Below are 52,205 nucleotides of genomic sequence, written 5' to 3' on the forward strand. Positions count from 1 at the left end.
CACCTCTGGCGAAAGTAAATTTTGCGTTGCTACCAAAGGTTTTTCGAAATACAAAAATCTTATCCATTTCATTAATTCTCAACTGGATTATTGGTCCTGTTTTAATGTTCTTTCTAGCCATTATATTCTTGCGCGATTATCCTGAATATATGGTTGGGTTAATATTAATCGGACTAGCACGTTGTATCGCTATGGTTTTAGTTTGGAATGATTTGGCCGAAGGCAGTAGCGAATATGGAGCAGGTTTAGTAGCCTTAAACAGTATATTTCAAGTTTTTGCTTATAGTTTTTATGCTTGGATTTTTATTACAGTACTTCCACCCTATTTTGGGTTTGAAGGTGCTATTGTAGATATTTCTGTTGCTACTATAGCAGAAAGTGTTGCTATATATTTAGGTATTCCGTTTGCTTTAGGGATATTAAGTCGTGTTATTTTAGTCAAATTAAAAGGCGAAGAATGGTACACTACTAAATTTATTCCAGCGGTTTCACCATTAACTTTAATCGCCTTATTATTTACAATTATCATCATGTTTTCTTTAAAAGGCGAACTTATTGTTGAAATCCCAATGGATGTTCTAATCATTGCGGTTCCTTTGTTAGTCTATTTTACCTTAATGTTTATCATTGGTTTCTTTTTCACAAAAGCCACAGGTGCAGAATACGACAAAACAACAGCTGTTGCCTTTACTGCAGCAGGAAATAATTTTGAATTAGCCATAGCCGTTGCAATTGCTGTTTTCGGTTTAAATTCCGGACAAGCATTTGCTGGTGTCATTGGACCATTAGTAGAAGTACCAGCTTTAATTTTACTGGTTCGTGTATCCTTTTGGTTGAAAAAGAAGTATTTTGACACACCAAAAATTGTAAGTAAATGAGAATAGCTTTTTTTTCAGATATACATGCCAATTTACCAGCTTTAGAAGCCTTTTTTAAAGATGTTGATGCGGAAAATGTAAATGCCATTTATTGTTTAGGTGATTTGGTTGGCTATAATGTTTGGCCAAATGAAGTAGTTAACGCCATCAGAGAGCGAAACATACCTACAATTATGGGAAACCATGATGAAGCGTTATTATTACCTATTGTTCAAGAATCAAATCCTTCAAACAAAGGCATAACGCGTGCTATGGTTACATATGATAATAGAGATTACCTCATTAATTTACCAAGACATTTAGCACACAATTTTATAACTAATCATGAACCATTTAATCTATTAATGGTTCATGGTAGCGTTAAAGCGATTAACGATTATATGGTTGTTGATTATACTGAAAAAGAGGTATTAGACATGATGCAATCACAAAAAGCAGATGTACTTTTATGTGGCCACACACACAAACCTTTTCATCGTGTTATTAAAAATGAAAATGGTTATAAGCATGTTGTAAATATTGGTTCCGTAGGAAAACCAAAAGATGGCGATTCTAGACTTTGTTATGCTATTGTGGAATTGAACCAAAACACAATACCTTCTAATCCTAACGCTATAAAAGTCACCTTTAAAAGAGCGGATTATGATATAGAAAAAGCAGCGAAAGCGTTGGAAAATAGTGCCTTTAACAGTAGTTATGCTGAAGGATTGAGAGTGGCAAAATAATAACTTCACAAATAAACATAACCTTCAAGCCCTAAATAAATATGTAAACTAAAAGAGTAATGAATTGTTATTTTTGTTTGAATTAAAAACTAATGTTAGAATGAAGATTAAATTTTCTCAACTCCTTTTTTTAGTCTTTATTATAAATTCTAATGCACAACAATTAACCTTACAATCTGGTTTAGATATAGCATTAACCGAAACCTCAGGCTTACTATATCTAAATAACACATTGATTTCTCATAACGATTCTGATGCATCTAACGAGCTTTATGATGTTGATATTAATACAGGAAACATCACAAGAACCGTTACCATAACCAATGCAACCAACACAGATTGGGAAGATTTAGCGCATGATGATACTTACATTTATATTGGCGATTTTGGCAACTATACAGGCGAACGAACCGATTTAAAAATCTACAGAATTAGTATTGCAGATTATTTTGCCAACATATCTGTAACAGCTGATATTATTAACTTTAATTATAGCAACCAAACTGATTTTACGCCAAGTCCTTTAGCTACTAATTTTGATGCTGAAGCATTAATTCACTATAACAATAACCTTTATATTTGCAGTAAAAACTGGGTAGATGGCAACACTAATATTTATCAAGTATCTAAAACACCAGGAACGTATAGCATTGCTCCTATTGACACGATTGTAAGCCAAGGCTTAGTGTCTGGAGCAACTTATAACAGTATAACTAATTCAATTCTTATTTGTGGTTACGACCTTAATGGTGCTTTTTTAATTCAGTTAAGTGATTTTAATTCTGGTCTATTTTCTAACGGAACAATAACTAAGACCTCTGTTGAAGTGCCTCTAAATTATTCAACACAAATTGAAGGCATAACTGCTATTAATTCAACTGAATATTACATTTCTGCTGAAGAAAATAATAGTGATTTACAAGGTCTGTATCACTTGGATATACCCACTTTAAATGTTGAAGAATTTGAAGATAATAAGCTTATCATTTTCCCAAATCCGGCTCAAGATTATTTCGAAATAAATAAGGAGAATTGTATCGTTTCAATCTATAATTCAACTGGGGAAATTATATCAACTACCACAAAAAATAAGGTTGATATTTCAGGATTTGAAACAGGAATTTACTTTGTGAAAATTCACAATTATGATAAAACATCGACAATAATTAGGCAATTGATAATTCTATAGTTTCTGAAATAAGTTCAGAATGACAGCATTATAATATGCTGTTTTAAAGAATAAAATAAATTTTATAAACTTATCCTAGAATTTTGACTAACAACTCTTTAAGTAAGTCGCCTTGAGGTGTTGCATTAGATCCTACACCTTTACTTTTTACATCGAAATCTCGTAGCACTCCAATAACATAACTCACTTTTTTCATAGGGTAATTTCTAGCTGCATCTAAATATTCATTTACAAAATACGGATTCACTTTTAGAGCAGATGCCACACTTCTAGGATTTCTATCAGACATGCCATGAAGATGCAATAATTGCGAAAAGAAACCAAACAATAAAGACACAGTTACAACCATAGGATTATCCTTAGGATTGTCGGCAAAATACTTAGCGATTTTATGTGCTTTTAGCACATTGCGCTGACCAACAGCTTTACGCAATTCAAAGTTATTGTAGTCTTTACTAATTCCTATATTCTCTTCAATATGTTCTGGTGTAATTTGTGTGCCTGCTGGTAAAACAATTTTAAGCTTACTCAGTTCATTATCAATTTTACCTAAATCCGTACCCAAAAATTCAACTAGCATCTGGGCCGCTTTTGGCGAAATATTGTAATTCTGGCCAGCGAGTACGCGTCTAATCCAATCCGCAACTTGGTTTTCGTACATTTTTTTACTTTCAAAAACAACACCAACCTTCTTAATGGCTTTATACAACGCTTTACGTTTATCTAACTTTTTATACTTATAATTAAGCACTAAAACTGTTGAAGGTTGTGGATTTGTAGCATATTGCGCTAATTTCTCAATAGTTCTGCTTAAATCTTGGGCTTCTTTTACAATCACTACTTGACGCTCAGCCATCATTGGATAACGCTTAGCATTGCTCACAATATCATCTATGGTAATATCTCTACCGTAAAGCACCATTTGATTAAACCCTTTTTCGGCTTCATCTAACACGTTGTCTTCAATATAATCTGAAACCTTATCAATATAATAAGCTTCTTCACCCATTAAGAAATAAATAGGTTTAAGGTCGCCTTTTTTTATAGCAGATACAAGTTGTTTTACGTCGTCCAAAAGTTTAAAAATTCCAAGTTTATAGTTTGTTCTTTGGATATTGCTTGTATGTCCTTAAATTTGAACCAAATCAGTAATTTTAGTGTTTCAAGAACTCAACTTTCCAAAGTTTGAATACCGTTTCAAAAGTACAGAAAATAAAGTTTCTATTTTTGATGTCATTCGTAAAAAATTCATCATTCTTCAACCTGAAGAATGGGTAAGACAGCATTGTGTTCACTATTTAATTAATGATAAAAACTACCCAAAATCACTGATTAACGTTGAAAAAGAACTCACTATTAATGGTTTAAAAAAACGCTATGATATTGTTATTTTTAATCCTGATGGCAGTATTTTTTTAATTGTAGAATGCAAATCGCACAGTATAAAGATTGACCAAACTACCTTTGACCAAATTGCGCGTTATAACCTTGTTTTAAATGCCACGTATTTAATGGTAACTAACGGTTTAAATCATTATTATTGTGAAATGGATATGGAACAAGAACGCTATTCGTTTTTAAAAGACATTCCAGATTATAAATCTCTATAAATGCTTCAAACAAAAGACTTAGCTGTTGTTATATTAAACTGGAATGGAAAAGCATTGTTAGAGCAGTTTCTACCTTCCGTTATAAAGTATTCTAGTGATGCTGTGATTTATGTAGCTGATAATGCATCAACAGATGACTCCGTTGAATTTATTGCCAAAACATTTCCAACGGTTAAGGTTATAAAAAATACAGAGAATGGAGGTTATGCTAAAGGCTATAACGAGGCTTTACAACATGTTGAAGAACCACTACTCTGCTTACTAAATAGTGATATTGAAGTTACTAAAAATTGGCTTCAACCTATAGTTTCAGAATTTAGCACCAATGAAAACACTGCAATTATTCAACCTAAAATATTAGATTTTAAAAACAAATCACTTTTTGAATATGCAGGAGCTGCAGGCGGATTTATTGATAAATATGGCTATCCTTATTGTCGTGGTCGAATTTTTGATACTATAGAACAGGACAACGGACAATACAACGACACAAGAGATATATTTTGGGCTTCTGGTGCATGTTTATTTATAAGAAAATCTGTATTTAGAACATTAAAAGGTTTTGATGAATCTTATTTTGCTCATATGGAAGAAATAGATTTGTGTTGGCGCGCTTTTAACGCCAATTACACTATTAAATATGTTGGTACTTCAACCGTTAATCATGTTGGTGGTGCGACATTGAGTAATACAAATCCTAGGAAAACCTATCTTAATTTTAGAAATAGCTTATTTACTTTATTAAAAAATACGGACTCTAAAGTTTTTGTACGCATTGTTGCACGTATGCTTTTAGATGGTGTAGCAGGTGTTAGATTTTTATTTCAGCTGAAACCAGCATTTTTCTTAGCCATTCTTAAAGCTCATTTTTCTTTTTATTCTAATTTACCACGGTTAATAAAACAACGAAATCTATTATCTCAAAGGGCTAATTACTACGAAAGCAACTCCATTGTTTGGTCGTATTTTATAAAAAATAGGAGAACCTTTTAATTGTTTATAAAACTGTTAAAGTTTTTGTTAATCCGTGTTCAGCCGTCTATTCTTTTACATAATTTTGTTATGTTAAAACTAAAATTTTAAACTATAATTAAATTATGAAAAAACTAATGTTATTAAGTGCGTGTTCAATGTTGTTTTTGGCGTCTTGTGTGTCTAAAAAAGAGCATGTTGCATTGCAAGAAAAATATCAAGAAACTCAAGATTTATTAAATACGGCAACTGTAAAATTAAATAGTTGTTTATCTGATGTTGCTGCGGCCAATGCGAGAGTAGAAACAATGAAAGATCAATTGGCCGATTTAAGAAAGTCTAATCAGGATTTAATTGACACAAAAGGAAACTTAACAACTTTAACACAAAAAGGTGCTGAGAATCTTGAAAAGTCTCTAGAAAGTTTAAAAGAACGTGATTTAAAAATCACAAGATTACAAGATGCCTTAACAAAGAAAGACAGCGTAACTCTAGCCGTTGTAACGAGTCTTAAAAAGGCCGTTGGTATTAGTGATCCTGATATAGAAATCAATGTTGAAAAAGGTGTTGTATTCATCTCTATTGCTGATAAGTTATTATTTCAGAGTGGTAGTTACAACGTAACAACTCGAGCTAATGAAATATTAGGTAAAGTTGCTAAGGTTATAAATAGCAAACCAGATTTTGAAGCTATGGTAGAATCTCATACTGATAATGTACCATATAACAAACCACCATTAATTGACAACTGGGATTTAAGTGTAAAACGTGCTACATCAATTGTAAGAGTTTTAGAAAGCTTAGGTGTTAACTCTCAACAATTAATTGCTTCTGGTCGTAGTTCTTACGTTCCTTTAGTAGAAAATGATACTGCTGAAAACAGAGCGAAAAACAGACGTACTCGTATTGTGGTACTACCAAAAATTGACCAATTCTACGAAATGGTTGAATCTGAAATGAAAAACTTATCTGAAGGTAACTAGTATCTTAAGATTAATAATATAATAAAACCCAATGCATTTGCATTGGGTTTTTTAATTCTAAGTAAATTGTAAAATTATATCTTTTCTTTTGAAAATAATTGTTACAATAACTACTTTGCTTCTAAGACTAATTTAGCTGCTTTTTTACGCTGTATTTTTCTATTATTTGTTTCGGGAAACTTATCAATAGTATATATTTTTTTAGGCACTTCAAATTTCTCTAAGTTCTTAAGTTCTTTAATAACCTTAAGAATATCTTCTACTGAATCTTTAGGTTGCTCTACAATAAGAATCAATTTTTCTCCTAAAGTCGCATCTTCCTCTCCTACTAGAATAAAACGTTCTTCAATTACAGGTTGAATTTTATCTTCTATCTGCTCAGGAAATAACTTTACGCCACCTGAATTAATCACATTATCAAAACGACCGAGAAGTTTAAAACTTTGATCTGATTTTAATTCTACAATGTCATTTGTTACCAAAGTTTCCTTTACCAATTTAGGCGCATGAATTAACAAACAACCTCTATCGTCTTGCTCAAATTTTATATTCTGTAGCGCTGTAAAATAGGGCTCTTTTTTTCCATTCTTAGATTCTAAAGAACGTACAGCAACATGTGTTACCGTTTCCGTCATTCCATATGTTTCATAAAACCTAGGTTTACAATCTTTAATCTTCTCAATTAACGGTTTTGTCACCTTAGATCCACCAACAATAATATTTTTAATATTATCTATATACTTTATAGTATGCTTCAATTGTAAAGGAATCATTGCGCAGAAATCGTACGTTTTCTCAAAATCAAAAACTGGCTGTGCCGCAGGCTCTACAAAATCAATCTCTAAACCTAACACCAAAGCACGTACAAACATCATTTTACCTGCAATAAAATGACTGGGTAAACAATGTAACGCTTTATCTCCTGGTTCTAAACCAAAGAAGTTCCCTGTTGCAATGGCAGAATTAACCATGGCTTGTTTTTTTAGTTTAATCTGTTTTGGGTAACCTGTCGATCCAGATGTTGTTACTACTAAAAAGTCCTTATTATTTAACCAATCAATTAAAAAATCGCCTGTTACTTTCTCATAAGGTTTACCTTCTTTTATAAGACTGTAAGCCACTTCTTTTAATTCTTCATGACTAAAATGGAGTCCGTTAAATTTAAAACGGTTATGTACTTTATTGTAAGTTGGTGTCATCTTTAATAAGTTTAAGGTTAAAGTTCAATACTTAGGTTATTCAATAATTTTATAATCTTCTTTAGGTGGCTTGGTGACTTTTCCAAGTAACTTATCCTTCCAGTTTTTCCAGCCATATTTTTTTGATAGAATTAGCAGAAATAATGGATAAACTACTAAGACCGGTAAAATAATTTCGAAAACTGATCCTAATTCTGGTTCAGACATATCTTTAAAAAGAGCATCTGTTTGTAAAGCTGTCCAATCTGCTGTTACCAATAATGATGCAATAAGGTTGTTTCCTAAATGAAATCCTAAAGCGAGTTCTAAACCTTCATCCATTAAAGTCATTATACCTAATAACAATCCTGTACCAACATAAAAAATCATCATTTGCCAAAATCCTATGGCTCCAACCTCAGGATTTGCACTGTGCGCTAAACCAAATAGAATAGATGTAAAAAGTAACGGAAACCATTTGTTCTTAACCATAACACCAATATGTTGCATTAAGTAACCTCTAAATAAATACTCTTCTAAGCCAATTTGAAATGGAAATAAAATGATACTAATTATGAATAAAATCGCAAATTTCACTGGCTTAAACTGAAATACAATCTCTGATGAATCAATATAATACATGACAAAAAATGAAACGACCGTATATATTGTAATTAGTAAAAATGAAAATATAATACGCTTAAAATCGACCTTAGGTCTTGTTGTTGTTAAGGACAATAAACTTCTTTGATGTACAAATTTTACTAAAACAAATAAAAGACCTAATAAAAAAGCAAAAGGAATTAAGTTAATTGCCAAGGTAACATTAGCAGGTAATCCCCATTTTTCCATAGACTCCATTGCAGCAGCTAAATCACTTGGATCTGATACTAAATAGAAAATAAAATTTGCTATAAAAATACCTGCAACTAAAAATGTAGTTAGCAAAAACATCCATAGATCGCGATGACCTTTATAAGCTTGTTGTATAAAATTCATGTTTATAAATTAAAATTCCAATTTTGTTTTTTATTGTAGTGCAAATTACCATTTTTTACCATCAATGGCGAAGAAAAATTGTTTGTAAATAAACTGCCAGTTCCTAGCCCTTGAGGCATTTTACTATTTAAAGTATACGTCCATTGTGAGATGGCATTTAGACCAACATTACTTTCTAATGCACTTGTTATCCACCAATCTATATTTAAATTTTCAGCTAAGTCTATCCACGCTTTACTGCCTGAAAATCCACCAACTAAACTCGGTTTTAGAATTATATATTGTGGCTTTATAGTCTGCAATACATTTTGCTTTTCCTCTTTTTGAAAAACACCTATTAATTCTTCATCTAAAGCAATTGGCAAAGGCGTGTCTTCACAAAGTTTTGCCATAACCTCAAACTGCTTAGGTTTTATGGGTTGCTCAATAGAATGTAATTTGTATTCTGAAAGCTGTTTTAGTTTCTCTAAAGCATCATTTGGTAAAAAAGCGCCATTGGCATCTACTCGCAATTCTATGTCGTTAACAGAAAACTCTTTTCTTATTGATTTTAAAATATTTAATTCCGTTTGAAAATCTATTGCGCCAATTTTTAACTTTATACAATCAAAACCAACTGCAATCTTTTCTTTAATTTGAGTGCGCATATAATCCTCACTTCCCATCCATACCAAACCATTAATAGGAATAGCGTCATTACCTCTTGTAAATTCTGATGGAAACAGATTAAATTGATCAGTACTTTCTAAAGATTTAAAAGCAGTTTCTAGACCAAATTGAATACTTGGGAATTCGATAAGCTCACTTAAAAGCATATCTAATCCTAAATGAATATTATCACAGGTCCATTTTAGTTTGGTTTCGTAATCTGGTCTATCATCAATAGATAAACCTCTTAAAATGCCACACTCGCCTACGCCTGTTTTACCGTTTTGTTCTATAACAATAAACCACGTTTCTTTGGTAGTCATTACACCTCTCGATGTTCCGCTTGGTCGTTTAAACTCTAAATTATATTTGTGATAGGTTGCTTTCATATGTACAACCAAAAATAGGCAATAATAGGGATATGAATTATCAATTTAACTGAAATTCTTAGAGTTCAATTGAGGTTTATTTTTAATACTAAGAATCCACATGATGCTTCTATCGTCGCTTCTTACGAGACTTATGTTTGCGTTTTCTACGAGAACCACTAGAAGAATTTGATTTTGTAGCTGGTACAGCATCATCAAATGTGTTTTTAACAGCTTTAAGATTCACGCTTTTCCAACCTTTACTTTCTTGTTCTGGTACCAAAGCTTCTACTAAATCTTTTCGTCCAACTTTATTTAAGGTCTTTTTAATCCAGTCTCTGTTTTCCTTTTTATACCAAAAGAAGAAACGATGTTGGTCATCTTTCTCTTTTTTAGATTTAGGCGTCTTGGTTGGCTTCAAAGTATATGGATGATAACCACTATAATAAATTACAGTAGCAACCGTCATTGGTGTTGGTGTAAACCCTTGTACTTGCTCTAACTGAAAGCCCATATCTTTAGTTTCAGCGGCTAAGTTTGCCATATCTTCAACTTCACAAGCAGGATGATTAGATATGAAATAAGGAATCAACTGCAACTTTAAACCTTTCTTAATGTTGATTTTATCGAAACGCTCTTTAAACTTATGAAAATAAGTAAACGAAGGTTTACGCATCAACTTTAAAACAGGGTCTGACGTATGTTCTGGTGCAACTTTTAATCGCCCAGAAATATGTTTAGTCATTACTTCTTCTGTATAATCGTCTAATTCTTTTGGGTCAGCATTTTTATTGAATTCTGGCACCAACATATCGTGCCTAATTCCACTACCAATAAAAGATTTTTTGATTTTTGGATGCTTATCTACAGCCTGATATAACTCTGTTAAAGGCTTATGTGACGTATCTAAATTACTACATATTACAGGCGAAATACAAGAAGGTGCCACACATTTATCGCAAATAGATTGCACTTTGCCTTTCATCTTATACATATTGGCAGATGGTCCACCAATATCGGACAAATAGCCTTTAAAGTCTGGCATATTAGCGACCTTATCTACTTCTTTTAAAACCGATTCTTGACTTCGACTAGCAATAAATTTCCCTTGATGGGCCGAAATGGTACAAAAACTACAACCTCCAAAACAACCACGATGAATATTTATAGAAAACTTAATCATCTCAAACGCAGGAATTGGTCCTCGTTTATTGTACTTAGGATGCGGTAAACGCGTATAAGGTAAATCGAAGGATGCATCAATCTCTTCTTCTAACATGGTCGGAAAAGGTGGATTGATAACTAAAGTTTTATCATTAATCTGTTGAAAAATACGGTTGGCTTTCAACTTATTAGATTCTTGCTCAATCACTTTAAAGTTAGAAGCGAATTTCTTCTTATCGTTTAAACATACGGTATGGGAATGAATTTCTACATCTTCCCAATTCTTATTTTTAGGAATTGCTTCATTCTTATCTAATAAAACCGCTGTTTGCTTTATTGTTCTTAAACTAGAAAACGGAACCCCTTTTTGCAACAACTCTACCACTTCTCGTAATGGTTGTTCTCCCATGCCATAAACAAGCATATCTGCTTTAGAGGTTTCTAGAATAGAAGGCAATAGTTTATCGCTCCAATAATCGTAGTGCGTAACCCGACGCAATGATGCTTCTATACCACCAATTAAAACGGGTACATCTGGAAACTTCTCTTTTAATATCTTAGAATATACAGAAGTTGCATAATCTGGTCTAAATCCTTTATCTCCATTTGGTGTATACGCATCCTTATCACGACGTTTCTTAGTTGCCGTATAATTACTTACCATAGGATCCATACAACCACCTGTGACACCAAAAAATAATCTTGGCGTACCTAATTTAGTAAAATCTTGTAAATTATCGTTGACACTTGGTTGTGGAACAATAGCGACTCTTAAACCGTAACTCTCTAAAATACGACCAATTACAGCAGGACCAAAAGAGGGATGATCTACATAAGCGTCTCCACTAAATAGTATAACATCTAATTCTTCCCAACCTCTAAGTTTTACTTCTTTGTTAGTTGTTGGCAGCCAATCTGTAAGTTGATTCGTTTTCATAGTGCTGCAAAGATACAGTTAAATTAGTTTTGTTATATAACAACTAAATTTTAACTATTCACTATCTGTATTTAATATCCAGGTAATGGCTTTCTCTTTTGTTGCTCTAAAAATTGTATTATGTTGTTCATTTGGCTCATCTGAATACTGCCAAACTAAGTTCTCTATATTTAATTCTTCAAGGGTCTTAGCTAAATTATTAGTATGTACAGAAATATCTTCTACGCTAGAGCCTGCAAACCAAAATCGCTTTTTCTTATCTGAAATATTTTTTAAGAAGTCTTCCGCATTTTTTTCTAAGTAATGATCATTCCACCAAAGTGAAGGATCCATGGCGATATAAAAATCAAATGTTTCTGGCGTTAAAAGTAATGTTTCAACCACAAAAAGACCAGCTAAAGATTCGCCAATAATCCCTTTTTCGGTTGTTGTTCTATACCTTTTATTAACCTCAGACATTAATTCATCTGTGATAAAAGCTCTAAATTGTTTTGCGCCATCAGTTAAAGGACAATATTCTTCATCTTCTTTAACTTTAGAAAAACCCGATAAATCTCTTCGCCTATCTGTATTTTCTATACCTACTAAAATGATTGGCGGAATACTTTTATTCGCAACCAACTTTGCAATAGTATTTGCTATGTGCGGAAAATCCTCTTGTACTACACCTCCATCTGGCATATACAAAACAGGAAAAGCATCTTTACTTGTTTTATAATTTGGAGGAGTCCATACGTTAATTACCCTAGTTTCATTTACTATTTTAGACGCGATTGTAAAATTATCATGCTCAGGAATTGGATCATTAAATTGTGCTCCGTTTTTACAACCAAACGCAACGATCAGTAAAATTGATACATAAATGATTTTTTTCATACAATAGATAAATAAATATTTGATTTAATTCTACAATTCTACACTCTCACCAATCTCTAACAGCATTAAATCCTTATCCTTATCAAAGAATTTACGTTTAGCTTCTTCATGGTCTATTTCAATATAACCAAAAGTATCAAAATGATAACCTAAGACTTTATCGCATTCTACAAAATCACTTGCCAAAATTGCGTCCTCAACTCCCATTGTAAAATTATCTCCAATTGGTAAGATAGCTAAGTCTAACTTGGTTTGCATAGGAATTAACTTCATATCCATTGTCAAAGCTGTATCACCAGCAATATATATGGTTTTATGTTCGCCTTCTATAATAAATCCACCTGGTTGTCCACCATAGCTACCATCTGGAAACGACGATGTGTGAATGGCATTGACATATTTTAGATTTCCAAATTCAAAATCCCAAGATCCACCTAAATTCATTGGATGCCCTTCTAAATCTCTCTTTTGATAATATTCAATAATTTCATAGTTAGAAACAATAACAGCTCCTGTACGTTTGGCAATGGTTTCAACATCTAAAGTATGATCTTGATGCGCATGAGTAACTAAGATGTAATCCGCTTTTAAAGTATCAATATCAATGCTTGAAGCTTTTTCATTTCCTGTAATAAAAGGATCAACTAAAATAAAAGTGTCCTTTATTTGAATGCCTAATGATGAATGACCGTAGAATGTAATTTTCATGTTTACTATTATTTTTGAAGATTTAAAAGTTAAGAAAATGTCTCTTAAATAAGTACAAAAATCTAATTATTCTAAAATCATGAATTGTCTTTTCTTTCGTCCATCACTCATCATAATAAACACATCGTTACTGAAAGTACCAAAAAATGGTAAGTAATAAGTATTACTTTTATTATCTTGAATTTTACTGTAAACGACCTCTCCTGCATTGTTGTATGTAATGTCATATAATGAAGACGATTCAAATAAACCTTGAGAAACCTTAGTTCTTCCATCCTTTTTCTCAAGTAGATGTTTACCCGAATTGAGTAAAACATGAAGTTCATCATTCTTTAAAAATGCATTATAGGATGGTGCTGTTGCTCTTTTAAAAATACTTCTGCCCCAATCTAAACTACCTGAAGCACCAAATTTTAAGATTAAAATATCATTGTAATGATAGGTTGTTTGCCAATAACCACCGCCATTCATTCCATTAGAAACATAAGTTTGGGATATAAAAAATTCTTCAGCCAATATGTATGTATTCCCTACAGAGTCTTCAATGATATAGTCAATATAAAAACTCCCTAATTCTTTTCCTTCTTTTTTAGAACCACGTCTATCTCCATAAAGGTCTTCATAAACGTCTAATGGTAATTCATAATTTTTTTTGCTTGAAATTGTAAATTTTTCAGCGTCAACAATAAAATTACATCCACCTTTAATTTTTCCTGCTCGTTTTTCTGAATAAAAACCAATTAAATGTAATTGATCTTTTATAGTAGAAATGTTTAAACTTTTAATATGCTGATCGTCTAGCGATACCAACAACTCCTCATTACTATTCTCAGTGACTTTATTAAGAATAAAATCGTAATTGGCTTCTCCTTTTTTCTTTTCTCTTTTACCTTCTTTATATAGCTTACCTAATATAAAAATGTCTGCATTATCTGAAACCGAAATATCATTGTGCTTAAAGTGCTTTTCTTTATGCTTTTGATAGCTTTTAGTATAAATCAATTTTAATGAATTAGCATCAAACACACGTATAGCATAATCATTTACATCTTTATAAATATTATCTGTTGCTATTGCTAAATAGTTTCCATTTGGTGAAAGTGCAAAACTTGTTTGCCTGTCATTTCTATTAAAAAACAAGCTTCGTTTTTTAGCTACTGTTACTTCAAATAACGTCTTTTTGGTATGTGTACCTGTTTCTATATTAAAAATATGACAATACACTATGCGTTCTTTAGCTTTTGGCGAATACACTGTAAATACTTTTATTTCATTGCCAAAAACAACTTCACCAACATAGACTTCTTTCTTATCACTTTCAATAACTGAACTATGAATTTTATTAAGGTCTTTATCAAAAACATCGAACAAATAATCACGTTTCCCTTCTCTTACTACACCTGTAACGTCACCTTCTGTATGGATAGTTAGTACATTAAATGCTTTAACTTTATCCTTAAATTCGTCACTCTCAGTGACTTTTAGAGTTGTCTTTTGAGCAAAACCAAGTGAAACCGTAGCTAATACTAAAAGTGTAAAAAAGTTCTTCATAAAAATAAATTCAATCTGTTTAAATTTTAATATAAAATATATCCAACACCTAATAATACAGAGAAAAGAAATGTAGATAATGCTAATACTTTTAATTGACTATCAAAGTCATCTGGTGTACGCGCATGTTTAATTTTCTTAACGTGAATTAATAGTGGAATAAAAGCAATTAAATATATGAAATTATAAGGCTCTACGTAATATAATACAGAAAAAATGATACTTATAAATAAAGCACCAAAGATTAAAAAGTAATGATATTGCTTAGCTTTAGGTAAACCCAATTTAACCGCTACAGTTATTTTATTAGATTTCTCATCAGACTCAATATCGCGCATATTATTTAAATTAAGGACACCAACACTCAACAAACCTACAGCTAAAGCCGGAAGAACGACAACGTGATCAAAAGAATTTAGATATAGAATATAACTGCCAATTGTGCTTATTAAACCAAAAAATATAAATACAAAAACATCTCCTAAAGCGCGATAACCATAAGGCGATTCACCCATTGTATACCTAATAGCTGCATATACACACATGCCTCCTAATATCATAAACAACAAGAAGTATAAGATATTTGCAAAACCAAATGCGATCCATAATAGAATAACAGTGAGCATGATGACCACAACAATATTAAACCTTATGGCTTCAAACATTTCTAGTGGCGTAATTGCGCCACTCTGAATAGCACGTTCTGGACCAACACGATCTTCATTATCAGTACCTTTTACACCATCACCATAATCATTTGCGAGATTAGATAAGATTTGTAAACTTATAGTTGTAAGCATGGCTAATGCAAAAACTAATATGTTAAATTGACCGTTATAGTACGCAAAACAACTTCCTAAAATTATACCAGAAACAGAAAGAGGTAGTGTTCTTAAGCGCATGGCAGATAGCCACGGTTTAATTTTATTCATTTGAATAAGTTTAGATTATGGAATCCATTTTTTTGGAAAGTTTGGTTTTCTCTTTTCTAAAAAAGCATCACGTCCTTCTTTAGCTTCCTCTGTCATATAAGCTAAACGAGTTGCTTCACCTGCAAATACTTGTTGCCCAACCATACCGTCATCAGTAAGATTCATTGCAAATTTCAACATTTTTATAGACGTTGGTGATTTGGCTAGTATTTCTTGAGCCCATTCGTAAGCCGTAGCTTCTAATTCTGCGTGAGGAATAACGGCATTTACCATTCCCATATCATAAGCTTCCTTAGCAGAATAATTACGACCTAGAAAAAATATTTCTCTTGCTCTCTTCTGACCTACCATTTTAGCGAGGTAAGCAGAACCATAACCACCATCAAAACTGGTAACGTCGGCATCAGTTTGTTTAAAAATAGCATGTTCTTCACTCGCTAAAGTTAAATCACACACCACATGTAAACTATGTCCTCCTCCAACTGCCCAACCTGGCACAACTGCTATTACGGCCTTTGGCATAAAACGTATAAGACGTTGAACTTCTAATATATTTAGACGATGGTATCCATCTTCTCCTACATAACCTTGATGTCCTCTCGCTTTTTGATCACCTCCAGAACAAAAACTATATACACCATCTTTAGAAGACGGTCCTTCCGCACTTAACAGCACTACTCCAATGTTTACATCTTCATTAGCGTCATAAAAGGCATCGTATAATTCTGAGGTTGTTTTTGGCCTAAAGGCATTTCTTATATCTGGTCTGTTAAAAGCAATTCTTGCAACACCATTAGACTTCATATAAGTGATGTCTTCATAGGTTTTTGCTGTTATCCATTTTGGTTTATTCATTTTAAAAAATTTAGCATCCAAAGATACAGATTTTTAAAATAATATTTAAATGAATAACAACCTTACAGTGGCTATATCATCCTTGATTTTTGTAATTTAACGACGATATTTTATTCCGATGAAAATTTAGGAAAATGTTACGTTTTAAGCTAAGAAATTGAATGATTAGCATTCTAACCGATAGTCAATATTGTAAATAGATAAAAATTAATTTTTACCGAAGTTATCACAGAATATATTTCATGCCCACAGCATAAAATAGAACTCTAGCTTTGTTATACTAAACTGATGCCTTTACCAGCTTCAATAGTGATTTGTCTTTCTTTGTAAAGCGTACCAATGGCTTTCTTAAAACTTTTTTTACTCATTTGAAGTTGATGTTTAATCTCTTCTGGGTCAGATTTATCATGAAGAGGTAAAAAGCCGCCATTATCATGCAGTTCATTTAATATATGCTCTGCATTAGGTTCTATATTTCTATAACCTATTTGATTTAATGAAATATCGAGTTTATTATCTGGTCTTACTTTTTTAATGATACCCTTTAGTCGGTCACCAACGCTTAGGTCTTTATATATATCATCATTAAACACTAAGCCAAGATGCGTTTTGTTTACAATAACATTCATACCCAAATCTGATGGATGAGACACTATTAAATCTACTTCATCAAATTGAGCAACGGTTAACTCTTTATTATCTAAAAAACTATTGGTTTTACTAGAGGCAACTAAACGCTCTGATTCCTCATCTAAATAGCAATACACTAAATACCAGCCACCAGATTTCATTTTAAACGCTTGTTCTCTAAATGGGCAAAATAATTCTTTTACCAAACCCCAATCTAAAAATGCACCATAATCTGTAACTTGATTACATCTTAACAATGCAAAATCTCCTTTTTTTATGTAAGGTTGGTCTGTAGTTGCTACAGGTCTTTCTTCATTATCTAAATAAACGAATACTTCAATCTTGTCACCAATTTCAAAAACTTTTGGCACATATCTATTAGGTAAAAGCACTTCTCCTTCTTCACCATCACCTAAAAATAAACCTGGTTCAGTATCTCTTAAAATCTCTAATGTATTGTATTCGCCTAATTTTATCATAATGCAAAGGTATTGATATTTTAAAAGATCACTGAAATTATTTTTGCATAAAAAAAGCGCTGTAAATAAAATTACAACGCTTCGTTATATAGTATATAAATCTACTTATGAGTAAATAGACTCTTTTCCAAAATGCTTACATAATAAGTAATAAACTACAGCTCTGTACTTCGTTCTATTAGACTTTCCGTATGTTTCAATAACTGAATCGATAGCTTTATCTAAAGCATCTCCATCACTTAATCCTAATTTCTTGATTAAATAATTGTTTTTTACTGTCGCTAATTCTTTCTCATCAGAACCAGAAACAGTTGAAGAATCCGCATTGTAAATTGAAGGTCCTAAACCTACAGTTACTTTTGTTAACAAATCCATATCTGCAGTAACACCACATTTATCTTTTAAATCTGCTGCATACTTTACAATTAAATCGTCTCTTTTACTCATTTTACTATGTATTTTATGTTAATTAAATTAGTTTTCCTAAAGGTAGGTATTTTTTAGAAACGTCAATGTTCAAAAAGTCACTTTTTAGGAGCTTTTTTTCTAAATTTATTTAATAAACTTAAAATAATTTAATAAGATTTCATCGTTAATCCTTGAAGGTGTAAATATTTCTAGCAATTTTGGCTGTTTTGATATATCGTTAAAAGTGCTCAATTTAGCTGTTAATTCCTCTTCATTTTTTGCTTCACTATATTCAAAACCATACATGTCACACAATTGTTTTGCAGTTAAATGATGCTTGGTTTCAAAATAAGTGTCAAATTTTTCTGTATTCTTATTTCCTGGCAGAATTCTAAAAATGCCACCACCTTTATTATTTATAATTATTATTCTAAAATTATCAGGTATATAATTGTTCCATAGTGCATTACTATCATAAAAGAAGCTTAAATCTCCTGTTATTAAAGTAGTTTGCTTTTCACTGGCAACAGCTGTACCCAAAGCAGTACTTGTACTACCATCAATACCACTAGTACCTCTATTACAAAAGACTTCGATGCTATTTGGAAATCTAAATAATTGTACATAACGAATAGCAGAACTATTACTCACTTGCAAAATCGTATTTTTAGGTATACTTTTTAAGATCTTATTAAACACTGTAAAATCGGAAAAAGTTATTGTTTGAAGATAATCCTTATGTAGTTTTCTTCTTTTTTCTCTTACGGCTAACCATGTAGTCTTGTATGTACTCTTTGTATGATGCGTTACTTGTGATAAAAAGGCTTCTAAAAAGGTATTTGGCTTCAGTTTAATATGTTTCTCTAAACAAAAAAATGTATCATTTGCTTTAGTTAACCCAACATGCCAATGATGACTTGGCTTATAGGTTCTCAGAAATGCTTTGATTTTTTTTGAAACGATTAAACCTCCAAATGTTAACAATAAATCGGGTTGTAACGCTCTAAAATCGTCATCATCAAAAGGCGCGATTATTTTATCAATGCCTGGAAAAAAATCTTTGTGATGCAAATTAGACGTAGATTCTGTGAATACAATGATGCTATCATCATCTGCAATTTCTTGAAGCCATTTTGCCTCAATATAATTGGGTTGCAACACACCTACCAAAATCATTTTTCGCTTAGCACTATGCCAAGTATCTAACAAACTCTTTATTTCAAAGGCATCAACCTTATCTAACCTATTCTGAATTTTAAAAGGTTTAGGATTTATCAATAATTCCTCTGTGGTTTCATATAAAGGCTCATCAAAAGGAATATTAATATGAACAGGTCCTAAATTCAATTTTGAAATTGTTAAGGCATCATGTATTTCAGATTCATTATAAGTTTGAATGTCCTTTTGCAAACCTAGGAAACGTTCGAGTTTATTTTCAAGATTTCTAAAAATTGGCAATTCACTCTCTTGACTAATGTTTTCAGAATCTTTTATATCTAATTTTAAATTGGAACTATATAATACATGTTCTCCAAAAACATTTTTCTGTTTTATGGTTTGGCCGTCTCCAATATCTATTAAGTGTTTTGGCCTGTCTGCAGATAATACAACTAAAGGAATATTGCTATAATACGCTTCTGCAATTGCAGGATAATAGTTTAAAAGCGCACTACCTGATGTGCAAACTACAGCAACTGGTTCTTGTATCTGTTGCGCAATGCCTAAGGCAAAAAATGCAGCACATCGCTCATCTACAATGCTGTAACACTCAAAAAAATCATCATGTGTAAACCCGATATTTAATGGTGCATTTCTACTACCAGGAGAAATCACAATATGCTTTATGTTATGCGTTTTACATAGCGTGACTACAGTTTGCGCTAATGGAATTTTTGAATATATCATAAAATCTTTGCTCTCAATTTTAATATTCGAGATTTACATTTGTTTTTTGAAATTAACCTTTATTAATATAAAACTGACCCAATAGTGCTTGTTTTATTAACTGTTTCTTCCCATTCATTTTCTGGATTAGAGTCTTTTGTTATACCACCTCCTACATAAATATGTGCTAAATTATCCATTAATTGCATACAACGTAAATTCACGTAAAACGTACTAGTAGATTTCACTACAGCGTAGGCATTGTTTTCTACATTGCGTCTGTTTGTATTGCGTGTTGTCGTTTGTTTTAAGTTTAGTTCACCTAAAAAACCAGTATAATAACTACGCTTATAATTTTCATTCTGAAGAATAAATTCTTTAGCATCGACTTTTGGAAAACCGCAGACTGCAGGTGTTGGATGTAATGCTTTTAAAATGTCATTTAATTGAGATGTATCATTGATTAAACTTGTAACTTTTGTTTTAAGATGTAATAAGCTTCCTGCTTTAACAGTCTCAACATCTGTGACATTAATTTGCTTGGTAAAAGGCTCTAACTGTTTAGTAATATAATCCGTTACAATTTGTTGTTCTTCATATTCTTTATGCGACCACATTGGCTTTGCTATTCGTCTGTAAGGTTGTGTACCAGCTAATGAAATCGTAGTTAAACGTTTTCCTTCAACTTTTAATAATAACTCTGGTGTTGCTCCAAGCCATAAGCCTACTTTAGGATGATACCAGCAATAAACCATAGCATTTTTATACTTATTAAAAAGTCTTTTAAAAATAGAAAACGGGCTTTTATCTTGGAGTAATTTAGTTTGACACCTCGATAAAACGACTTTCTGTAAACAATCTTCATTTATATGCTTAATTCCGTTTGTTATCAAGTCTATATGCTGAATTTTATCTTTAACTTCAGCACTAATTTCAGCAGGTTCTATAACTTCTCCGTTTAAGGAAGAAACACTAATTTCTATAAACTCACAAGCATCTGAAGCGAATAAAATATTATCTTCCGAAGCATTAAATGGCGAAAATAAAAAGCCACTTTCTAAAAATGAATCTGATGTATTTAAAGTTGCGTCTTGCTGCAACCAACATTTTATGTCATTATCTGTTGGTTTGCTGTAAACAACAAAAGGCAAGTGCTTAGAATAATGAATTTGTAAAGCTTCAAAAAATGAATCTTCGGTCATTGGTTTCTTATTTTTTTGGAAGTGAAATGGTAGACAAGCGACAAATTGAAATTAAATTATCGGCTTCATCTGTTACTCTAATATCTAATAATTGTGTTGTTCTTCCTTTATGCATAAAAGTTGCTTTGGCATAGACATAACCTTCGCTTACACTCTTTACATGATTGGCTGTAATTTCTAATCCACGTATAAAAAACTCTTCATTATTTAAAAAAATATAAGTTGCATAACCGCCAACACTTTCGGCTAAAGCTGCCACAGCACCTCCATGTAAAATACCATCTGGCTGATGCACTTTTGGAGTTACAGGCATTCTGGCAATTAGATAATCATCACTAAAATCTACAATTTCAATACTTAAGGTTTCCATTAATGTATTTTTACTAATCGCATTGGCCTTAGCTATAATTTCTTCTTTAGATAATTGCATATAAATGAGTAAATTTATCCTCAAAGATAAAGAATACTAAGTCAAAAATGAGATCAATAGAGAAAGAAGTTTCATATAAAACCACCAACTCCTATTCCACTTTAAATTCGCTTACTAGAGAGACAAAAAACGTATGGTTTGTTTGCCATGGTATGGGTTATCTAAGTCGCTATTTTCTTAAATATTTTAAAGGCCTAAATGCAGAAGAAAATTATATAATTGCACCTCAGGCTCCAAGTAAGTTTTATATTCAACCTAAGATGCATGTTGGTGCTAATTGGTTGACGAGGGATGAAACTAAAAGTGGTATGGAAACTATTATTAATTATTTTGATTCGGTTTTGGAATCTGAAAACATACCTAACAATGTAAATTTAATTGTTTTGGGTTATTCACAAGGTGTGAGTGTTGCGTTACGCTATTTATCAAAAAAAGAATTGCAATGCCATCAGCTAGTTATACATTCTGGTGGAATACCAATAGAGTTAACCAATGAAGATTTTAAGTATTTAAATGACAGCACCGAAGTAAAACTCATTTATGGTACTGAAGATGAATATTTAGATGACAACAGAATTCAGTTAGAATCTGAACGCGCTCAATCTTTATTTGGTAAACGATTAAAAGTTATCCCTTTTGAAGGAAAACATGTGGTCAATGTTGAAATAATTAATACATTAGTTTAATTTATTTTATAAAAACGAGTACTAAATAAAAGACGTCATTTTGCAAAATTCTATTTCAAAAGCTATTGGAAGTAAAATTTATACTAAATGACGTTTTTGTATATTACAAAAGGATTAACTCGTTTTTTGTAAGGTTTTATTCTTTTCCTTTAAAATAGCCAATTGCTTTTCTATAAACGTAATCGCTTGTTCGGTTTTGTAACTCGATTTAGAAGCAAAATCTTCCATATCTTGTTTAAATTTTTCTTTACCAGACGCTACAGCTTCAGAAAGATCTTCTTTTACTTCAGTTAAGTCGCTAGATAATTGATTTTTAATATCCTTACCTTCTTTTTTTAGTTTATCTCGTGTAACGCTTCCTTTTTCTGGCGCCAATAAAACGCCTGCTGCTGCTCCTAACAATACACCTAAAACTACCACTCCTTTATTAATCATAACTTTTTTTCTTTAATTAAACTTGTGTTCTACTTTATACGTCGCAGAACTTACTGTTTTGTTACAAACAAATTTAATGCCAAGGATTTACGATATATGAAAGTTGTTATATAAATATAGAAAACTCTATATTTTTAAAGACTGAACTCTCCAAAGTGCCAAAGAATTCCCGATGGATCATGAAGAAAGAACTCATTTCCCCAATCATTACTAACAACCTCAGAACATCTAACGTTTTCATATTTATTGACTAATCCTGATTGCTTCAAATTCTCTAAATGCACTTTAACATTTTCCACTTCAAGAAAAATCATAGTATTATCAATCCAATCTTTTACATACGCATCTTGCAAATAAAAGGAAAACTTTTCTGTTGTGAAGACAGACATATTATGAGAAATTACAACTTCTTTAAACCCTAAATCTTTATAAAATTGCCTTGAAATATTATAATCTTTAGAACCAATAAATGGTCTTATGGATTTTGGTTTTAGTCTCATAATTAGTCTCTGTTTAAAATATAAAATTAGCGAATTTCTTGAAGTTAAGTTTTTTAAATATTTATAATTTGGAATATTTAATACGCTTCCTCTATGCCTTTATTTCATTAACCACGATTCTTTTTTCTTTTCTAAGTAAGCTTTTTCTAATGTATTATTAACCTTATTTAATGCTAAATCTATCTGTATAATTGCTTCAGGAAAATTATTATTTTGAGCATAGTAATCTGCTTTTGCCGCATAAAATAAATAGGCACGTTGCTCCAAATCTGTAGCTTGTATTTGATTGAAATAGGTATTCGCCATTTTATAATCTTCAGTCTGCATGCAAATAACAGCCATAGTAAGCAAATGTGATGGCATAGGTTGCAAAAGATATAAAGCGTTATACCATTTTAAAATTTTATTCCAATCTGTTGCCTCAAAAGATTTAGCTTTTAAATGTTCTGCTGCAATAGCTGCTTCGTAATGATAACAAGAAAACTCATCCGTTTCAACGGCCTTATACATCATGGAATTACCAAGTTGAATTAACGGAAAATGCCATAAGCTTCTATCTTGTTGTTTTAAATCTAAAACTGCATTATCCAAACTCATTTTAGTTTCTAATCTTGCAGAATGAAAACACATTAAGGCAAATAAAGCATAGCATTCTGGCAATTGGGTTTGCTTTCGTTTTAGCAGTAGTTGACATAAGCGCATAGCTTCTGTGCATAAATCTGTTCTAATTAATTGCGTTTTATTATTAGAATGAAATCCCTCATTAAATATTAGATATAAGACTTCTAAAACACTTTCTAAACGTTCCGATAAGTCTTTTCCTTGTGGTATATTAAATTTTAATTTGGCCTTTTTTATGACTTTTCGAGCGCGTACTAAACGCTTTTTGATTGTTTCTTCTTTCGTTAATAATGCCGAAGCAATCTCCTTAATACTAAAACCCGAAACAGTTTTTAAGGCAAATGAAATTCTATCGCGAGGATCTAATTTGGGATGACACGCAGTAAAAATCATTCTAAGTTGTGCATCTTCTATTTCAGAATCTAAAAACAACTCATTAATGGCAATTGCATCTGTTCCTTGCGAAATGTTTGGGAGATTATTTTTTTGAGATTTTAAAGTTCTAAAGATATCTAAAACTCTATTTTTAGCCGCTTTAGTTAACCAAGCTTCAGGATAATCTGGTTGTTGCTTTCGCCACGTTAAACTGGCTTTTATAAAAGTGTCTTGTACTGCATCCTCAATGATATCTAGATGTTGCAATCCAAAAATTCGTGTTAAAACAGAGACCATCTTTCCACTGTGATGGCGAAACAGATGGTCTATATCTTTAGTTTCCATTATTGGTCAAATACCATAATTTCACGTATTTCTACAGTATTTCCTAAATCGTAGTCTGGGAAATCTTGTGCAATTTCTTGTACAGCATCAAAGTCTTTTGCTTTAATCAAATAAAAACCGCCAACAATTTCTTTTACTTCTGTAGAGGTTAAATCTGTTACTGTTCTATTTTTACCCGTTACACGTCTAATTTGAGGTGTTAAGGCTTCGCCACCTTTCAATATTCCTGCTTTTTCCATTTTTGCTCCCCAAGCAAACCATTTTTCCATTCGCGCTTGCAGTTCGTCTGGCGACAAGCCTAAATCTACGTATTCTTTGCCAACGAAAATCATCATAAAATCTTTCATAATTTTTTAGAATTTAATTATTTATATCCTTAAGACGTTTACCAAAAAGTAAAAAGGGACAATTTTTAAAAAAAATATTTAAATCATGCTTTAAAATTAACCAAATAATTGATATTGAAGCTATTCCTAATTTCTTAAATTCATGGAGAAATCAATGTATTTATTATTTCTGATTAAAAATTTGGTTGTTCGTCGTAAAAAACCTTATCCAATCGGAAAAAATTTTTACTTCTTAGCATTAATAATACATTTCACGACTCAAAACCCCAATCATGAAATTTTTATTAACCATTTTTATCTTATTCATTTTTAATTCTAGCACTGCACAAACAATGTCTAATGATGATCAATTGCATTTTGCTATTGGTGCTGGTATTGCCGCATCTACGTACGCAGTGATATATTCTAAAACTAAAAATTCTAAAAAAGCATTTTGGTATAGTTTAGGACTTTCTACATTAGCAGGCTTATCTAAAGAAATTTATGACGGCTATATTATTAGTGGAAAGTTTGACACAGGAGAAGCTATAGCTACAGCTGCAGGTGGCTTTGTTGCGAGTTACACCTTCAACTTATTTACCAGAAAAAAGAAAAGTAAACAGAAAGATTTTGAAGAAGAAAAACTTGAAGAGTTAGTACTTAATTAGCGTTTACTGAATTTTCCTGATAAAAAATATTTTATCGCTATTAGCCATACCATTAGGATTGCAACCTAGCTTACCCTCTGGTATATCTATGTCTAAATTTTCATAGTGCTCAACCCAACCATCATGAAATTCGTTAGTTTTAGAATTTTTAAAAGTCATTGGTTCTAACTGAAATATAGAATCTGTTTTAAATAGCTCATAAATAAATTCGGAGCAATAATAGCCTTCATCTTCTAAAATATATGTGGTATTGTATGACTGACCGAGTAAGGAATCTGCTGTAGAGATCGCTTGTTCAATTTGCTTAATATCTATTGGGTTTATTCTGTATAAATCTACGTTATAGTTTATAGTATCAGTAGATGTTTTAAATAATTCTAAGGACTCTTTTACAACACCTTTTCCTAAATCTGAATGATATACAATAACCTCATTATCTATTACCTTACAAATGCCAATGTGCGTATAATTTGTGGATTTAGTGGTTTGCGTGACGTCGTTTATAGCTTCAGATAAATTACTATTAACTTTGCCTCTAAATACAATATCTCCAGTCTTTATTTGAAGTGTATTAAATGTACAGGATAAACATAAAACACTGATTAAAACAGTAACAAATACTTTCAATACTTAAGATATTAGTTTATCTACAATGGCCTTAACCGGAAGAATAGCCTTTGTATGCTCAATACTTGGTCCTGCAACCCAAACGGTTTTATAGGTTGCTTTTTTAGCCGCATTTTCTGTAGCTTTCATGCCTATTGAAAAACGAATCATTTTTACCCATTTTTTAAGGCTCTTATTTTTATTTAATAGGTTTTCTATCCATGTTGCTTTAGTACCTATTTTTTGAACATAAGGTGTATTTATCACCGTACAAGGAGTACCAGAAATACGTTCTGTCATTATAATATCCTTTTCGCCATAATCTACACAAGCTTGTTTATACTCATCAGTAACACCTGCTTCAACGGAAGCTATAAACGGACTACCAACAGAAACTCCTTCTGCACCATAACTCATCATTTTATCAATGTCTGCTTTACAGCCTACACCTCCTGCCGAAATTACAGGTATTGATAACTCTTTATTTAATAGGCTTGTTAATTCTTCAGGAGACAAATTACCTCTGTGTCCACCAGCTTCGTTATTAACGGCAATTGCTGCATCTGCACCTAATTGCTCTACCTTTTTTGCAAATCTTAAATCGGTAACATCACAGAAAACTTTAATACCAACTGCGTGTGCTTGAATTATGGTTTCTTCAGGACTTCCTAAAGAGGTAATAATGAAATCACAGCCTTCTTCGCAAATAGCTTCTAATTGACCTTTGTATTTAACATTAGACTTATTCACAATTAAATTAAAGCCAAAAGCGCCTCCTTCTACTTTATTTGCTTTTAATTCTTTTATAGCAGCTCTTAATTCATCAATAGTTCTATAATTTAATGCTGGTATACAACCTGCAATTCCTGCTTTCATCGCTTCTGTTACCATTGCAACATTAGAAACCAAAAACATTGGTGCCTGTATTATAGGATGCGTAATTTCTAGCAATTCTGTGAGTTTACTTTGCATAGTCTAAGGGTAAAAGATCTTTATATTATTAATTTTTGGCGAACAAATATAATTAAATTTATTATGCACGCATAATAGTTTAATAAAATATGATTCTCATTTAAATAATTTAATTCTTAAAAACTCGAAAAATAATAGGTCTTATTCTTCCCTCTCAAAGGTAGAAACCGAGTTCACAGTAACGATGTATTCTACACCATCTAGAACAGTAGTTTGCCGCTCTACAACATTCAATTCTAGCATATCATTAGATAACATACTTAAAGTACCGACTGATGCTACGCCTTGGTTAACGATAGTTAATTCATTACCTGCTAATGACCAATTACCATCACTTAAAAACATTAAATTCTCAATATTCTCAACTTGAGTTTCACCTAAAACGGTCGTAGATAATTCAATACTATAGGTACCATCTGTTGTAAATTCATTTGGATTATCCATAAACGAAATAGAATAATCTATATCATAAGCTTCACCAACAAATTGCGTTGTTATAGGAATACCTAAATATTCAAATTCCGTTGTGCCAAAATATTCTAAATCTACTCCTATCCATGTGCCTAACAAAAAATCTTCACTCAATGTATCGTTAGAATCGTCATCTGAAGAACATGACATCATTAAAATTGATAAACATATTATAAAGGTAAATTTCAATTTTTTCATGATATCAGTTTTGAGTTAATGCACTAATTTAAGCTTTATGATTATGAAATAGGAAAAAATTATTCTAAAAATCTATAGTATCCACATTTTAAATAAGCGCCTTCCGGAAAAGTGACAGGATGATCACTATCATGCCTTGTTTTTAGTTCTGTTTCAAAAAGTCGATACTGCGCACTTAAAACTCTTGTATTTAAATCAAAAAATGATTGTGCTAAAACTCTAGAAGAGCAAGATGCCAAAACCAAAATTCCTTTTTTAGCCGTAAGCTTCTCACCTAGTTCTGCTAACTGTGCATACTTTTTCTTAGCTAAATCTACTTCAGATTGTTGTTTAGCAAAACTTGGAGGATCAATAACTACAACATCATAAGTTTTTCCTTTGTTAATTAATGCTTTCATTTCTTCAAAAGCGTCACCAGAAATCGTTTTATGCTGACCAGAATACGCATTCAGTTTGCCATTAGCGCGTGCCATATCTAAGGCTTGTTTACTTATATCTAAACTTGTGACTTCTTTTGCTCCATTTGCTAACGCATGGACTGAAAAACCACCAGCATAAGAAAACACATCTAAAACAGATTTTCCTGTGCTTAACTCTCCGACGCGTTTTCTATTTGCTCTATGGTCTAAAAAGTAACCTGTCTTGTGACCTTTTATAACATTTGCCGAAAATTTCACATCATGCTCCACAAACTCAACAACCTCATTATTTAGTGTTCCGTAAATAACTTCACCATCTACAAAATTGTGCTGATCGCTATTTTGTAAGCCTCTACTTAAGCGCATCACTATAGTTTTTGCCATAGATATTTGTTGTAAACTTTTGAGAATTGGCTCTAAATAGGGCAACCAAATTTCGGAGTATAATTTTACAACTAAAACAGTATCGTACACATCTGCTATTAATCCTGGGAAACCATCGTTCTCTCCAAATATTAATCGATAACTATTGGTGTTAGTGCTTAATAATTCGTCACGTTTATAATATGCTGACGCGATCTTACTATGGAAAAAGTCTGCATTTATTGTGACTTTCTTTTCGGCATTATGAATAATTTTTATTCTAATTGGAGAATTTCCATCAAACAAACCTAAACCAACTACCTTGTTTTTATTCTTGCTAAAAATTATAGCTAAATCACCTGTTTTAGCATCGTCATTAATCTTAACAATACTGTTAGAAAACACCCAAGGATGGCCTTTTACCACAAATTGTTCACCTTTAGCATTTAACTTTACGGCAAGGCGTTTTGGGTTATAGTTTGAATTAATCTGTTTTATGAATTGCATATATCTTAGTAATGTTGCGAAAATACAAAACTAATCTTGCTGTTATTATTGCAAAAGCAGGAATCTAGACAATTAAGAAAATATAAATTGGATTTTTGCTTTCATAGAAATAACAAACATGTAAAAAACAAAAAACGCAATCAAATTAATGACTGCGTTTTTTTTTTAGATTCTGAAATTAATTCAGAATGACAAATTAGGTTTGTCTTATTTCACTTCTTCGAAATCTACATCTTCCACATCGTTAGACTCGTCAACTGGTTGCTCTGCTCCTGCTTCAGGGCCTGCAGCTCCACCTTGCGCTTCTGCTTGTGCTTTATACATTTCTTCACTTGCTACTTTCCATGCCTCATTGATTTTCTCTAAAGCTGGCTCAATAACTGCGATATCTTTTGTTTCGTATGCTTTTTTCAATTCTTCAAGAGCTGATTCAATTGGTGCTTTTTTATCATCAGATAATTTATCACCAAATTCTTTCAACTGACTTTCTGTTTGAAAAATCATAGAATCCGCTTCATTTAATTTTTTAGCACTTTCAGCCGCTTTAGCATCTGCTTCTGCATTTGCTTCAGCTTCTTGCTTCATTTTCTGGATTTCATCTTCTGTTAATCCTGAAGATGCTTCAATTCTAATATCTTGTTTTTTACCAGTAGCTTTATCTTCTGCAGATACTTTAATGATACCATTAGCATCAATATCAAACGTTACTTCAATCTGAGGTGTTCCTCGTCTTGCTGGTGGAATACCATCTAAGTGGAAACGACCAATTGTTTTGTTATCTGCTGCCATAGGACGCTCACCTTGTAAGACATGAATCTCTACTGATGGCTGATTATCTGCTGCTGTTGAGAATACTTGCGACTTCTTTGTAGGAATCGTTGTATTGGCTTCAATTAAGTTAGTCTTAACGTTACCCATAGTTTCAATACCAAGAGATAATGGTGTTACGTCTAATAAAAGAACGTCTTTAACATCACCTGTTAATACACCACCTTGTATACCTGCTCCTAAAGAAACGACCTCATCAGGATTTACACCTTTACTTGGTGCTTTACCGAAGAACTTCTCTACTGCTTCTTGTACTGCTGGTATTCTTGTAGAACCACCAACTAAAATTACTTCATCAATATCTGACTTTGATAAACCTGCTGCTTTTAATGCTGTTTGGCAAGGCTCAATAGTACGTTTGATTAAATCATCAATTAACTGCTCAAACTTAGAACGAGATAATGTACGTACCAAGTGCTTTGGTCCACTAGCTGTAGCTGTTACATATGGTAAGTTTATTTCTGTTTGTGCAGATGACGATAATTCAATCTTAGCTTTTTCTGCAGCTTCTTTTAAACGCTGTAATGCCATTGGATCTTCGCGTAAATCCATGTTTTCATCCGCTTTAAACTCTTCAGCTAACCAATCGATAATACGTTGGTCAACATCATCACCACCTAAATGCGTATCACCATCTGTAGACAATACTTCAAAAACACCGTCACCTAACTCAAGGATAGAAACATCATGCGTTCCGCCACCAAAATCAAATACTACGATTTTTTGGTCAGTACCTTTTTTATCCATTCCGTAAGCTAATGCTGCGGCTGTTGGTTCGTTGATAATTCTTCGAACTTTTAATCCTGCAATCTCACCAGCTTCTTTTGTTGCTTGTCTTTGTGCATCGTTAAAATATGCTGGTACTGTAATTACAGCCTCAGACACATCTTGTCCTAAATAATCTTCAGCAGTTTTCTTCATTTTTTGAAGAATCATAGCTGATAATTCTTGAGGTGTATATAAACGACCATCGATATCTACTCTTGGTGTATCGTTGTCACCTTTTACTACTGTATATGGTACACGTTCTGCTTCCTTCTTAGACTCAGAATACTTGTTACCCATAAAACGTTTAATAGAATAAACTGTTTTTGTTGGGTTAGTAACCGCTTGTCTTTTTGCAGGATCTCCTACTTTAATTTCACCACCTTCTACGAAAGCGATAACTGAAGGTGTTGTTCTCTTACCTTCAGCGTTTGGGATTACAACTGGCTCATTACCTTCCATTACAGAAACACAAGAGTTGGTTGTACCTAAATCAATTCCAATAATCTTACTCATAATTATATTTGTTATTTATTTTCCGCTTTCGCGAAAAGTATCGTGTTATTAATTTTAAACTCGGTTAGTATTAGTCAATGATTATGCCATGACAAAAAATATGACATGATGTCAGAAAAGAATTAAATCAATTTTCTGAATTAAACTCAACTTTGGTATTAATATTGATATCTAATTGAAAAACCTAAACATTATGAGACATATATTATCTATTATTACAGTATTTGCATTATTACTAACTTCTTGTACAGGCGAGCAAGGTCCTCCAGGCTTTGATGGTTATGATGGTGTAAACATTACAGGACAATCTTTTGAAAGAACTATAGACTTTACATTTAATAACAGTTATCAAGAAACTGTTGAAATTCCATTAGATATAGACTTATACGAATCTGATATGGTTTTAGTGTATCACCTAAGAGGTCAAGTCGACGGTTACGATGTTTGGAAAGCATTACCTGAGACGGTTTATGTAAATTCTACCGAAGAATTTCAATACGACTTTGAGCACAATTTTGATTTTGTTACCATATTTATAGAGTCACATCCTACTTTCGATTTTAATTTATTACTAGATGAAGAACGCATTAATCAAACTTTTAGAATTGTAGTATTACCTGTGGATTTTGTAAATAGCAGTAATTTAGATATTAATGACTACGATGCTGTTATGGAATTTGTAGAATAGCTATTAAAATTTTAAACTAATTTTATAAGAGGCTACCTAAAAAAGTGTTTTTCTTGTTTATTTGAACTCATTTCAGATTCTGAAATAAATTCAGAATGACAAATTTTACACCTTTTTAGTTAGCCTCTTTATTTTTTTAAATTCAACCTTGTATAAAACAACAAAATGTATATTTGTCCACATAAATTAAAGCTACTTTTTGATGGAATGTATTTCAGTTTTTGACATGCTAAAAATTGGCGTTGGCCCTTCGAGTTCACATACCTTAGGACCTTGGCGTGCTGCAGAACGTTGGATAAAAGAATTAAAAGATAAAAAACGTTTTGATAAAGTTGAAAACATTAAGGTAGATCTTTACGGTTCTTTATCCTTAACAGGAAAAGGACATGCCACAGACTTTGCTGTTATTTTAGGTTTAACTGGTGCTGACCCAGAACGAATGCCTGTTGAAAACATCACTACTATTATTGAAAATGTAAAGACGAAAAACATTCTACATTTTAATAACGAAAGAGATATTCCTTTTGATTTTAAAGCTCATATAAATTTTAATAGAAAATTTTTACCATTTCATTCTAACGGATTAGTGTTCACAGCTACAATCAATGGCAGAAACTATAAATCTACTTACTACTCTATTGGTGGCGGTTTTGTAGTTCAAGAGGAACGAAAAATATCTAAAGCCAATAAAATAATTTTCTATTGCACATTTCCTTATCCTATTTCTTATGGCGAAGAGCTATTAAAATTTTGTGATCAGTTAAAACAACCTATTTCTGGTGTTGTACTAGAAAATGAAAAGTCTATTAGAGCAGAATCATCAATAGATTTTGAGTTAAAACGTATTTGGAATACGATGCTAGAATGTATGTATACTGGTTGCCACACCGAAGGTAATTTACCTGGTGGACTTAATGTAAGACGACGTGCTTTTGATATGCACAAAAATCTCATTGGCGAAAATAAATATGACAATCCCGAAGAATGGCTAAAAACCATTAGGACAACTGAGGTAAAGTTTAGACAAATCCTAAAATGGGTAAGTTGTTTTGCTTTAGCCGTAAATGAAGTTAATGCATCTTTAGGTAGAGTTGTTACTGCACCAACAAATGGAAGTGCTGGTGTAATTCCGGCTGTATTAATGTATTATATGGTTATTGAAAACCATGACGCAGATTTTGAACACATTAAAAAATTCTTGTTAGTTGCTGGCGAAATTGGCAGTATCTTTAAAAAAGGAGCAACAATTAGTGCTGCAATGGGTGGCTGTCAAGCAGAAATTGGTGTATCTTCTGCGATGGCAGCAGGCGCATTAACCGAATTATTAGGCGGAACTCCAGAACAAGTCCTTGTTGCTGCAGAAATTGCTATGGAACATCATTTAGGATTAACTTGCGACCCAATTGGTGGTTTAGTACAAATTCCTTGTATAGAACGAAACTCTATGGGAGCTATAAAAGCCATAAATGCAGCAGAATTAGCCTTAGATACAGATCCTAAAAACGTAAAAGTACCATTAGATAAAGTGGTTAATACCATGTGGGAAACTGCAAAGGACATGAATACAAAGTATAAGGAAACTTCTGAAGGTGGATTGGCTATTGGAGTACATTTGGCAGACTGCTAATTTAACTTACACCTTTTAAGTTTTACAACGTCTTGTAAATTCATCTTTGATTCTGCAACTCAATAAATCCTCTTAAGTTTAAAGCTAAATATAAAAATCTCTTTATTTTTACATTCAACTAATAAAAACAATAATGTCTACAGCAAAAAAAGAATATAAAAGAATTACCGTAAAAACCTTGATAGATATGAAGTCTAAAGGCGAAAAAATATCTATGCTTACGGCTTACGATTATACCATGGCAAAAATCGTTGATGGTGCTGGTATTGATGTTATTTTGGTTGGTGATTCTGCAAGTAATGTCATGGCTGGCCATGAAACAACCTTGCCAATTACGTTAGATCAAATGATTTACCATGCGTCTTCTGTTGTAAGAGCAATTGATAGAAGTTTAGTAGTTGTTGATTTACCTTTTGGTAGCTACCAAAGTGATCCCAAAGAGGCTTTACGTTCTGCGATTAGAATAATGAAAGAATCAGGAGGACATGCTGTAAAAATGGAAGGTGGTAAAGAAGTGAAAGAATCCATTAAACGGATTTTAAATGCAGGAATTCCAGTTATGGGACATTTAGGACTAACACCTCAATCCATTTATAAATTTGGAACTTATACTGTAAGAGCTAAAGAAGAACAAGAAGCACAGCAATTAAAGGAAGATGCTTTAATGTTAGAAAAAGCAGGCTGTTTTGGGATTGTATTAGAAAAGATTCCTGCAAAATTAGCTAAAGAAGTTGCTGAGAGTGTTTCTATTCCTGTAATAGGCATTGGTGCTGGTAATGGTGTTGATGGGCAAGTTTTGGTTTTACATGATATGTTGGGTATGACACATGAATTTAATCCTCGCTTTTTAAGACGATACATGAATTTGTATGAAGAAATGACAACAGCAATTTCTCAATATGCAACTGATGTAAAAAGTAGTGATTTTCCTAATGAGAAGGAGCAGTACTAGTAAGCAGTAAGCAGTAAGCAGTAAGCAGTAAGCGAAATTAATTAGTAGTGTATTAGTGGCTCATCGTTCAGAAAAAATTTTATCTAATAAAAATAATCTTCAAGTTTTGCATGAAGACAACCATATCATCGTTGTGAATAAACGTGCTGGAGATATTGTGCAAGGCGATAAAACAGGTGACAAACCATTAAGTGAAGTTGTTAAGTCTTATCTAAAAGACAAATACAACAAAGAAGGAAATGTATATTTGGGTGTGGTTCATCGTTTGGACAGGCCAACTACTGGAATTGTATTATTTTCTAAAACAAGTAAAGCTTTACCTAGATTAAATAAACTATTTGCAGAGAAAACAGCAAAAAAAACGTATTGGGCTTTAGTAAAAAACGAACCACCAAAAACAAGTGGCACTTTGATACATTGGCTAAAAAAGAATCCTAAAAACAATAAATCTACAGCCTATATCAAAGAAGTTGAAGGGAGTAAAAAGGCTATTCTTCATTATAAAATAATACAAACATTAGATAATTTCTACCTTCTAGAAATAGATTTAGAAACGGGAAGACATCATCAAATTAGAGTTCAGTTATCCTCTATTGGTTGCCCAATAAAGGGCGATCTAAAATATGGTTTTAATAGAAGTAATAAAGATGCTAGTATTAGTTTGCACGCAAGAACATTGCGTTTCGTTCATCCTGTAAAGAAAGAAGATTTAAAATTTACAGCACCTCTGCCAAATGAAGCAGTCTGGAACGCATGTAATAACTAAGCTGTTTTATATGGATACGTTATTCTTAAAATTGTTCCTTTACCAATGTTAGATTCTAATTGAAAATCTGCATTAAGTAACTCCGCACGTTTTTCCATATTAATTAATCCAGAACTTTTTTCTGCTGTTTCTAAGTTAAAACCAGATCCATCATCTTGTGCAGAAATTATTAAAAATTCCTTTTGGTAGTTTAAGCTTACACTCAAATGTTCTGCTTCAGCATATTTTAGTGTATTAGAGAAAAATTCTTGCAAGATTCGGAATAAGATGATTTCATCTTTATTGTTTTCAAAGTTTACCTTCTCTCCTATTATTGACATTTTAGAATCAATAAATCCAAACTTACCTAACCTTTCTACTTCATTCTTTACCGTTGCTTCGAAACCACGATTATTAATAACATCACTATTTAAAGACTTAGAAAGTGCTCTAACTTCTTCTAAAGTGTTTTTTAATGCATCAGAAGCATTATTAATTTTTGGTTTCACTTCGTCCTTTACCACTTTAGAAGCAGCATTAATATGCATTGTAGCCAATACAAGCATTTGCCCAATATTATCATGTAACTCCTGCCCAACATGCTTCAATGTTTCTTCTTGAATTTCTTGTTGAGTTTTAATGAGTTCTTCATCAAATTTTTGTTGTTGTTCTATATTACTTAAAAGAAGTTGATTTTTTCTTTTTTGATAGACAATAAAAAATAATATGATAAGTACTGATATAATAATCAGTACTATAATCATATATATTATTAGTTGGCGTTCTGCGGCTGTACTTATTATCTGGTCTGTGGCTTGCAAAATATTAATGCTGTTGTAAAGGTTAGGTAAAGAAAAATATTCAATGATAAATATATTTTATATTTCAACATAATATAGGCTACATCTTCAGGAACAAAATATTTCTCAAAAAAATCCATCGGTATCATTATAAGTATCCAACAAAACAAAGCCGAATTAAAATAAAAATAGACTGATTTATAAAATTGAATTATTCTATCCGAACCTAACAACTCAAAATAATAGACAATTATAGACAGGCTAACCATCCAAAAACTAGCTATTTTTATAAATTGCTCATTTGGTGTAAATAAGTATTCAAATCTAAAAGCTATAGATAATAATATCTGTACTATATAAAGGTAAAAGCTATATTTAATAATTTTTTTTAGCCGATTATTTTCAATTATCTGATAATTTATATAAGAAACAAAAACTGATAGACCAATCCACCAAAAAATTGTAAACCACCAATAATTTCTCTGAATTAACGTCCCTTCAATCAAATAAAAAAGATCATTCTTATATAAAAAGGACGGATAAGACCCAATAAAATCAACCCAAAATGCATAAATTAAAAAGTAAATTATTGTTTTTGTCGGTGTGTGTTTATATTTTTTAAAAACTAATATACCTGTAAATGCAGCTAAGAATTCTACTCCTCGTGTTATCAGGTTATAGTATTCATTGATGAATTCGTCCATATATCGTTATTGTGGATAATTAGCAGTTGGCGGCTGGCCATGGCTACCATTGTTCAATCCATGTGCACCAGGAATATCAGGATTAGAATCGCCTCCTCCTTTACCTTCGTCTGCGGCAGTTGTAGGTATTAAAAATAAAGTAGTTAAACCCTCTGCATCGATGTCGCTTCCTTCTTCTGGTTCATGTGCGCCACAATAAATGCGGATGCCATTCATTTCAAAGCCTAAATCTTTAGCTTGTTTTTCCGCATATTCTAAATATGCTTTAATTTTTTCTAAAGAATACCAGGATGATCTATTATCTCCTACTTTAGTGATTTGATTTGTGATTAAAGTATGACGAGAAGTATACGCGTCATTTAATTCTTTAGCCTCTGTTGGAGTGATTAAGCCGTTGATGTTGTTCATAATATATTATTTAATCTGTTAAGGTTATATCTGTTAAATTAAACATTTTAATTAAAATGCTAAAGAAATTTATTTATTTTAAAAATGCATTAGATTTTTAAATGTATTGAAATTTGAGTTCCAGACATTTTCTGACTTAAAATATTTACAGCGTGATCAGTTAACTGCAAAACTCTTGGATAACCACCTGTAGTTTGGCAATCTCTCATTAATACAATAAGTTGTCCAGATGGAGTTAACTGAACCGTTCCTGGTAACACTGGTGCTGTTAATATTGATTCCAAATTATTATTAAATAAAGGCAAAAGTTGATAAGCCATTCGGTTATTATATTTTGAAACCTCAAAACTTTGACTTAAAAGCGATTCTTGCTGCTGATGAGTTAATTTATTAAACTCCGGTCCTTTCGTTACTCCTATACAATTTGTTTTAAGATATCCATCGTTAAATCTAATCTTAGCGTTTTTAATATTTTGTAATTTAGATAATTCTGTAATTGCTATACTGTCTCCATTATTAAGTTTAAAAGGCTCTGTGATAACTTTAAGCATACTTCTACTGCCCAATACTAAATCTGTAAGAAATCCACCTTTTACCGCAATATAAGTTCTAAAACCATTTTTAGCAATGCCACATGATAAAACATCGTTTACTCTTACAACAATCGAAGTATTCATATCTATAGGAATGCCATTAAGTTTTGGAGTCATGTTTGCACCTGTAATGGCAACTAAGGTCGGGACCATAAACTGTATTTCAGCTCCAACCATCGTCATTTCAATTACGGCAGAGTTTTTGTCGTTACCTAAAATAGTATTGGCAAAATTATAAGCTTTTTGATCCATAGCTCCTGAAACTGGCACCCCAAAACTACTATACCCAAAACGTCCATTGTCTTGTATAGTAGAATAAAAACCTGCCTTTAGTATCTTAACCATGATTTAAAAAGGTTTCAACATTGAAAGAAGAACTCATCATATCAGATTTAATTCTATAATACTCAGTTACTGAAACTGAATAAAACTTAACACGATCTCCTGCTTTTATAAAACAAGGAGGATTACGTTTTGGGCTGAATAATTCTACGGGAGAATTTCCAATAATATGCCATCCACCAGGACTGTCTTGAGGGTAAATCCCAGTCTGTTTTCCACCTATTGCAACTGACCCTTTTTTGATGTTTAGATTTGGTGTATTTTTTCGATCTAAATGCAAGCTAGAATCTAGTCCTCCTAAGTATAAAAATCCAGGTAAAAATCCGACGAAAAACACCGAATAAAACTCTTGAGTATGTCGCTTAATAATTTCGTGTTTTGATAGTCCTTTTGCGTTTGAAAAAGATTGCAAATCAACAGCAAATTCGGCATCATAACAAACTGGAATTTTAAATGTTTTTGAAGTTTCTAATTTTGAGTTATGTTCTACTTCACTTAACGCTTTTAATTCAACAAAAGTGCTATTGACATTATCTATAGTTAACACATAAACAATTAATATTGAATTATATGCAGATATTACTTCAATAATTTGTTTATTATAATTGTTTTCAATAATTTTCTTAAAAACCAAGACGTCTTGCAGTATATCATTACTAATTTCAGATGGCCATTCCACCAAAATAGAACGTTCATTATATTGCGAAAATCGTAACTGATATCTCATTTTTATTTATAAAATTTGAATCTTATTTTTACCCAAATTTAAATTTAAATAACTTAAAATTTCAAGTGCATTTTGTGTGTCTCCATGCACACATATGGTGTCTGCAATTATTGCAACGTCTACACCGCTAATTGATCTTATTTTTTGTTCTGTTATTATATTCAAAACATGGTTTAAAACAGCCTTTTTATCATGTAAAATAGCTCCTGATTTCAAACGAGAAACCAATGACAAATCATCATTATAATTTCTATCTGCAAAAGCTTCAAACACAACATTAATATTTTCTTGTTTTGCCAAAATGGCCAATACAGAATTATAAGGCGCGTATAATTGAACTGAACAATCTAGGCTCTTAATTACTTTGATAATAACATTTGACACATCCTCATCTTTCGCTGCCAAATTATACAAGGCACCATGAGGTTTAATATGATGTAGTTTTACACCATTAGAATTAACAATAGAAAGCAAACTGCTTATTTGAGATTTTAAACTTTTAAATAATTCATCTTTTGAAAGCTTCATAACTGTTCTTCCAAAATTCATTTTATCAGGAAATGAGGGATGCGCTCCTATTTTTACACCATTAACCTTAGCCAATTTCACAACCTCAGCCATAGACTCCAAGTCACCAGTATGTCCACCACAAGCTATATTACAAGAAGAAACAAGAGGCATTAATAAGGCTTCATTACCAACACCTTCACCTACATCTGCATTTATATCTATGCTAAATTGCTTCATATTAAATCATTTCGAATACGCTTAAAATCCCTTTTAAACCCAATAATATGGTTATTACTAAAATAACTAAGCCAAAGAAATTCTGAAGATTAGAATTTTTATAAGCTCCTAAAACAGAAGATTTATTCATTATCCATAGTAAAAAGCCAGCGATAACAGGAAGAAGTATACCGTTTGCAATTTGAGCGAATTGTATAATCTCAATAGATTTAAATCCACTAGAGGAAAAAGCAACACCTAAGAATACTATAAACATCCAAACTGCTTTAAATTTTTTAGACTTTAAATCTACATCCCAACCCAAACAACCACTTGCTACGTAAGACGCAGCTAAAGGCGCTGTAATTGCACTTGTAATACCTGCAGCAAATAAACCAATGGCTAAGAAATATTTTGCAAAATTACCAAACAAAGGTTCTAAGCCCAAAGCCAAATCTGCAGCATTAGTAATCGAAGTTTTCTGTATAGTAGAAGCTGCAATGATAATACACATTGAAACCAAACCACCCAAAACAACAGCTACAAGCGTATCTTTTTTTGCTATTTTAATATCGCTTTTATCCGTCCATTTAGTTTTAGCCAACGAAGCATGTAAAAAGAGATTATAAGGCACCACTGTTGTACCTATTAATGAAATTATCGTTAAAACACTTCCTTCTGGAGACTCAAAGATGACTATACTTCTAAGGATTTCAATAACATTAGGTTTTGTAATTATCGCTGTTGTTATAAAAGCAAAACTCATTAGGATTACTAAAATCACAAACACCTTTTCTAACAATTTATAATTCCCGATATAAAGTAACACAAAAGCTATTGCACCAATAACTAAACTTAATACATTGAGCTTTATGTTTCCTAGCTCCCAAACTATATGACCAACTATGGTCTCCATACCTAAAGCGCCACCACTAATATTACCTGCTTCGTAAGCTGCATTACCCACTACAATCGCACTTAAAATTAACACAATTGCCAAAACCTTAACCACAGGATGCTTTATTTCTTCTCTAATAATTTCAGATAATCCCTTTTGCGATACAATACCTAATCTAGCAGCCATTTCTTGCAAAATTATAGTAGCAAAAATGGATAAAACCATAGCCCATAATAAAGCGAAACCAAAATTTACACCAGCTAAAGTGCAAACTGTCACAGTTCCTGGGCCAATAAAAGCAGCGGCAACCAAAGGGCCTGGACCAATATTTCTAAAAAAGCTTTTTATCATTTCTCAACAGAATTGAGTGCGTAAATCGCGAAACTACCTAACCAATGACCACCTTCATAACTATCACCAACAATACTAGGCAATGACTGATTGATATGCTTATTAGCTATGTTTTGTAAATGATTAAATTCTGGTAAATCCTTCGCAACATAATTTAGACTCCAAGCTCTTGAAAAATTAACACCATCTAAATGCACCAACTTTCCATCTGTTCTATCTGACACTTCTCCAACAGACCAATCAAAATTAGCATCACTAAGCTCTGGCAAAAAATCATTTACCCATACTTTAAATTCTTCTATCTCTAAAACACGTTTCATTAATGCCGCTTCTTCTAAACAAGGTGATAAAAAATCGAAACCACTTGGCTCCCATTCTAATGGACAATCTTGATCGTCATAATAAAAATGTTTTGCGCGATTCTCAATAATCTCTGCTAATTCCTCATTATCTAGTGTTGATGCATAATCGTATGCAAAACTCATCCCAAAAGCCGTATTTGTATGTTCACCTACACGAATAGCATAATTTAATTTTGGCAGAAATTCAACGTACTTATCAACAATTAAATCCGTTAACGGCTGAAGGTTTGACTCTAATTCTCTTGCGACTTCAGCATCCCAAGTATGTAGTTCTTCAGCCAACTTTAACAACCAAGCCCAACCATAAGTTCGTTCAAAAGATTTAGAATGTTTACCTTCAAAATACAATATCTCATTCTCTATCTTTTCTTTTGAAATATTATGAAGTAATTTTTGCTCTATTTCCTTTCTGTTTTCTAAATCGGGAAATTGCTTTAATAAACTTACCAAACTCCAATGTCCATGAACAGCTGAATGCCAATCGAAACAGCCATAAAATGCAGGATGCAATTCGCTAGGAGATTTTAAATCGTCAGCACTACCTATAACTTGATTCAATTTGTTTGGATATTCGGTATTAATACAATTTAAAGGTAATTGCGCTAAATTATTAGCTTGAGCTAAGTCTAAAGCAGGAATCTCCACAACCTCAACATCAACAATCACATCTTGTTTTGCTGGTTGCTTATTTTCATTATTGCCACAACCAAACACTAATAAGATTAATGATAATATGTAAAATTTTTTCATCTTTATAAATGGAATTTTTAAGTTTCTAAATTATTGTTTTTACAACTTAACTTTAAGGTGTTAGTCTATATAATTATTGATTTTTCATAAGTGACAATCAACCGAGCCAACCATCACGATCTAAACTACGATACTGTATAGCTTCACTTATATGAGCTCCCAAAACGTCTTGTGAACCTTCTAAATCCGCAATAGTTCTTGAAACTTTCAGAATTCTGTCGTAAGCTCTAGCAGACAAGTTTAAACGCTCCATAGCCGATTTCAGTAATTGCATTGATGCGTCTTCAAGCTTGCAGTATTCTCTAATCTGTTTGGTATTCATTTGAGCATTATAATGAATGTTTTCTAGCTCATTAAATCGTATGGTTTGCTTTTCTCTAGCTTTGGTAACGCGTTTCCTTATGTCTACTGAAGACTCGCCACTTCTTTCATCTGCTAATTTTTCAAATGGCACAGGAGTGACTTCAATGTGAATATCTATTCGATCTAATAAAGGTCCTGAAATTTTCCCCATATACCTTTGCATTTCTGCTGGAGACGATGTTATTGGCGCATCTGGATCATTAAAATAACCACTTGGACTCGGGTTCATACTTGCCACTAACATAAATGATGATGGATAAGTAACCGTAAATTTTGCTCTAGAAATAGTAACTTCTCTATCTTCTAATGGCTGACGCATAACTTCTAGAACTTCGCGCTTAAACTCAGGTAATTCATCTAAAAACAAAACACCATTGTGAGATAGTGATATTTCTCCTGGTTGCGGATAACTTCCACCACCAACTAGTGCGACATTTGATATTGTATGATGTGGACTTCTAAATGGTCGTTGCGCCATTAGACCTGTATGAGCCTTAACACGACCTACAACAGAATGTATTTTTGTAGTTTCTAAAGCTTCATGTAAAGTCATTGGCGGCAATATACTTGGTAAACGTTTTGCTAACATCGTTTTACCAGAACCTGGAGGTCCAATAAGTATAATATTATGCCCTCCTGCGGCCGCAATTTCCATACAACGCTTTATAGACTCTTGCCCTTTTACATCTGCAAAATCAAATTCAGGAAAATCTAAATTTTTATAAAACTCTTCTCTCGTATTTATAATCGTTTGCTCTAAAGGCTCGTCATTATCAAAATGATTAATCACCTGCATAATATTGTCAACACCAAAGACCTTTAAGTCATCAACAATAGCCGCTTCTTTTGCATTCTGAATAGGCAAAATAATTTTTTTAAAACCTTCTTCTCGCGCCTTAACAGCAATTGGCAAAGCCCCTTTAAAAGGTTGCAAACTTCCATCTAAAGATAACTCACCCATTATGAGATATTCATCTAAATTTTCTGCTTTTATTTGGTCTGATGCTGCCAAAATCCCAATAGCCAAAGTTAAATCGTATGCCGAGCCTTCTTTTCTTAAATCAGCAGGAGCCATGTTAATTGTAATCTTTTTTCCTGGAATTCGGTAGCCATTATTTTGTAATGCAGCCGCTATTCTATAGTTGCTTTCCTTAATAGCATTATCTGGTAGTCCCACTAAATGATACCCTACACCTTTATCTACATTAACTTCTACAGTAATAGTTGAGGCTTCAACACCAAAAACGGCACTGGCAAAAACTTTTCTAAGCATGAATTGTTGTTTGCTTAAAAATAGAGATAAATCATTTATAAAAAAATTCAAATTTCAAATTAGCTACATTTTATATCGAATTTAATTATTTATTAGTCTTCTGATAATCAATCCTAATTACAGAATGACGATTATAACCTATGACAAGCCGGAAATATTAAAGCAAAAAAAAAAAAAGAACCGTAAAATTAATTACGATTCCTTTTTCTTTTCAATTTATTAAAAGCTTACTTAATAATGAGTCTGCTTGTATCTAACCATCCTTCACCAGTAACTTTCATCAAATAAGTACCTAGATCAATATTTCCAAGTTCGTATTCAATTAAATTTCTACCAGCTATAACTTGGTATGTTTTTGGCTGATGCACAAGTCTTCCTCTTGCATCATAAACACTAACCTCGATATTAGATAAATTTGAATCACCATCTAAACCATCTATATCAACATCAATAGTAACACTAGTATTACTAGATGCTGGCACTGGATAAACTCTTAATGAATGATCAGAACTATCAGAACCATTACAAACACTAGATTCCGTTACTACAACTGAATCTATTGCTACACAACCTACACAGTTTACAGCTTGAACAGTATAAGTACCTGCTTGATCTACAGTAATCGTTTCTAGAGTAGAGCTTCCTACAATACTACCATCTTGTGTAGTCCATTGGTAATCTACTGCTTTAGGCTGACATGCACCAAGCGCTAAATTAAGATCTCCATTAGTATATGTGCCATCACCTCCTGATAATGTATACCATCCTGAAGCTCCAAAACCAAGTCTCTTAACATCTGCTCCCATTCCGATTTGGAATGCTTCACCCATTGGAGTTACAGTAAAAACACCATGGTTTTGAGATTTAATAAAACCTGTCAACTGTGTATAATACTCATATCCTGACGTATCATACGTTTGACAGTCGTTTAATTTTGGACTTCCCTGAGGTGTTGCAGTTGTATAACCACTATATGTAAAATCTATTAATAATACATCTACACCATTTGATACAGTTGCTGTGTATTTAGCAGTTCCATTATCAAAAGTTTCAAAAGATTGTTGTGACGCGTTAAACTGAAATGATCCCGTTACAGGTGAAGACACCACCCAAACTTCAAAATCACCAGAAGGACCATCACATCTATCTTGATTAAGAATAGGATAATCACATCCTCCATGACAAAGACTATCTACATCACTAAAACTTGCTGAAAGCGTCACAGTTTCATTTGCACATACTTCTGCGTCTGCTCCTGCATCTACTTCTAAATGGCATGAATTAAATAAACCTGCATCAATCCCTGTTACATCTGTGTTTACTACATTAAAACATGCTGTAACTCCATCTGAATTTGCATTAGAATCTGAAGATTCACTTCCACTGTTACTCATACTAAATTCATAACCTTCTGGTATTTCACTAAATACAACATAGTAATCACCACTATTAGCACAAACTTCAAACATATAATAACCTGGTTGGCCATCTGCTTGATTGTAAGCTGTTAACACAGAATCAACTTCCGTATTTTCATTACAGCTAAATAATGTCGCAGTAACACCATTGATTCCAGAATCAACTCCTTCATCTTGAATACCATTTTCGTTTTCATCTAACCAAACATAATCACCAATAACAACATTACTTTCCTCATTGATAATTAATGATGTCGTATAAGTACAACCATTATTATCCATTAATTCTATAACTACAGGACTATCTGCTGTTGTATATGCCTCATCATTATATGACCATATATATGTTTCATCTTCACAAATAGTAACCTCAGTAACTATATCTTCCGTTGGCACAAATTCAGTAATTGTCAATGTTGCCGTATATGCACACCCATTCACATTTGTTAAATTTAAAACCACTGGACTATCTGCTGCAGTATATGCAACATTGTCTTGCGACCAAACATACTCTTCTCCACTACAAACAGTAACCTCAGTTACTATAGTGTTTACAGGCACATGCTCGGTAATAATTAAAGTTGATGTATAAGAACAACCATTAACATCTGTCAATTCTAACACTACAGGACTGTCTGCTGCTGAATACGATTCGTCATTTTCAGACCATAAGTAATCAGTTCCTTCACAAACTATAACTTCAGTTACCACATCGTCAGTTGTGTTATACTCAGTAATTACTAGAGTTGAAGTATAAGAACACCCACTATTATCATCAATAGTTAACACTACAGGACTATCTGCCACTGTATATGTTTCTCCATTTTGATCCCAAGTATAATCTGAACCTGCACATACTGATACTTCTTGATAAACATCTGAAGTTGCATTACTTTCATTTATAATCAATGTTGAAGTAAATGCACATCCATTTGCATCAGCTAAATCTAAAACCACAGGACTATCTACTGCTGTGTAAGTAAGACCATTCTCTGACCAAGTATAATCCGCACCAGCACATATAGTAACTTCTGTTACAGCATTTTCTTGCGCTTCATATTCTGTAACCATTAATGTTGCCGTGTATGAACATCCACCGTTATCATCGATGGTCAACACTACAGGACTATCTGCCGCTGTATATGTTTCTCCATTTTGATCCCAAGTATATTCTCCGCCTGCACAAACCATAACTTCATCAACTACATCTTCTGCAACACCATTACTGTAAATTATTAGTACCGCAGTATAATCGTAACCATTTAGATCTGTTAAATGTAACACTACAGGACTATCGGCTACTGTATAAGATTCACCATCTTGATCCCAAGTATATGTAGCTCCATCACAAATTGAAACTTCAGTTACACTATCACACACAGGCTCATTTTCAATAATTGTTAAAGTTGCAGTATAAGGACATCCGCTATCAGTTGTTAATTCTAATACTACTGGACTATCAGCTGCTGTGTACGTAGCTCCACTTAAAGCCCAAGTATAATCACCACCATAACAAACAGTAACCTGTTCGTAAACATCTGAAGCTGTATTACCACCTTCATTTATAATTAATGTTGACGTGTAAGCACATCCATTATCATTAGATAAATCTAATACTATTGGACTATCTGATGCTGCGTAAGTCACACCATTCTCAGACCATGTGTAATCCGAACCTTCACATACCGTAACTTCTGTTACTGTATTTTCTGGTGCTTCATATTCGTAGATATTTAATGTCGCAGTATAAGGACAACCGTTATCATCTGTTAACTCTAATACCACAGGACTATCTGCCGCAGTATAAGAAACATTATTAAATGACCATACTCTAGATTCTCCTTCACATACTGTAAACGCATTTACAATATCTTCTGTTTCTTCGTATTCGTTAATTACTAACGTTGCCGTGTACGAACAACCATTATTATCATCAATAGTCAACATTACTGGACTATCTGCTGCTGTATACGTTTCGCCATTTTGTGACCATGTATAATCCGAACCTGCACATACTGATACTTCTTCATAAATATCTGAAGTCGCATTGCTTTCATTGATTACTAATGTCGCCGTGTAAGCACATCCATTATCATCTGATAAATCTAATACTACTGGACTGTCTGATGCTGTGTAAGTCACACCATTCTCTGACCATGTGTAATCCGAACCTTCACATACCGTAACTTCTGTTACTGTATTTTCTGGTGCTTCATATTCAGTGATCGTTAATGTTGCTGTGTACGAACAACCATTATTATCATCAATAGTTAATACTACTGGACTATCTGTTGCTGTATATGTCATTCCATTCTGTGACCACGTATAATCTGAACCTGCACATACTGATACTTCTTCGTAAATATCTGAAGTCGCATTGCTTTCATTGATTACTAATGTCGCTGCGTAAGCACATCCATTATCATCCGATAAATCTAATACTACTGGACTGTCTGATGCTGTGTAAGTCACACCATTCTCTGACCATGTGTAATCTGAACCTTCACATACCGTAACTTCTGTTACTGTATTTTCTGGCGCTTCATATTCGTAGATATTTAATGTCGCAGTATAAGGACAACCGTTATCATCTGTTAACTCTAATACCACTGGACTATCTGCCGCAGTATAAGAAACATTATTAAATGACCATATTCTAGATTCTCCTGTACATACCGTAAACGCATTTACAATATCTTCTGTTTCTTCGTATTCGTTAATTACTAACGTTGCTGTGTACGAACAACCATTATTATCATCAATAGTTAATACTACTGGACTATCTGCTGCTGTATATGTCATTCCATTGTGTGACCATGTATAGTCTGAACCTGCACATACTGATACTTCTTCATAAATGTCTGAAGTCGCATTGCTTTCATTGATTACTAATGTCGCTGTGTAAGCACATCCATTATCATCTGATAAATCTAATACTACTGGACTGTCTGATGCTGTGTAAGTCACACCATTCTCTGACCATGTGTAATCCGAACCTTCACATACCGTAACTTCTGTTACTGTATTTTCTGGTGCTTCATATTCAGTGATCGTTAATGTTGCTGTGTACGAACAACCATTATTATCATCAATAGTTAATACTACTGGACTATTTACTGCTGTATATGTCATTCCATTCTGTGACCATGTATAATCTGAACCTGCACATACTGAAACTTCTTCGTAAATATCTGAAGTCGCATTGCTTTCATTGATTACTAATGTCGCTGTGTAAGCACATCCATTATCATCTGATAAATCTAATACTACTGGACTGTCTGATGCTGTGTAAGCCACACCATTCTCTGACCATGTGTAATCTGAACCTTCACATACCGTAACTTCTGTTACAGTATTTTCTGGTGCTTCATATTCGTAGATATTTAATGTCGCAGTATAAGGACAACCGTTATCATCTGTTAACTCTAATACCACTGGACTGTCTGCCGCAGTATAAGAAACATTATTAAATGACCATATTCTAGATTCTCCTGCACATACCGTAAACGCATTTACAATATCTTCTGTTTCTTCGTATTCGTTAATTACTAACGTTGCTGTGTACGAACAACCATTATTATCATTAATAGTCAACATTACCGGACTATCTGCTGCTGTATACGTCATTCCATTCTGTGACCATGTATAGTCTGAACCTGCACATACTGATACTTCTTCCACTGTATTTTCAGTAGGAGGATTAACAGCTATAGTTGTTATAGCTTCAGCTGAACAATCAAACTGAGAACTATCCGTAACCACTACAGTATAGACAGTTGTTTCAGTTGGACTTACCGTTAAAGTATTTGATGACTCATTTGGAATAACTACATCATTTGCTTTCCAAACAAACTGATCTCCACCTGCTGCGGTTAAAACAGCATCATCGCCATAACAAATAGTATTATCATTATTACCTTCAGTTGAAACAGTGATACTAGGGTCGATTGAACATGGCAAATAAATACCTGCATCTATTGTTGGATTATTTTCGCCTGGCGCTAAATCAATACAAGATGTTCTGCCATTAGCATTGGCATCTGAATCATTACTATCATTATTTCCTTGATTAGAAGGCGATAATTCGTATCCTGTTGGTACTTCAAATTCTACTTTATAATCTTCATTTGGATCTAAATCTGCAAAGACATAGTTACCGTTAGCATCCGTAGTTGTTGTTGCTAATTGGTTGTTGTTACAATCTAACAAGTTAACTGTTACTCCTGCAACTCCTTCTTCGTCTGCATCTTGAATACCGTCTTGGTCTTCATCTAAGAATACGGTATCTCCTAATGACGCACTTGGCAAATAGATACCTGCATCAATAGTTGGATTATCTTCGCCTGGTGCTAAATCAATACAAGACGTTCTGCCGTTAGCATTAGCATCTGAATCATTACTATCATTACTTCCTTGATTAGAAGGTGATAATTCGTATCCTGTTGATACTTCAAATTCAACTTTATAATCTTCATTTGGATCTAAATCTGCAAAGACATAGTTACCGTTAGCATCTGTAGTAGTTGTTGCTAATTCGTTGTTGTTACAATCTAACAAGTTAACTGTTACTCCTGCAACTCCTTCTTCGCCTGCATCTTGAATACCGTCTTGGTCTTCATCTAAGAATACGGTATCTCCTAATGATGCACTTGGTAAATAAATACCTGCATCTATTGTTGGATTATTTTCGCCTGGCGCTAAATCAATACATGATGTTCTGCCGTTTGGATTAGCATCTGAATCACTACTATCATTATTTCCTTGATTAGAAGGTGATAATTCGTATCCTGTTGGTACTTCAAATTCTACTTTGTAATCTTCATTTGGATCTAAATCTGCAAAGAAATAGTTACCGTTAGCATCTGTAGTTGTTGTTGCTAATTGGTTGTTGTTACAATCTAACAAGTTAACTGTTACTCCTGCAACTCCTTCTTCGTCTGCATCTTGAATACCGTCTTGGTCTTCATCTAAGAATACGGTATCTCCTAATGACGCACTTGGCAAATAGATACCTGCATCAATAGTTGGATTATCTTCGCCTGGTGCTAAATCAATACAAGACGTTCTGCCGTTAGCATTAGCATCTGAATCATTACTATCATTACTTCCTTGATTAGAAGGTGATAATTCGTATCCTGTTGGTACTTCAAATTCAACTTTATAATCTTCATTTGGATCTAAATCTGCAAAGACATAGTTACCGTTAGCATCTGTAGTAGTTGTTGCTAATTCGTTGTTGTTACAATCTAACAAGTTAACTGTTACTCCTGCAACTCCTTCTTCGCCTGCATCTTGAATACCGTCTTGGTCTTCATCTAAGAATACCGTATCTCCTAATGATGCCGTTGACGCCACATATGAAATACAGATTGAAGAAGGCACTACTGAATTTGATGAGCTATAAATTGACCCTTCTCCTAAAGTCGGATCTTCGCTATGTACAAGAATAATTTCATCTGTACCATTTGCCAAATAAATATTAGACTCTAAAGACCCAATCCATTCTGCAGAAACCACATTATCAGCTATATCTTGTGTATAAGAAGATTCGAATACTATATTACCATTCTTCTTAAAAACAACTTTCCATTTTTCATTGTTTTGAGCTACCGTATTTGCTCTAGTTCCGTATCCATCCCATGAAATCACCTCGTCTAATGACACCGTTACAGCACCACTAAACTCTATTGGATATGGACCAGGAATAGTAAACTGCGTATCTCCTCCATCTTTAAATCTTAAATCTGCGACTGGAATTAAATTTGAACCTTCTAAAGTCGTTACGTCTATATTATTTTCCCATAGAAAAGAACCATTATCACAAGTTGGATCGCTTGGTGCAACAATTTCTGGAGTTTCATAAGAAACACAAATTGAAGAAGGTGCTACAGAATTTGAAACACCATCTACTGAACCTTCACCTAATTGTGAATCCTCATAGTGTACAATGATAATTGCATCAGTACCATTTGGTAAAAATATATTCGATTCTAATGGACCAACCCATTCTGCAGATGTCACGTTATCGTCAACATCTTGAGTATATGAAGATTCAAAAACAATGTTACCATCTTTTTTAAATACAACTTTCCATTTTTCATTGCCTTGATTAATATTTACTCTATTCGTGTAACCATCCCAAGAAACAACCTCGTCAAGTGACACTGTCACTGCAGAATTAAATTCTGTTGGATAAGGTCCAGGAATAGTAAATTGAGTATCTCCTCCATCTTTTAATCTAACATCGGCTTCTGGTACTCCAGAATTACCTGTCAGATTATTGACATTAATATTATTTTCCCATAAAAAAGAACCCGACGAACACGTTGGGCTACTTGGAGGTGTAATATTAGAAGAACCATTAACAATATCAAATGAAACATTGTGATAATCACATTTTTGTCCGTTTGCATTATCGTACTTATAAGCTTTTACACTAACATTATAAGATCCTACACCAGCATTCCAGTTTGAACCTCCTGCTGGATACGTGTAGAGACTAACGTTTTCAACAATATAACTATTACCAACTAAGTAAGTAATACTTTCTACGTTACCCGAAGTTTGTGTTACTAAATAGTAGTTATTAGGCAATGAATTAATGTTAATCTGAGCATTGTCTTGGATAGGTCCATAAACTGATGCATCAGTTGCTTGATCGTAAATGTAAATTCCTGTGATGTAACCACATGAAGTGTCATTTATATTTAATGCGTTTTTCGAGGAAACATCTGTCGATATTAGCTCATTAATTTTACTATCGACGCCTGCATTACTAGCCCAAACGGACATCACAGAAGTCAACAATAATAAAAGTGCAAATCTAATATTAGATTGCCTTAGGTACTTTTGTTTCATACTAAATAGGTGTTAGTTAATAAGATTAATTTGTAGATAGTTAAGGTAATTTAATTAAATAGTTAGTTGAAGTGTTTTACACTACAACGCAACACAAAATCTCGCACAGTTAGGAGTTATGCAAGAACCAATATTGGCATAAAATTAACAAGAGTTTTCATGTTAAGTAATACTGGAGATAAAAATCCGATGAACTTCTTTGAAATTCCTATAACACGAATAAATTTTCAAAAAAGATAGATGAAAAGAAGCTAAATTACATCCCAAAAACGGACATTAAAGCAGAAAAAACGTATTTAAAAAACGTATTTTACGCATGAATTTTTAACACTTATAAACAAAAAATAAGAAGTAATATGTAATAAAATCTGACATCATACTTTAAGATTTTATTAAGAAAAGGTTTGACATAA

At 32.7% G+C, this 52,205-nt stretch carries 46 protein-coding genes (1 of these 46 only partly in view); 12 read left to right on the forward strand and 34 right to left on the reverse strand.

Features of this window, described 5'->3' with window-relative positions:
* The 3 genes from arsB to ACJBCC_RS14200 form a co-directional block, all read left to right on the forward strand.
* On the forward strand, positions 1–878 hold the 3' portion of the coding sequence (gene arsB / locus ACJBCC_RS14190) for an ACR3 family arsenite efflux transporter (RefSeq protein WP_407557562.1). Its footprint begins 175 nt before the window's first position; the window shows 878 of its 1,053 coding nt (coding positions 176–1,053); the start codon falls outside the window, past its left edge; it ends in the stop codon at positions 876–878.
* Positions 875–1,603: a metallophosphoesterase family protein gene (locus tag ACJBCC_RS14195; protein ID WP_407557563.1), complete on the forward strand. Its 729-nt coding sequence runs from the start codon at positions 875–877 to the stop codon at positions 1,601–1,603. Before arsB ends, ACJBCC_RS14195 begins: the two co-directional genes overlap by 4 nt.
* Before the next feature lie 100 nt (positions 1,604–1,703).
* Positions 1,704–2,792, forward strand: a complete 1,089-nt coding sequence (locus ACJBCC_RS14200) for a T9SS type A sorting domain-containing protein (RefSeq protein WP_407557564.1) — start codon at positions 1,704–1,706, stop codon at positions 2,790–2,792.
* A 70-nt stretch (positions 2,793–2,862) separates the two neighbouring features.
* Here ACJBCC_RS14200 and holA read toward each other — a convergent pair whose 3' ends face one another.
* Positions 2,863–3,867, reverse strand: coding sequence for a DNA polymerase III subunit delta (gene holA / locus ACJBCC_RS14205; RefSeq protein WP_299099775.1), 1,005 nt, complete (start codon positions 3,865–3,867; stop codon positions 2,863–2,865).
* An 82-nt stretch (positions 3,868–3,949) separates the two neighbouring features.
* Between holA and ACJBCC_RS14210 the strand changes: the two genes are divergently transcribed.
* From ACJBCC_RS14210 to ACJBCC_RS14220, 3 genes are all read left to right on the forward strand, one after another.
* Positions 3,950–4,402 carry a type I restriction enzyme HsdR N-terminal domain-containing protein gene (locus tag ACJBCC_RS14210; protein ID WP_299099773.1) on the forward strand — a complete coding sequence of 151 codons (453 nt, stop codon included), beginning with the start codon at positions 3,950–3,952 and terminating at the stop codon, positions 4,400–4,402.
* Entirely contained in the window at positions 4,403–5,395 is a 993-nt protein-coding gene (locus tag ACJBCC_RS14215) for a glycosyltransferase (protein WP_407557565.1), read from the forward strand.
* Positions 5,396–5,499: 104 nt separating this feature from the next.
* Positions 5,500–6,357, forward strand: a complete 858-nt coding sequence (locus ACJBCC_RS14220; RefSeq protein ID WP_299099769.1) for an OmpA family protein — start codon at positions 5,500–5,502, stop codon at positions 6,355–6,357.
* A 110-nt stretch (positions 6,358–6,467) separates the two neighbouring features.
* On the opposite strand, the gene ACJBCC_RS14225 is transcribed toward ACJBCC_RS14220, so the two are convergent.
* The 14 genes from ACJBCC_RS14225 to ACJBCC_RS14290 all read right to left on the reverse strand — a co-directional run bounded on the left by ACJBCC_RS14225 (position 6,468) and on the right by ACJBCC_RS14290 (position 21,606).
* On the reverse strand, positions 6,468–7,556 hold the full coding sequence (locus ACJBCC_RS14225) for an AMP-binding protein (protein ID WP_407557566.1): 1,089 nt from the start codon (positions 7,554–7,556) through the stop codon (positions 6,468–6,470).
* Positions 7,557–7,592: 36 nt separating this feature from the next.
* On the reverse strand, positions 7,593–8,534 hold the full coding sequence (locus tag ACJBCC_RS14230; protein ID WP_407557567.1) for a CPBP family intramembrane glutamic endopeptidase: 942 nt from the start codon (positions 8,532–8,534) through the stop codon (positions 7,593–7,595).
* A gap of 2 nt (positions 8,535–8,536) precedes the next feature.
* Positions 8,537–9,571, reverse strand: a complete 1,035-nt coding sequence (locus ACJBCC_RS14235) for an o-succinylbenzoate synthase (RefSeq protein ID WP_299099763.1) — start codon at positions 9,569–9,571, stop codon at positions 8,537–8,539.
* A 109-nt stretch (positions 9,572–9,680) separates the two neighbouring features.
* Positions 9,681–11,651, reverse strand: coding sequence for a YgiQ family radical SAM protein (locus ACJBCC_RS14240; protein ID WP_299099761.1), 1,971 nt, complete (start codon positions 11,649–11,651; stop codon positions 9,681–9,683).
* A gap of 54 nt (positions 11,652–11,705) precedes the next feature.
* Entirely contained in the window at positions 11,706–12,527 is an 822-nt protein-coding gene (locus ACJBCC_RS14245; protein WP_299099759.1) for an alpha/beta hydrolase, read from the reverse strand.
* 30 nt (positions 12,528–12,557) lie between these two features.
* Positions 12,558–13,235: a metal-dependent hydrolase gene (locus ACJBCC_RS14250; protein WP_299099757.1), complete on the reverse strand. Its 678-nt coding sequence runs from the start codon at positions 13,233–13,235 to the stop codon at positions 12,558–12,560.
* 66 nt (positions 13,236–13,301) lie between these two features.
* Positions 13,302–14,786 carry a hypothetical protein gene (locus ACJBCC_RS14255; RefSeq protein WP_299099755.1) on the reverse strand — a complete coding sequence of 495 codons (1,485 nt, stop codon included), beginning with the start codon at positions 14,784–14,786 and terminating at the stop codon, positions 13,302–13,304.
* 26 nt (positions 14,787–14,812) lie between these two features.
* Positions 14,813–15,718, reverse strand: a complete 906-nt coding sequence (gene menA / locus ACJBCC_RS14260) for a 1,4-dihydroxy-2-naphthoate octaprenyltransferase (protein ID WP_299099753.1) — start codon at positions 15,716–15,718, stop codon at positions 14,813–14,815.
* Positions 15,719–15,733: 15 nt separating this feature from the next.
* Positions 15,734–16,573 (reverse strand): 1,4-dihydroxy-2-naphthoyl-CoA synthase, encoded by an 840-nt coding sequence (locus ACJBCC_RS14265; protein WP_299099751.1) that lies wholly within the window; start codon positions 16,571–16,573, stop codon positions 15,734–15,736.
* Between the two features lie 275 nt (positions 16,574–16,848).
* Positions 16,849–17,682 carry a S1 RNA-binding domain-containing protein gene (locus ACJBCC_RS14270; RefSeq protein ID WP_407557568.1) on the reverse strand — a complete coding sequence of 278 codons (834 nt, stop codon included), beginning with the start codon at positions 17,680–17,682 and terminating at the stop codon, positions 16,849–16,851.
* A 105-nt stretch (positions 17,683–17,787) separates the two neighbouring features.
* Positions 17,788–18,129 carry a DUF2853 family protein gene (locus tag ACJBCC_RS14275; protein WP_299099747.1) on the reverse strand — a complete coding sequence of 114 codons (342 nt, stop codon included), beginning with the start codon at positions 18,127–18,129 and terminating at the stop codon, positions 17,788–17,790.
* Positions 18,130–18,234: 105 nt separating this feature from the next.
* Positions 18,235–19,995: a 2-succinyl-5-enolpyruvyl-6-hydroxy-3-cyclohexene-1-carboxylic-acid synthase gene (gene menD / locus ACJBCC_RS14280; protein ID WP_407557569.1), complete on the reverse strand. Its 1,761-nt coding sequence runs from the start codon at positions 19,993–19,995 to the stop codon at positions 18,235–18,237.
* Between the two features lie 62 nt (positions 19,996–20,057).
* The gene (locus tag ACJBCC_RS14285) at positions 20,058–21,176 is read right to left on the reverse strand and encodes a chorismate-binding protein (protein ID WP_299099744.1); all 1,119 of its coding nucleotides are present in this window, start codon (positions 21,174–21,176) and stop codon (positions 20,058–20,060) included.
* 7 nt (positions 21,177–21,183) lie between these two features.
* Entirely contained in the window at positions 21,184–21,606 is a 423-nt protein-coding gene (locus ACJBCC_RS14290) for a PaaI family thioesterase (RefSeq protein ID WP_299099742.1), read from the reverse strand.
* A 47-nt stretch (positions 21,607–21,653) separates the two neighbouring features.
* Between ACJBCC_RS14290 and ACJBCC_RS14295 the strand changes: the two genes are divergently transcribed.
* Complete coding sequence (locus tag ACJBCC_RS14295; RefSeq protein WP_299099740.1) at positions 21,654–22,292, forward strand: alpha/beta hydrolase; 639 nt, start codon at positions 21,654–21,656, stop codon at positions 22,290–22,292.
* Between the two features lie 114 nt (positions 22,293–22,406).
* Here the strand turns inward: ACJBCC_RS14295 and ACJBCC_RS14300 are convergent, their stop codons facing one another.
* The 4 genes from ACJBCC_RS14300 to ACJBCC_RS14315 form a co-directional block, all read right to left on the reverse strand.
* Complete coding sequence (locus tag ACJBCC_RS14300; RefSeq protein WP_299099738.1) at positions 22,407–22,727, reverse strand: YtxH domain-containing protein; 321 nt, start codon at positions 22,725–22,727, stop codon at positions 22,407–22,409.
* A gap of 134 nt (positions 22,728–22,861) precedes the next feature.
* Complete coding sequence (locus tag ACJBCC_RS14305) at positions 22,862–23,227, reverse strand: glyoxalase (protein WP_407557570.1); 366 nt, start codon at positions 23,225–23,227, stop codon at positions 22,862–22,864.
* Positions 23,228–23,326: 99 nt separating this feature from the next.
* Positions 23,327–24,568 carry an RNA polymerase sigma factor gene (locus tag ACJBCC_RS14310; RefSeq protein ID WP_407557571.1) on the reverse strand — a complete coding sequence of 414 codons (1,242 nt, stop codon included), beginning with the start codon at positions 24,566–24,568 and terminating at the stop codon, positions 23,327–23,329.
* Positions 24,568–24,915 (reverse strand): YciI family protein, encoded by a 348-nt coding sequence (locus ACJBCC_RS14315; RefSeq protein WP_299099732.1) that lies wholly within the window; start codon positions 24,913–24,915, stop codon positions 24,568–24,570. The genes ACJBCC_RS14310 and ACJBCC_RS14315 overlap by 1 nt, the downstream gene beginning before the upstream one ends.
* 272 nt (positions 24,916–25,187) lie before the next feature.
* Between ACJBCC_RS14315 and ACJBCC_RS14320 the strand changes: the two genes are divergently transcribed.
* A complete protein-coding gene (locus tag ACJBCC_RS14320) occupies positions 25,188–25,562 on the forward strand; it encodes a hypothetical protein (RefSeq protein WP_407557572.1) in 375 nt (124 codons plus the stop codon).
* Between the two features lie 3 nt (positions 25,563–25,565).
* Here ACJBCC_RS14320 and ACJBCC_RS14325 read toward each other — a convergent pair whose 3' ends face one another.
* The 5 genes from ACJBCC_RS14325 to dnaK all read right to left on the reverse strand — a co-directional run bounded on the left by ACJBCC_RS14325 (position 25,566) and on the right by dnaK (position 31,207).
* On the reverse strand, positions 25,566–26,189 hold the full coding sequence (locus ACJBCC_RS14325) for a YiiX/YebB-like N1pC/P60 family cysteine hydrolase (RefSeq protein ID WP_407557573.1): 624 nt from the start codon (positions 26,187–26,189) through the stop codon (positions 25,566–25,568).
* A gap of 3 nt (positions 26,190–26,192) precedes the next feature.
* Positions 26,193–27,140, reverse strand: a complete 948-nt coding sequence (locus tag ACJBCC_RS14330; protein ID WP_407557574.1) for an NAD(P)H-dependent flavin oxidoreductase — start codon at positions 27,138–27,140, stop codon at positions 26,193–26,195.
* 141 nt (positions 27,141–27,281) lie between these two features.
* Positions 27,282–27,809 (reverse strand): hypothetical protein, encoded by a 528-nt coding sequence (locus ACJBCC_RS14335; RefSeq protein ID WP_407557575.1) that lies wholly within the window; start codon positions 27,807–27,809, stop codon positions 27,282–27,284.
* A gap of 59 nt (positions 27,810–27,868) precedes the next feature.
* On the reverse strand, positions 27,869–29,098 hold the full coding sequence (locus tag ACJBCC_RS14340) for a class I SAM-dependent rRNA methyltransferase (protein WP_407557576.1): 1,230 nt from the start codon (positions 29,096–29,098) through the stop codon (positions 27,869–27,871).
* Positions 29,099–29,305: 207 nt separating this feature from the next.
* On the reverse strand, positions 29,306–31,207 hold the full coding sequence (dnaK, locus tag ACJBCC_RS14345; protein ID WP_407557577.1) for a molecular chaperone DnaK: 1,902 nt from the start codon (positions 31,205–31,207) through the stop codon (positions 29,306–29,308).
* Positions 31,208–31,400: 193 nt separating this feature from the next.
* Between dnaK and ACJBCC_RS14350 the strand changes: the two genes are divergently transcribed.
* From ACJBCC_RS14350 to ACJBCC_RS14365, 4 genes are all read left to right on the forward strand, one after another.
* The gene (locus ACJBCC_RS14350) at positions 31,401–31,895 is read left to right on the forward strand and encodes a dihydrolipoamide dehydrogenase (RefSeq protein WP_407557578.1); all 495 of its coding nucleotides are present in this window, start codon (positions 31,401–31,403) and stop codon (positions 31,893–31,895) included.
* 202 nt (positions 31,896–32,097) lie between these two features.
* Positions 32,098–33,522, forward strand: a complete 1,425-nt coding sequence (locus ACJBCC_RS14355; protein WP_299099716.1) for an L-serine ammonia-lyase — start codon at positions 32,098–32,100, stop codon at positions 33,520–33,522.
* 133 nt (positions 33,523–33,655) lie between these two features.
* The gene (panB, locus tag ACJBCC_RS14360; protein ID WP_299099714.1) at positions 33,656–34,474 is read left to right on the forward strand and encodes a 3-methyl-2-oxobutanoate hydroxymethyltransferase; all 819 of its coding nucleotides are present in this window, start codon (positions 33,656–33,658) and stop codon (positions 34,472–34,474) included.
* A gap of 55 nt (positions 34,475–34,529) precedes the next feature.
* Positions 34,530–35,240 carry an RluA family pseudouridine synthase gene (locus ACJBCC_RS14365; RefSeq protein WP_407557579.1) on the forward strand — a complete coding sequence of 237 codons (711 nt, stop codon included), beginning with the start codon at positions 34,530–34,532 and terminating at the stop codon, positions 35,238–35,240.
* Here ACJBCC_RS14365 and ACJBCC_RS14370 read toward each other — a convergent pair.
* The 10 genes from ACJBCC_RS14370 to ACJBCC_RS14415 form a co-directional block, all read right to left on the reverse strand.
* Positions 35,237–35,983: a sensor histidine kinase gene (locus ACJBCC_RS14370; RefSeq protein WP_407557580.1), complete on the reverse strand. Its 747-nt coding sequence runs from the start codon at positions 35,981–35,983 to the stop codon at positions 35,237–35,239. The two genes, ACJBCC_RS14365 and ACJBCC_RS14370, sit on opposite strands and share 4 nt — an antisense overlap.
* 35 nt (positions 35,984–36,018) lie before the next feature.
* Positions 36,019–36,723 carry a hypothetical protein gene (locus ACJBCC_RS14375; protein ID WP_299099708.1) on the reverse strand — a complete coding sequence of 235 codons (705 nt, stop codon included), beginning with the start codon at positions 36,721–36,723 and terminating at the stop codon, positions 36,019–36,021.
* 6 nt (positions 36,724–36,729) lie between these two features.
* Positions 36,730–37,131, reverse strand: coding sequence for a hypothetical protein (locus ACJBCC_RS14380; protein WP_299099706.1), 402 nt, complete (start codon positions 37,129–37,131; stop codon positions 36,730–36,732).
* Positions 37,132–37,220: 89 nt separating this feature from the next.
* A complete protein-coding gene (locus tag ACJBCC_RS14385) occupies positions 37,221–38,069 on the reverse strand; it encodes a biotin-dependent carboxyltransferase family protein (protein ID WP_407557581.1) in 849 nt (282 codons plus the stop codon).
* On the reverse strand, positions 38,062–38,793 hold the full coding sequence (gene pxpB, locus ACJBCC_RS14390) for a 5-oxoprolinase subunit PxpB (protein ID WP_299099702.1): 732 nt from the start codon (positions 38,791–38,793) through the stop codon (positions 38,062–38,064). The genes ACJBCC_RS14385 and pxpB overlap by 8 nt, the downstream gene beginning before the upstream one ends.
* Before the next feature lie 6 nt (positions 38,794–38,799).
* The gene (gene pxpA / locus ACJBCC_RS14395) at positions 38,800–39,540 is read right to left on the reverse strand and encodes a 5-oxoprolinase subunit PxpA (RefSeq protein ID WP_299099700.1); all 741 of its coding nucleotides are present in this window, start codon (positions 39,538–39,540) and stop codon (positions 38,800–38,802) included.
* Between the two features lies 1 nt (position 39,541).
* A complete protein-coding gene (locus tag ACJBCC_RS14400; RefSeq protein ID WP_299099698.1) occupies positions 39,542–40,768 on the reverse strand; it encodes an Nramp family divalent metal transporter in 1,227 nt (408 codons plus the stop codon).
* Positions 40,765–41,880, reverse strand: coding sequence for a DUF2891 domain-containing protein (locus ACJBCC_RS14405; RefSeq protein ID WP_299099696.1), 1,116 nt, complete (start codon positions 41,878–41,880; stop codon positions 40,765–40,767). The genes ACJBCC_RS14400 and ACJBCC_RS14405 overlap by 4 nt, the downstream gene beginning before the upstream one ends.
* 97 nt (positions 41,881–41,977) lie before the next feature.
* Positions 41,978–43,516, reverse strand: a complete 1,539-nt coding sequence (locus tag ACJBCC_RS14410; protein ID WP_299099694.1) for a YifB family Mg chelatase-like AAA ATPase — start codon at positions 43,514–43,516, stop codon at positions 41,978–41,980.
* A 227-nt stretch (positions 43,517–43,743) separates the two neighbouring features.
* The gene (locus ACJBCC_RS14415; RefSeq protein ID WP_407557582.1) at positions 43,744–51,792 is read right to left on the reverse strand and encodes an SdrD B-like domain-containing protein; all 8,049 of its coding nucleotides are present in this window, start codon (positions 51,790–51,792) and stop codon (positions 43,744–43,746) included.
* Positions 51,793–52,205: the final 413 nt, after the last annotated feature.

The sequence above is a fragment of the Winogradskyella sp. 4-2091 genome (assembly GCF_045765065.1).
GTDB lineage: Bacteria > Bacteroidota > Bacteroidia > Flavobacteriales > Flavobacteriaceae > Winogradskyella.

Bases quoted from the DNA above. Each gene is read 5' to 3' on its own strand.
- ACJBCC_RS14195 (WP_407557563.1), top strand. From the start codon at position 875: ATGAGAATAGCTTTTTTTTCAGATATACATGCCAATTTACCAGCTTTA.
- ACJBCC_RS14200 (WP_407557564.1), top strand. From the start codon at position 1,704: ATGAAGATTAAATTTTCTCAACTCCTTTTTTTAGTCTTTATTATAAAT.
- ACJBCC_RS14215 (WP_407557565.1), top strand. From the start codon at position 4,403: ATGCTTCAAACAAAAGACTTAGCTGTTGTTATATTAAACTGGAATGGA.
- ACJBCC_RS14220 (WP_299099769.1), top strand. From the start codon at position 5,500: ATGAAAAAACTAATGTTATTAAGTGCGTGTTCAATGTTGTTTTTGGCG.
- ACJBCC_RS14225 (WP_407557566.1), bottom strand. From the start codon at position 7,556: ATGACACCAACTTACAATAAAGTACATAACCGTTTTAAATTTAACGGA.
- ACJBCC_RS14230 (WP_407557567.1), bottom strand. From the start codon at position 8,534: ATGAATTTTATACAACAAGCTTATAAAGGTCATCGCGATCTATGGATG.
- ACJBCC_RS14235 (WP_299099763.1), bottom strand. From the start codon at position 9,571: ATGAAAGCAACCTATCACAAATATAATTTAGAGTTTAAACGACCAAGC.
- ACJBCC_RS14240 (WP_299099761.1), bottom strand. From the start codon at position 11,651: ATGAAAACGAATCAACTTACAGATTGGCTGCCAACAACTAACAAAGAA.
- ACJBCC_RS14245 (WP_299099759.1), bottom strand. From the start codon at position 12,527: ATGAAAAAAATCATTTATGTATCAATTTTACTGATCGTTGCGTTTGGT.
- ACJBCC_RS14250 (WP_299099757.1), bottom strand. From the start codon at position 13,235: ATGAAAATTACATTCTACGGTCATTCATCATTAGGCATTCAAATAAAG.
- ACJBCC_RS14255 (WP_299099755.1), bottom strand. From the start codon at position 14,786: ATGAAGAACTTTTTTACACTTTTAGTATTAGCTACGGTTTCACTTGGT.
- menA (WP_299099753.1), bottom strand. From the start codon at position 15,718: ATGAATAAAATTAAACCGTGGCTATCTGCCATGCGCTTAAGAACACTA.
- ACJBCC_RS14265 (WP_299099751.1), bottom strand. From the start codon at position 16,573: ATGAATAAACCAAAATGGATAACAGCAAAAACCTATGAAGACATCACT.
- ACJBCC_RS14270 (WP_407557568.1), bottom strand. From the start codon at position 17,682: ATGATAAAATTAGGCGAATACAATACATTAGAGATTTTAAGAGATACT.
- ACJBCC_RS14275 (WP_299099747.1), bottom strand. From the start codon at position 18,129: ATGAGTAAAAGAGACGATTTAATTGTAAAGTATGCAGCAGATTTAAAA.
- menD (WP_407557569.1), bottom strand. From the start codon at position 19,995: ATGATATATTCAAAAATTCCATTAGCGCAAACTGTAGTCACGCTATGT.
- ACJBCC_RS14285 (WP_299099744.1), bottom strand. From the start codon at position 21,176: ATGACCGAAGATTCATTTTTTGAAGCTTTACAAATTCATTATTCTAAG.
- ACJBCC_RS14290 (WP_299099742.1), bottom strand. From the start codon at position 21,606: ATGCAATTATCTAAAGAAGAAATTATAGCTAAGGCCAATGCGATTAGT.
- ACJBCC_RS14295 (WP_299099740.1), top strand. From the start codon at position 21,654: ATGAGATCAATAGAGAAAGAAGTTTCATATAAAACCACCAACTCCTAT.
- ACJBCC_RS14300 (WP_299099738.1), bottom strand. From the start codon at position 22,727: ATGATTAATAAAGGAGTGGTAGTTTTAGGTGTATTGTTAGGAGCAGCA.
- ACJBCC_RS14305 (WP_407557570.1), bottom strand. From the start codon at position 23,227: ATGAGACTAAAACCAAAATCCATAAGACCATTTATTGGTTCTAAAGAT.
- ACJBCC_RS14310 (WP_407557571.1), bottom strand. From the start codon at position 24,568: ATGGAAACTAAAGATATAGACCATCTGTTTCGCCATCACAGTGGAAAG.
- ACJBCC_RS14315 (WP_299099732.1), bottom strand. From the start codon at position 24,915: ATGAAAGATTTTATGATGATTTTCGTTGGCAAAGAATACGTAGATTTA.
- ACJBCC_RS14320 (WP_407557572.1), top strand. From the start codon at position 25,188: ATGAAATTTTTATTAACCATTTTTATCTTATTCATTTTTAATTCTAGC.
- ACJBCC_RS14330 (WP_407557574.1), bottom strand. From the start codon at position 27,140: ATGCAAAGTAAACTCACAGAATTGCTAGAAATTACGCATCCTATAATA.
- ACJBCC_RS14335 (WP_407557575.1), bottom strand. From the start codon at position 27,809: ATGAAAAAATTGAAATTTACCTTTATAATATGTTTATCAATTTTAATG.
- ACJBCC_RS14340 (WP_407557576.1), bottom strand. From the start codon at position 29,098: ATGCAATTCATAAAACAGATTAATTCAAACTATAACCCAAAACGCCTT.
- dnaK (WP_407557577.1), bottom strand. From the start codon at position 31,207: ATGAGTAAGATTATTGGAATTGATTTAGGTACAACCAACTCTTGTGTT.
- ACJBCC_RS14350 (WP_407557578.1), top strand. From the start codon at position 31,401: ATGAGACATATATTATCTATTATTACAGTATTTGCATTATTACTAACT.
- ACJBCC_RS14355 (WP_299099716.1), top strand. From the start codon at position 32,098: ATGGAATGTATTTCAGTTTTTGACATGCTAAAAATTGGCGTTGGCCCT.
- panB (WP_299099714.1), top strand. From the start codon at position 33,656: ATGTCTACAGCAAAAAAAGAATATAAAAGAATTACCGTAAAAACCTTG.
- ACJBCC_RS14370 (WP_407557580.1), bottom strand. From the start codon at position 35,983: ATGATTATAGTACTGATTATTATATCAGTACTTATCATATTATTTTTT.
- ACJBCC_RS14375 (WP_299099708.1), bottom strand. From the start codon at position 36,723: ATGGACGAATTCATCAATGAATACTATAACCTGATAACACGAGGAGTA.
- ACJBCC_RS14380 (WP_299099706.1), bottom strand. From the start codon at position 37,131: ATGAACAACATCAACGGCTTAATCACTCCAACAGAGGCTAAAGAATTA.
- ACJBCC_RS14385 (WP_407557581.1), bottom strand. From the start codon at position 38,069: ATGGTTAAGATACTAAAGGCAGGTTTTTATTCTACTATACAAGACAAT.
- pxpB (WP_299099702.1), bottom strand. From the start codon at position 38,793: ATGAGATATCAGTTACGATTTTCGCAATATAATGAACGTTCTATTTTG.
- pxpA (WP_299099700.1), bottom strand. From the start codon at position 39,540: ATGAAGCAATTTAGCATAGATATAAATGCAGATGTAGGTGAAGGTGTT.
- ACJBCC_RS14400 (WP_299099698.1), bottom strand. From the start codon at position 40,768: ATGATAAAAAGCTTTTTTAGAAATATTGGTCCAGGCCCTTTGGTTGCC.
- ACJBCC_RS14405 (WP_299099696.1), bottom strand. From the start codon at position 41,880: ATGAAAAAATTTTACATATTATCATTAATCTTATTAGTGTTTGGTTGT.
- ACJBCC_RS14410 (WP_299099694.1), bottom strand. From the start codon at position 43,516: ATGCTTAGAAAAGTTTTTGCCAGTGCCGTTTTTGGTGTTGAAGCCTCA.
- ACJBCC_RS14415 (WP_407557582.1), bottom strand. From the start codon at position 51,792: ATGAAACAAAAGTACCTAAGGCAATCTAATATTAGATTTGCACTTTTA.